Raw genomic sequence first — 56,629 nt, 5'->3', positions numbered from 1 at the left:
GCTGAAGGCGAAGATCGGCAGCTCGATCCCGAACATGTCGGTGACACGTGTCCGCATGGCTCGAATGTACGACCGGCACGACGGAAACTGCAACGCGTTCTAACAATGAGTCGTGATCACACGCGGGGCGCCCGTGCGCCACGGCGCCGGTCCGCTACGAGAACACGTTCCACTCGAATCGGGGCACCACGCCTGACATGTCGGCAGAACGATCTGGCCGGGCCGTCCGCGACCGTTGACCGGCCGGGCGCCGCAACCGGCGCCGGCATCGCCGTGCCACGACCCACCGACCCGGCGCCGGCCACCTCCAGCACATGACGGGAGGAGAGCCGCGCCCGGTGCGAGCACGCGGCCACCTCACCCGTGGAAGCCACGCCCGGTGCCAGCACGCGGCCACCTCACCCGTGGAAGCCACGCCCGGTGCCAGCACGCGGCCACCTCACCCGTGGAAGCCACGCCCGGTGCGAGCACGCGGCCACCTCACCGTGGGAGCCACGCCCGGTGCGAGCACGCGGCCACCTCACCCGTGGAAGCCACGCCCGGTGCGAGCACGCGGCCATCTCGCTGCGGGCTACGCGCCCACGGGCCGGCGGCGGGAGCGGCTCGCCACCACCAGAACGACGCCGAGGACCACGACCACCAGGCCGACGACCAGCATCACCAGGGGCACGGTGGTCTTGAGCAGGGTGATCTGGTCCTTGCCGTCGATGGCGCCCTTGACCAGCCTGTCGACGGTCTCGGGGGTCATCTTCGCCGTGGCGACCAGGGCGACCGAGCGCTCCACACCGTCCTTGGTCTTGAGGACCTCGTGACGCTGCTGCTCCTGCTTCACCGGGGACCCGCTGACCGGCTCGACCCAGTAGGTGACGACGCCGTCGTAGAAGCGGTCGACCTGCACGTCACCGGTCTGGTCCATGCCGATCGCCGAGGCGGGCGCGGTCAGCGTGGCGATCTTGGTCGGCGGGACCTTCTGCTCGAACTTGTACACCTGCAGGCCGTTGACGGTGTCCTCGCCGACGAACGCGGCGTCGAAGGACTGCTTGGCCGAGGAGTTGAAGACCTTGTAGGTCTTCTTCTCGGTGCCGAACGGGAACAGGTAGATCTGGCCGGTCATCTGGACCGGCTCCTTGTCCACGTTGGCGCCGCAGCAGTTGACGCCCTCCCCCGTGTACTTGTTGAAGGCGCTGCGCCGCTGGTCCATCTGGATGTTCGGCTGCCCGTTGGTGACGTCGTTGACGGCGGTGAATTCGTCCCACACCACCCGGTCGCCCTTGGCCTCGGCCACGTCGCCGCGCGTGGTCACCGTGATGTCGAGGCTGGCGTTGAGCACCTTCACCTTGGCGATGCTGAAGTACTGCGCGTCGTCGGCGCGCAGCTCGGAGACCCCGTAGTAGTCGGCGGGCGCCGCGACCAGCTTCCCGGCCGCGTAGAAGCGGATGAGCGGCGCCAGCGTGATGAGAAACGCCCCGATCGCGATGAGAACGACTCCAGTGATGCGTCGCATCAAAATCCTCCGGGGTTAACCGACAGCCGGATACTCGGACCGTTTGTCCAATAGCGCGTATGTTGTCCGCGATCGTAGTGGTGCGTGTGTCTTCCGTCACTCACTCGCCCGCCAAATTGATAGAAACGTGTTCTACCTGGGGTGGGGCGGAGCGGGCGACCGGCGGCCGCCGCCCCGGGTCCTCCGCGCCGCACCGGCCGCCGAGCCGCCGTTCACGCTTCTTGACAGAGCAGGGCGAGGATGACTCGCCTTTTTTCGGCGATCTCGTCCAGCATCGTCGCAGCTCAGCGGCGCGATCAGCATGATCCTACAAATTGCAGTCAGATTTGGTGACATATCGGCATTGCGGGCATAACATCCCGGCCGTACGTTCCCGGTATGGATCTGGAGCTCCGTCACCTCAAGATCGTGCGCGCGGTCGCCGAGGCAGGGAGCGTCACCAAGGCGGCCACCCAGCTAGGACTGGCTCAGCCGTCGCTCACCGCGCAGCTCAAACGGATCGAGCGCACGCTCGGAGGCGCCCTCTTCGAGCGCGACCGCAACGGCGCCCGGCCGACCCCCCTCGGCGAACTCGTCCTGACCCGGGCCCGCGTCCTGCTGCCCGCCGTGCGGGAACTTCAGGAAGAGGCGGTGCGCTTCGCCAACACCTACACCGGCATCGCGGGCTTCCGCATCGGCGCCACCCACGGGCCGATCCTCGGCGGCCTCGTCGAACGCCTCACCGGCGCCCATCCCTCCACCCCCATCAGCACCCGCACATCCTGGTCGGCGCGGGAGCTGACCACCCTGGTCGGCGCCGGACGGCTGGACTTCGCCCTCATCGGCACCTGCGGGGAGTCGGCCCCACCGGCCGCCGAGGCCATGACCTGGGCCGTCGTCGGCACCGACCCGGTGTTCGTGCTCCTGCCCGAAGACCACCCGCTGGCCGGCGACAAGGAGGTGGAGCTGTCCGGGCTCGCCGGCGAGGGCTGGGCCGTCGCGCCGGGAGACGGCTGCTTCGCCGACTGCTTCGCCGGGGCGTGCGCCCGCGCGGGGTTCGTCCCCCGGCACATGTACGAGACCGACGTCTCCACCTGCCTGCACCTGGTCAAGGCGGGCAAGGCCGTGGCCCTGTGCCAGGCGACGTTCGAGCTGAGCGCCGGGCTGGTCATGATGCCCGTCGCCGGGACCCCGCTGCGCTGGAGGCACCTGCTGGGATGGCACTCCGACTCCCTGGCCGCCCGCACGGCCCCCCTGGTCACCGACCACGCCAGGGACGCGCACGCCGAGGCCGTCCAGCGCAACGACCGCTACACCGACTGGCTGGCCGCCAACCCGAGGTTCGGCATGATCCCCTGACCCGTACCACGCCTCCCCGAGCGGCGATACGGCACCATCCGTCATCCGTGCGCGCTTCCATAACGCGGCGATAGGGACCAAACGATAGCTCCGCGCCTGGCGTGAGCGCAGTTACGGTGACGACACCCCCCAAACACCGAGGAGAGAGCCCATGCTCCGCAGACGCACGGTCACCGCCGGATGCGCTCTAGCAATCAGTGTCCTCACCCTCATGGCCGCCCCGGCCGTCGCCGAACGCGCACCGGCCGCCGCGAGCCCCAAGCCCGCTCCCGCGATGATCGACGCGATGACCCGCGACCTCGGCATCAGCAAGGAGCAGGCCGAATCCCGCCTTCTCAACGAGGCCCGTTTCATGGGCGTCGAGAAGTCGTACACCGACAAGCTCGGCGCCGGTTACGCCGGTTCCTGGCTCAGCGGGCCCACCTCCTCGACCCTGACGGTCGCCACCACCGACGCCGCCGCGCTCAACGGCATCCAGGGCACCGGCGTGCGGGGCAAGCTGGTCGCGCACAGCCTCGCGACCCTCGACGCGGCCAAGGCCGCCCTGGACAGGACCGCCGCCACGCAGGCGCACGAGTCGACCCCGGTGTGGTTCGTCGATGTGCCCACCAACAGCGTGGTCGTCCAGTCGTCTCAGCCGGCCGAGGCCCAGGCCTTCATCGCCGCCAGCGGCGTGGACGCGTCCCTGGTGCGGGTCGAGCAGTCCAGCGAGCAGCCCCAGACGTTCTACAACCTGCGGGGCGGCGAGGCCTACTACATCAACAGCTCGGCCCGCTGCTCGATCGGCTTCTCGGTGCGCAGGGGCAGCACGCCCGGCTTCGTCAGCGCCGGCCACTGCGGCCGGGCCGGCAACTCCACCGCCGGCTACAACCGGGTCGCGCAGGGCACCTTCCAGGGCTCGGTGTTCCCGGGCAGCGACTACTCCTACATCGCGGTGAACAGCAACTGGACGCCCACCTCGCAGGTGGCGTACGGCAACGTGACCGTCACCGGCTCCAGCGTCGCCGGCGTCGGCTCCTCCATCTGCCGGTCCGGCTCCACCACCGGCTGGCACTGCGGCACCGTCCTGCAGCGCAACACCAGCGTCACCTACTCTCAGGGCACGGTCGGCGAGGTCACCCGAACCAACGTCTGCGCCGAGCCCGGTGACTCCGGCGGCTCCTTCATCTCCGGCAGCCAGGCCCAGGGCATGACCTCGGGCGGGTCCGGAAACTGCAGCTCCGGCGGCACCACGTTCTTCCAGCCGGTCAACGAGGTCCTCTCCGCCTATGGCCTCACCCTGGTCACCGGGTAGCAGCCCCCCCACCCGGTAACACGGAGCGCCGCCCTCCAGGAGGGCGGCGCTCCCGCCGCGCACGGGCACGGACCGGCCGCACGGGGACCCTCCGCGCGGGACCGGCCGGCGGACCACCCGTTCAGGCTCGTCCGGCGGACCACCCGTTCAGGATCGTCCGGCGGATCAGCCGCGGGGGCCGCCCGCCACGTAGACGACCTGCCCGCTGACGAACCCGGCGTCCTCGCCCACCAGGAAGGCGACGACCGCCGCGACGTCCTCGGGCCGTCCCGCCCGGCCGACCGGGATCTGCGCCACCCGGGCCGCGCTGAACTCCTCGAACGACTGACCGACCCGCTCGGCGGTGGCCCGGGTCATGTCGGTGACGATGAAGCCGGGCGCGACCGCGTTGACCGTCACGCCGAACCGGCCGAGCTCGATGGCCAGCGTCTTGGTGAACCCCTGCAGCCCGGCCTTGGCCGCGGCGTAGTTGGCCTGCCCGCGGTTGCCCAGGGCGGAGGTCGAGGACACGTTGACGATGCGTCCCCACCCGGCCTCGACCATGTGCCGCTGCGCCGCCCGGCTCATCAGGAACGACCCGCGCAGGCTCACGTCGACGACCTGGTCCCAGTCCTCCTCGGTCATCTTGAACAGCAGATTGTCCCGGGTGACGCCCGCGTTGTTCACCAGCACCGCGGGCGGCCCGAGCTCGGCCGCCACGCGCCGCACGGCCTCGGCGGCCTGCCCGGCGTCGGCGACGTCGGCACCCACGGCGATCGCCCGGCCGCCCGCGCTCTCGATCTGCTCGACCGTCCCGCGCGCGTCCGACTCCACGAGGTCGACCACCGCCACCGGCGATCCCGCCGCCGCCAGCCGCCGCGCCACCGCCGCCCCGATGCCGCGTGCCGCTCCCGTCACGATGGCCGTACGCCCTGCCGAAGCCGTCACCTGTCCTCCTCGCGCCCGCGGCCACCGCCCGGTGACCCCTCCGGGGCCGCCAGCGTAACCGCCGCCGCACGCCGCCGCCGCACGCCGCCGGCGTCGGGCGCGGCGGTGGCCCGCTCACCTCAGGGTGGCGCCGGGCGGGGCGGCGAGCAGGTCCAGCTCTCCCCGCGCGGGGAGTCCTTCCCAGTCGCCCGGGGAGCCGACGGCGAAGGCCGCGGTGGTCGTGGCCCGGTCCAGACGGCCGGCCAGGTCCAGGCCGTCCAGCACGGCCGACAGGTAGCCGGCGACGAACGCGTCCCCGGCGCCCACGACGTCGGCGACCCGCACCGGACGGGCGGGCCGGTGCGCCGTGCCGGCCGGGGTGTAGGCGCTGGCGCCCTCGGCGCCCCGCTTGACGACGACCTCCGCCACGCCGGCATCGAGCAGCGCCGACACCCGTTCCGCCTCCGTCAGCGCCTGCGGCGGGGCGAGCAGTTCCAGCTCGTCCTCCGAGGCGACGGCGATCGACAGCCTGGGGGCCAGCGGCCGGAGCGCCCGCGCCGCCTCCTCCCGTCCCCACAGGCGGGAGCGGTGGTTGACGTCCAGGCAGACCCGCGCGCCGCACTCCACCGCCGCGCGCACGGCCGCCGCCGGGCCGGGGCCGAGGGCGGGGGTGATGCCGGTGACGTGCACGATCGTGGGGGGCGGGTCGAGCGCGGGCAGCACGTCCTCGGGCCGCAGGAAGGAGGCCGCCGAGCCGGCCCGGTGGTAGATCACCCGGGTCAGCTCGCCGACGCGCCGCTCCAGCAGCATCAGCCCGGTGGGCCCGCGAGGGTCGGAGCGCGCGTGGGACACCTCGACGCCCTCCGCCCGCAGCGTGCGCAGCACCAGTTCGCCCGTCTCGTCCTCGCCGACCAGGCCGGTCCACCGGACGCGGTGGCCGAGCCGGGCCAGGCCGATCGCGACGGTGGACTCGGCGCCGGCGACCGACAGCCGCATGGCGCCGCCCAGCCGGATCGGGTCGCGCGCCCGCAAGGAGGCCATCGTCTCGCCGAAGGTGGCCACGTCGATCACAGGGCGTCCCTGAAGGCGCGGACGCGTGCCCTGAGCTCGGTGAGGCTTCCGCCGTCGGCGGCGTCGCCCACCAGCGGCGAGCCGACGCCGACCGCGACCGCGCCGGCCCGCAGGTACCCGGCCGCGGCGGCCGCGTCCACCCCGCCCACCGGCACGAACGCGACCTCGGGAAACGGGTCGCGCAACGCGCGCAGGTAGCGCTCCCCGCCCAGCGAGGCGGGGAACAGCTTGACGGCGGCGGCTCCCGCGCCGAGCGCCGCCACGACCTCGGTGGGGGTGAACGCGCCCGCGAGGACGGGCAGGCCGAGGGACCGGCCCCGCGCGACGGACGCGGAGACGGCCGGGGTGACCAGGTAGGACGCGCCCGCCTCGGCGGCCGCGTCGGCGTCGGCGGCCGACAGGACCGTTCCCGCGCCGAGTTCCGCCGCCTCGCCGAGAGCCGCGCGCGCACGGCGGAGGACCTCCAGCGCGCCGGCGGTGACCAGCGACACCTCCACCAGCTCGACGCCCTCCTCCACCAGGGTGAGCACCGTACGCAGAGCCGCGCCGGCGTCCCGGCCACGGACGATCGCCACCAGGCGCCGTCCGGCCAGCGTCGACAGGAAACGCGCCTCGCGCGCCCCGTCCAAGGGGGATTCAGCGGGTGATTCAGGCATCGCTCATCCGTTCCGCGGCCACGACCAGCCGCCAGGTCAGTTCGCCGGACGGCGGGACCACCGCCGCGTCCCCCGGTCCGGCCTCGTCCAGGTCGAAGACCGCGCCGAGCATGGGCTCCACGCCGATGCTGCGGTACGGCGCGCGGGCGGGGAACCCGCCGAGGTTACGCCACAGCGCGGTGGACACCGGCACCCCGCCGGGCGCCTCCACCCGCAGCAGCAGCGCGTCGGCTCCGTCGGTCACCCGGACGGCGGCGCAGCGCAGCACCGCGCCCGCCGCGGTGCCGTCGCACGGGCCGAACCGGTCGAGCGGCAGGCCCAGCGGATCGGGCCAGCGGCCCTCAAGGTAGGGCACGCCGTCGGGCCAGGGACGCCCCAGCAGGCCGGCGGCCTCCGGGTACACCCTGGTCACGGTGCCCGCGGGAGCGACCAGCCGCGCGTCCTCGCCGACGTCGAGCAGCGCGTGGGCCGTCCAGACGAAGGCGTACCCAGGGTCGGCCGACAGCCGGTACTCGGCGACCACCGCCCCGGCCTCCTCGGTGACCCGGCGCAGCAGCTCGTAGCCGGCGCCGCGCACGCGGGCCCGCGCCGCCGTGCCCTCCCAGGGCCGGCTCCACGCGTCGCCGTGGTCGGGCAGGCCGCGCACCGTGGGAAGGCACTCCTCCACGCCGCCGACGTCGACGAACTCCGCGCCGGGGGCCACGTCCGCGCGGGCCGGGTCCGGGCGCGACCACAGCCACTCGCGCCCGCCGCCGGCGAGCGAGGTCCACCTGCCGCCGCGCGCCAGGTCGAAACGGGGGTGAATGGGGATCCGGAGCGTCGTCACCATTCCGCGAACGCCCCGTCCTCGTGCCGCCAGACGGGATTACGCCAGGCGTGCCCACGCTGGTCCGCGCGCCGCACGGCCGCCTCGTCGATCTCCACGCCGAGTCCCGGCCCGGTGGGACGGGCGGCGTGGCCGTCGGTGAAGCGGAACACCTCCGGGTCGAGCACGTAGCCGAGCAGGTCGTCGCCCTGGTCGTAGTGGATGCCGATCGAGTGCTCCTGGATGAGGAAGTTCGGCGTGGCGAAGGCCACCTGGAGGCTGGCGGCCAGCGCCAGCGGGCCGAGCGGGCAGTGCGGCGCGAGCTGGGCGTCCCAGACCTCGGCGAGGGCGGCGATCCTGCGGGTCTCGGAGATGCCGCCCGCGTGCGACAGGTCGGGCTGCACCACGGCGACCCCCGCCTCCAGCACCGGCCGGAAGTCCCAGCGCGAGTACAGCCGTTCCCCGGTGGCGATCGGGACGCCGCTCGCGCCCACCACCTCGCGCAGCACGTGCGGCCGGTCGGGCAGCACGGGCTCCTCGGCGAACAGCGGGTGGAACGGCGCGATGAGCGGCAGGACGCGCCGCGCGCCTGCCGCGGTGAAGCGGCCGTGGAAGTCGACGGCGACGTCGCGGTGCGGGCCGAGCAGTTCCCTGGCCAGCGCCACGCGGTCGACGATGCCGGCGACCTCGGCGGCCGTCGGGATCGGGGACGTCCGGCCGGCGGCGTTCATCTTGACCGCGGTGAACCCGGCCTCGACGCGGGCGGCGATGCCGTCGGCGAGCTCGGCCGGCTCGTCGCCGCCGACCCAGGCGTACATGCGCACCCGGGAGCGCACCGGGCCGCCGAGCAGCACGTGGACGGGAGCGTCGTGCACCTTGCCGGCGATGTCCCACAGGGCCTGGTCGAGCCCGGCGAGGGCGCTGGAGAGCACCGGGCCGCCCCGGTAGAAGCCGCCCTTGGACATGACCTGCCAGTGGTCCTCGACGCGCAGCGGGTCGCGGCCGAGGAGGTACTCGGCGAGCACGTGCACGGCCGCGCGGACCACCTCCGCGCGTCCCTCCACGACCGGCTCGCCCCAGCCGGCCACGCCTTCGTCGGTCTGCACCCGGCAGAACAGCCACCGCGGCGGCACGAGGAACGTCTCGACGCCGGTGATCCTCATCGCGCCCTCCGTCCCCGGCCGGCCGGGTCGTACCGGCCGGTCACGCGGAGTCCTTGACCGCGCTCCAGCCGCCGTCGACGACGAGGCACGCTCCTGTCACGTACGAGCTCTCCTCGCAGGCGAGGAAGGTCACCGCGGCCGCGACCTCCTCGGGCCGGCCGAAGCGGGCGGCGGCCGTGCCGGCGGCGCTGCGGCGGCGGTCCTCCTGCCCGATGCCGTCCCAGGCGGGGGTGAGGATCGGCCCGGGAAGCACGGTGTTGACCCGCACCTCGGGGCCGTACTCCACGGCGAGCTGGCGGCCCAGCGACACCAGGCCGCCCTTGGCCGCCGCGTAGGCGGGGTGGGACGGCAGGCCCGCGATGGCGTGCACGGAGGAGCTGAGCACCACCGCGCCGCGCGCGTCGCGCAGGAGGCCGACGCAGGCGCCGATCGCCAGGTAGGCCGCCTTGAGGTTGACCGCGATCTGCCGGTCCCAGTCGCTCTCGGCCAGTTCGTGGGCGGGGGCGCGCACCACCACGCTGGCGTTGCTGTGCAGCACGTCCAGCCGGCCGAACTCCTCGCGCGCCGCCTCGGCGACCCGCCGCCAGGCCGCGGAGTCCGCGACGTCGCCGGTGATCGGCAGCACCCCTGGCCGGTCCGGGCCCTGGTCGGCCACGTCGACCGCGATCACCCGCGCGTCCTCGCACAGGAAGCGGTCCACGACCGCGGCGCCGATCCCGGAGGCCGCGCCGGTCACCACGGCGACCTTCCCGGCCAGTAATCCCCGTCCCATGATCTCCATCCCCCAGGTCGTGAGGAGCCCGCCCGGCTGGACGGCCTCCGTGATCGGCCGGGCACGTGTCTCGGGTGGCCGGCGCCACCAGTCAACCGGCGGCGAGGGCCGCGGGGAATGGCGGATGTACGGCACTGCCTGGACGATCCGATGGTCCATGCCATACTGAGCCGATGCCGATCCAGGAGGGGTTCCGCAACCAGCGACTGACCGTCGTCCCGCGCCGCGTCACCGCGGAGGCGCAGGCGCGCCCGGTGACCAGACGCCTTCAGGTCACCGACTGCGGCTACTACCCCAACGCGACCGATCACCTGATGAGACGGCCGAACGGCATCGAGGAGACCATCCTCATCCTGTGCGCGGCGGGCGCGGGGTGGGCGGACGTGGGCGGCGCCCAGTACCGCGTCGGGCCGAACGCGGCCTTGATCATCCCGCGCGGCGCCCCGCACTCCTACGGCGCGTCTTCCGAGACACCCTGGACGATCTGGTGGTGTCACCTCCGGGGCGGCGATCTGGCCGAGCTGGTCGGGGAGATCGGTGTGAGCGCGTCCAGGCCGGTGATCCCCATCCGGCGGCTGGACCGGGCGATCGCCCTGCTCGACGAGATCGTCACCGTCCTCGAACGCGACCACTCGCCGGCCAGCCTGATGGGCGCCGCGGGCGCGGCGTGGAAGCTCCTCACGCAGATCGCGGCCGACCGTGTCATGCCGGCGCCCGGCGACCCTCTGCAGCGGGCCATGGCCTACCTGGCCGAACGGCTCGACGGCACCGTGCGGGTCGCCGACCTGGCGTCACTGGTCGGCGTCTCCCCCTCCCACCTGAGCGCGCTGTTCCGCCGCGCGACCGGCGGCGGCGTGCTGGCCCACCACACGGCGCTCCGCATGGCCCAGGCGCGCAACCTGCTGGACACGACCGACGCGACGGTCGCCGCGATCGCCCGCGAGGTGGGCTACCACGACCCGTTCTACTTCTCCCGCCACTTCAAGCGGCTGCACGAGGCCAGCCCGACGGAATACCGCAACCGCGCCAAGGGCTGAGGCTCCGGACGCGGGCGCGTCCCCGCCCCCTTCTGCTGTCACGGCCGGCCGGCCCGGGACGCGGGTCCGTCTCCGAGCCTGCCGGGCCCCGGTACGGGTCCATCTCCGGCTGGCCAGACCCCGGCGCGGGTCCGTCCCGAAGGCGCCGGTCACGGCCGTTCAGGCGCCGGTCACGCGCAGCAGCACCGACCGGTCGACGTCCAGCGAGGGCGCCTCGACGCCGGCCAGCCGCAGCACCCGGCCGGGCAGGGTGACCCCCTCGCGCTGCCACGGCGGAAGCACGGCGCCCGCCGCGGGCGGCTCCCCCGGGTACACCGCCCGCACGGTGTAGAGCCGGTCGTCGTCCAGCCCGGGCAGCCGGACGCGGCCCGGCGGCCAGGTCGCGGGCCGGGCGACGACGCTGAACGCGTACAGCCCCTCGCTCCGGTCGGCCGCGACGACGCCCTCCAGCCGGAGGGCCGGGTCGGGCAGGTCGGCGTGCACCACCTGGCCCGAGTGCAGCAGGCTCCGGTGCTCCTTGTGGAAGGCGACCCAGCGGGCGAGCCCCGCGCGGGTCGCGTCGTCGGCGGTGAGCAGGTTCACCTCGATGCCGAGATGTCCCCACAGCGCCTTCTCCGCCCGGTAGTCCAGCGGGTGGGCGCGGTGGGTGGTGTGCGACTCCTCGGCGCCGATGTGGGTGCCCTGCATCTCCGGCGGCACCAGCAGGCCCGTCCAGCGCTGGATCTCCAGCCGCTCGTGCGGGTCGTTGCAGTCGCTCGGCCAGACGCGGTCGGCGAACTCGAGGACGCCGAGGTCCACCCGCCCGCCGCCGCTGGCGCACGACTCGATCTCCAGACCGGGGTGGGCGGCCTTGAGCTCGGCCATCAGCCGGTAGACCTGCTCCACCTGCCGCCGCACGCCCGGCCTGCCGTCCGGACCGTGCCCGGCGTCGAGCAGGTAGCGGTTGTGGTCCCACTTGATGTAGGCGATGCCGAGGGCCGCCACCAGCGCGCTCATCCGCTCCAGCACGTGGGCGTAGGCGCCAGGGTGGCCGAGGTCCAGGACGTGCTGGTGCCGGGAGGGCAGGCCGGGGCCGTGCCCGGCGTCGAAGACCCATTCCGGGTGCTCGCGGGCCAGCTCGGAGTCCAGGTTGACCATCTCGGGCTCGAACCAGAGGCCGAAGTCCATGCCCAGTTCGCGGACCCGGGCGGCGAGCGGTTCCAGGCCGTCCGGCCACACCCGCGGGTCGACCGTCCAGTCGCCCAGCGAGCTGGTGTCGTCCCGGCGGCCGAGGAACCAGCCGTCGTCCAGCACGAACCGCTCGGCGCCGACCTCGGCCCCGCGTTCGGCGAGCGCCACCAGGGTCGGAAGGTCGTGCCGGAAGTAGACCGCCTCCCAGGTGTTGAGCACGACCGGCCGTGGTGAGCGGGGGTGCCCGGGCCGCGACCGCAGGTGCCGGTGGAACCGCGCGGCGAGCTCGTCCAGCCCCGTGCCCCACGACCCGTACTGCCACGGGGTCCGGTACCACTCGCCCTGCCCGAGCACCACCTCGCCCGCGAGCAGGATCTCCCCCGCCGCCAGGTGCCTGGTGCCCGCGGGCGTCCGCTCGGCGGCGAGCACCTGGTCGCCGCTCCAGGCGAGATGCGTCGCCCACACCTGGCCGTGCCGGAACCCGAAGCCCTCCTCGCCGGCGACCAGCAGCGTCGTGTGCTCCAGCCCGGGCTTGCCCCCTCGGGAGGCCCGGACCCACTCGCCGACGTGGAACGGGCGGCGCTGCGGCACCCGCTCCAGCGCCCACCGCCCTGTCAGGTCGAGGATCTCCGTCGCCTCGGACGGGACGGGAAGGGCCAGTTCGAGGTGTCCGACCCGGTACGGCGCCGCGGCGTCGTTCCTGAGGCGGGCCCGCTGCCGGACCAGGCCGCTCGCGGCGAGCACCTGGATCTCGATCTCGGCGGCGAGGCCGTACTCGGGGTCGTGCGCGGTGCAGCGCAGCAGCGGCCCGCCGTCCGCCTCGCCGTCCAGGTGGTAGGCCGCGTCCCGGAACTTCGGCGCCCAGCGGCGGCCGCCGTCGTCGCCGGTGAGCCCGGGACGTCCGAGCCAGCCCTCCGCGAGCTGCGGGAGCACCGGCACGGGCTGCGGATAGGTCACCGCGCTGTCGCCGATGGCGGGAAGCGCGGCCCTGCGCAGGTCGGCCAGCACGTCGCCGGTGAGCGGGCCGAGGTCCGGCCCCCAGTGCAGGATGCGCGGGAGCCGGCCCCCGTCCACGGCGACCACCAGGCCGGTGCCCCCGGCTCGCAGATGGACCGGCGTGCGGGTGTCGTCGTTCACTGGGCGTACTCCCCCGTCATCCCTTGAGTCCGCTGCTCGCGATGCCCGCGAAGAACTGCCGTTGCAGCACCAGGAAGACGATCACGAGCGGTATCGAGCACACGAACGCCCCGGCCATCAGCGTCGGGTAGTCCGTGCCGAACTGTCCCTGCAGCCCCGCCAGGCCCACCGGCAGCGGCCGGTTCTCCCCCGAGGGCGAGACGATGAGCGGCCACAGCAGGTCGTTCCACGAGTACAGGCCGGTCAGCACGGCGAGCGCGGCCAGCGTCGGCCTGGCCATCGGCAGCATGACGTGCCAGAACACCTGGAAGGTGTTGGCGCCGTCGAGCCGGGCCGCCTCCTCGTAGTCCTTGGGCATCGTGCGGAACGCCTGGCGCATCAGGAAGGTGCCGAACGCCGAGAACAGGCCGGGGATGGCGAGCGCCGGCAGGGTGTCCAGCAGGTTCAGGCCGCGGATCAGGTCGTACTGGCCGATCAGGAACAGCTGGCTCGGCACCATCAGCATGAGGATGAACAGCCCGAACAGCGGCTCGCGCCCCCGGAAGCGGATGCGGGCGAAGGCGTACCCGGCGAGCGAGGCCACCGCGAGCTGGCCCGCGACCCGCAGCACCAGCGCGCCGGCCGACACGCCGAACATCGACCAGAACGGCACGGTGGAGAAGAACGTCCCGAACGAGCGCAGCGAGAAGGCGTCCGGCAGGACGGTCGGCGGGATCCTGGTCGCCTCGGCGGTGGTCTTGAACACGGTGAGGATCTGCCAGGCGAACGGCACCACCATGACGACGGCCGCGACGATGAGCACGGCGTGGATCGTCCAGGTGGAGGCCGCTCCCCCGCGCCGGCGGCGGCCCGGCCCGGAGCGGGCGGCGGACTCAGCCATAGAACACCCACGATCTCTGGAGGCGGAACTGCAGGGCCGTGGCGATCATGATCACGATGAGCAGCACGACCGCGATGGCGGCGCCATAGCCCTGGTGGAACTGGACGAACGCCTTCTCGTAGAACAGGTACACGATCGTCTTGGAGTCGGCCAGGGCGGTGTTGTTCACCCCGCGCAGCATCACGAAGATCAGGTCGAACATCTGCAGGGCGGCGATCACGCTGAGGATCGTGACGAAGAAGATGCTCGGGGTGAGCAGCGGCACGGTGATGTGGCGGAACTGCCGGACGCGCCCGGCGCCGTCCAGGGCCGAGGCCTCGTAGAGGTCCTTCGGGATGGCCTGCAGCCCGGCGCCCAGGATGATCATGTTGATGCCGAGGCTCATCCAGATGCCGACCGCGCCGAACGCCCAGATGGTGTACCGGGGGTCGGCGACCCAGAACCGGCCCTCGACGCCGAACCACGACAGCACGGTGTTCAGCAGCCCGAAGTCGCCGTTGTAGATGAACCGCCAGACCATGCCGATGGCCACCGGGAGCGTCACCACCGGCAGGAAGAACAGCACGCGGTACACCGCCCGGCCCCGCCCTACCTGCTCGATCAGCGCGGCGAGCACGACGGCGAGCGGGATGCCGAGCAGGATGATCGCGGTGTAGAGGGCGGAGTTGCCGAACGCCTTCCAGAACTCCGGGTCGCCGAGCAGCTCGGTGTAGTTGCCGAGCCCCACGAACGTGGCCGGCCCGAACGCCGGCACGTCCTGGAAGCTCTTGATCACGGTGGACAGGAACGGCCACAGATAAAGGGCGGCCAGGCCCAGCACCGCCGGGGCGATGAAGGCGAACGCCCACCAGCCGCCGGGCTCGCCGACGCCCGCGCGGCGACCGGCCGGCCGCCGCACGGGTGTCGATGTCACAGTCTTGACGGACGTCATTGCTTCGCGAGCACCTTGTCCACGGCGTCCTGGTACTCCTTGGCCGCCTGCTCCACCGGCTTGTCGCCGTTCCACGCGGGGGTCAGGTACTGCGCGGCCAGGCCCTGCCACTCCGAGGCGTTGCCGGCGACCGGCAGCGGGACGCTGTAGTCGATGGCGTCGATGAAGACCTTCAGGTTGAACTCGGGCATCGCGTCGAGCCACGGCTGCTGGGTGCCCTTGTAGGCGGGGAGCACCGTCCCGGTGGCCGCCTGGATCTCGGCCGCCTTGGTACCTCCGAGGAAGGCCAGGAACTTCTTCAGCTCCTCGGGGTGCTTGGACCCCGCGTACCCGGCGTTGCCGATGCCGCTGGTGACGGTGGCGCGCTTGACGCCCTGCGGCAGGGGCGCGACGTCGACCTTGCCCTTGAGCTCGGGGTTGTTGTGCAGGCGGAAGGCCCAGTACGCGCCGGAGAAGTACATGGCGACCTTCTGGTTCTCGAACATCGAGACGGCCTCGGTGTCCGAGAGCTGCTGCAGCGTCGGCGACACGCCCGCCGCCTGCAGGTCGGCCCAGAACTTCAGGCCGGCGACGCCGGCCGGGCTCGCGAAGTCGGAGGCGGTGCCCTCCGGATTGACGATCTGCGCGCCTGCCTGCAGCATCGTGTTGTAGAAGCCGCCCTGCGCGTCGATCGGCGCCGCGATGCCCCACACGCCCTTGGCCTTGTCGGTGAGCTTCTTGGCGGCGTCCTGCACGTCCTGCCAGGTCCAGCTGTCGTCGGGGTGGGCGACCTTGGCCGCGTCGAACAGCGCCTTGTTGTACCAGATGCCGTTGGTGTCGAAGTCCTTGGGCAGCGCGAAGACCTTGCCGTCCAGGGTGTAGGAGTCCGAGACGGCCTTGGGGTAGACGCTCATGTCGATGCCGGCCGACTTCACCGTGCCGGACAGGTCGAGGAGCTGGCCGCCCTTGGCGTACTCGCGGAAGTGGTCGGCGAGCATCCAGAACGCGTCCGGCGCGGTGCCGCCCGCGGCGCCGACCTGGAGCGTCGACCAGTACTCCGTCCACGGCAGCGTCTGGATCTTGACGGTGATGGTGGGGTTGGCCTTCTCGAACTCGGCCGCGATCTGCTTCATCGCGGGCGACTGGTCCTCGCTCCAGTTGGCGTAGGTCAGCGTGACCTTCTCCGTCGATGACGAGGTCGACGCGCCGCCGGACCCGCCCGAACAGGCGGTCAGGACCGTCGCCGCCGCGGCCATCGCCGCGGCGGCCATCCACTTGCGTTTCATGGTGTTCCTCTGATCGTGCTGTGCCCCGGTCGTCGTGACCGGCGCGGTTTCATCGGCTGGTGGATGCGACGCGCAGGGTCGTGTCGACCCAGTCGACGTGGACACCGGTGTCGTCCGGCGTCGCCGTCTCGCTGCGCAGGCAAAGGGTCTGGACGCCCCGGACGTCCACGGTGAACGCCGTGACGGGCTTGCCCGCCTCGACGATGGCGGTGAACAGCTCGCGGCCGTCGCCGAGGACGCCGACCCGGGCGACGCCGGTCGACTCGTCGTCCACGCCGACGGCGCCGGTGAAGGCATCGGCGTGCCCGCCGAGGTGGAAGCGCGCCTCGGAGTACGGCGCGGTGCCGAGGCCGCGCGCGAAGCCCTCGCCGGCCACGCGCATGGGCCGCCCGTCTCCGGGGTTGCCCGCGCCGTTGGACCGGTCGCGTTCGACGGGGCCGTCGTCGTTGACGAAGGCGATCATCGGCAGGTCGGACAGCGCGTGGTCGCCGGGCGTCAGCGGGCGCACGACGCGCACGTGCGCGACGACCGGAACGCCGCCGTCGCCGTCCCGCTCGACCGTCACGACCCCGAGCCGTCCGGGCGCCAGCGAACGATCGGGGCGCACCACCCACCCTTCCGCGCCGTCGCGGTGGGCCGTCCAGCCGGCCGGAAGGCGCAGCCGGGCGCCCGCCTCGGTCGTGATCGTCGCGGTCCCGTCCGGGCCGACCTCGGCGACGGCCGGGTGCGCGGCGGGCGGGGACTGCACGGGCCGCGGCACGGCCCGGAACAGCGGGGTTCCGGCCGGGGCGACGATGGCGACGAAGCCGCCGTCGCGGGCGACCTCCACGTCGATGCCGTCGCCCGCGGTCATGGTGGTCTCCGCCAGCCCGGTGGCCGGCACCTCGCCGGTCGCGGGCGCGGCGTCGCCGACCACCCACACCTGGGCGTCCGCCCCCACCCCGATCAGGTCGAACGGCACGTGCAGGACGCGCGCCTCGCTGGTCGCGATCCCTCCCACGAACCAGCGGTCGCCGGACCGGCGGGCGACGACCGCGTGCTCGTCGGGGTCACCGGTCAGCAGCACCGTCTCCTCCCACCACGGCGCGAGCTCCGCCAGGAACCGGGCCGCGAGGGGCCGGGCCGTGTAGGCGTCGACATGGTCGGCGAAGTGCGTGATCCCGCACTCGAACGCCACCGAGAGCCCGAGTTCGTGGCCGTCGCTCGTCGTGCGGTTCGCCGCGCCGAAGGCGACCGGGGTGGCGTCCATGCCGCCGACGACGTTGCGGGTGAACGGCTGGATCACGTTGTGCGCGGCGGTGAGCGCCTGGTTCTCGAAGAACACGTAGTACTCGGCGCCGCGGATCGCCTCGTACCCGATCACCTGGGGGAACGCGCGCGCCCAGCCGCGCGGGATGACCGAGCCGTGGAAGTTGACCATCAGGCCCAGGCGGGCGGTCTCGGCGAGGATCGTGTCGTACCAGCGGTAGCGGTCCTTGGACTCCGACTCCATGAAGTCGACCTTGATCCCGGCGACGCCCCACGACCGCCAGAGCGCGAGCCTGCGCAGGTCCTCGGGGCTGTTGAGGTCGCGCCAGATGGTCCACAGGTGCACCTGGACGCCCCGGCGGCTCGCGTAGGCGACGATCTCGGGGACCCAGGTCTCCTCCCACCCGCAGTCGATCAGCAGGTGCTCCCAGCCGAGGCTCGCGGCCACGTCCACGAAGTGCTTCTGCTTCTCCAGCTGCGCGCCGGAGTAGAAGTCCGACCACCACGACCAGGCCGCGCGGCCCGGCCGCACCCACGTGGCCTCCTCCAGCTCGGGCGCGGCGGCCTGCGCCAGCTCGTCCACGAACAGCGAGGCCACCAGCCGGGACAGCGTCCCCACCAGGAAGACCCGCCACGGCGTCACCAGGCCTCGGGTGACCTCGACGGCCTCGTCCGCGAGCGCGAAGCGCAGCGTCCGCCCGCCGGCCGTCTCGGGCTCTCCCACCTCGGCGTGCGCGCCGGAGAACCGGCCGTCGATGCCGGACTCGGTGACCAGCAGGTGCCGGGTGGCGTCGAGCCGGGTCAGGAAGGGGAACCCGTAGGCGCCGCTCGGCAGCTCGGCGGCGTCGGCGCCGAAGCGGGGCGTCTCGTACCAGGTCTGGTAGTCCAGCACCCAGCTCCTCGACCCGGCCGGCAGCGTGACGGCGGTGCGGTCGCCGGTCAGGAGGGCGGTGCCGTCCAGGGCGGGCAGCGCGTAGCGGACGGCGACGCCGTCGGGCCCGGTCCGCAGGATCACCTGCCACTCGACGCCGGCCTCGCGGAAGGTGCGGACGGTCTCGTGGTGCTCGTAGTGGTGCTCGCCCACCGCCTTGCCCGAGCGGGCGCGGAACCGGTCGCGGACCGTGCGCTCCACGACGCCCACCGGTTCGGGGTTGAGGCCGAACTCGACGCCGTCCAGCGAGAACCCCAGCGGGATCCCGTCAAGGACCACCTCGCCGTCGCACGCGACGGTCAGCCGCACCCCCGTGTCCGTGAGACGGACCCAGGCGCTCACCGCACCCGGACCCGTCGCGGGGCCGGGACGTACTTCGTCGGTCACGAGGTTCTCCATCACGATGCCGTCCGACTCTCTGCCGTGGCGGATCACCGCCACATATCGATGACGCTGTCGATCACGTCACCGCACGTAACATGGGCTTTCACAGGTACCAGATAGACGATCCGACGGCCCCGGCGGGACGGCGTTCACCTCCGCGTCCCGCGAGCCGACGCTCGCGGGGCCACCGGCCGCTCACTGGTGCGGCCGTTGCGCCCGTTGCGCCCGCTGCGCCATCGGACCTCCGAGGGAACGATCGACATGACTTCCTGGACTTCACCGAGGTACGTCCGTTCAGGTGAGGTAACTATGAGCCCAGCTAGAAGGTCACAGGAATGGTCGAACCGGCGAAGCACCTGGACAATTCGACTATCACGCCCCCCGCACCACATGTGCCGCCATGATCGAATACAGCGGGCGGCGACGAACCGGATCCGACACCGGCCCCGCCGCATGCGCCGCCACGATCATGGGCAGTGCGGAACGACCGGTGAGAAAGGCGGGAGATGACCGAGGCTGATCGCGAGACCATCGAAGAGGTGCTCCGCCGGCTGCGCGCCCGGCAGGGGCCCTTCGTCCCGGGCAAGGCGCTGCCCGTCGTCGACCAGGTGGTGGCCACCGTGCTCTCGCAGGCCACCTCCGACCGCAACTCCGAGCGGGCGTTCGCCACGTTGAAGACCCGCTTCCCGAGCTGGGAGCAGGCCGCCGACGCCCCCGTCGACGAGGTCGCCGACGCGATCAGGTGCGGCGGCATCGCCGACCAGAAGGCCCGGCGCATCCAGCACATCCTGGCCGTCATCGAGGAACGGGAGGGCCGCATCGACCTCGGCCGCCTGGACGATCTCGACGACCAGGCCGTGGAGTCCTACCTCACCTCACTGCCCGGCGTCGGCCCGAAGACGGCCGCCTGTGTGCTGGTCTTCTCGATGGGGCGCCCCGCGTTCCCCGTCGACACCCACGTCCACCGCGTCACCGGCCGGCTCGGCTGGATCCCGCCCGGCACCACCGCCGAGAAGGCGCACCGGCTCCTGGCCCCCCGCGTCCCTCCGGAGATCCGGCACGAACTCCACATCGCCCTGATCGTCCACGGCCGCACCATCTGCCAGTCCCGCCGCCCCCGCTGCGAAACCTGCCCCCTCACCGACCTCTGCGACTACTACGCCACCACCTACACCCCCACCTACGCCCCCACCGCCGAACACTGACGGCTCCCAGGCTGGACGCGGAACCCTCTGTGAACCGGCCGGGTGGAGTTGCGGGCCCGGCAGGTCACGGGGCCCATAGGTCGCGAGCTCAGTAGGTCACCGGCCCGGTAGGCCACGCCCTCGCCGTCGGGACCGCCGCCGTCGAACCACCGCCGTCGAACCACCGCCGTGCCGCGTCCGGGAGCTGACCGCATCTGGACACCTCCTACCAGATCAGGGCAAGGCACCTCGGGTAAGGATGCACGCGTCCGTACCCCCCGGAAGGAGCGCCTGATGAATGCTCTGGTCAAGCGCATGGCCGCCGTCTGCGCCACGGCCATGCTCGCGAGTGCCCTCACCGTCGCGCCCGCCATGGCCATGGACGCCCACTACACCTGCACGAGCGGCAACCGGTTCCTCCTGTCCGACCTGCTGGGCTACTACATCACCGCCAGCGGCTGCACCGGGTCGGGCACCGGCACCTACGGAACCATCACCATCCCGTCCGGCAGCTACTTCTGCCAGAACGTGACCTACTTCCCGACCATCGACTACGCCAACGGCCAACACTGCTGAGCCCACCACGCCAGGTGAGCCGACCGGACCCGTCCGAAAATCGGATGTCGTCCGCACCACTCCGCGCGTAGGCTTCCTGTCCGGCGGGGCGCGGACCCCGCTCGTCCCGCTCCCGGACGCACCACCGTCGTACAGAAACGGCACCAGGTCTGACCGTGATCGACATAACCGCCGACCTCGTACGCGCCCTGGTCGCCGATCAGTTCCCCGAGTGGAGCGACCTGCCGGTCGAGCCGGTGGCCCGCCAGGGCTGGGACAACCGGACCTTCCGGCTCGGTGACCGGCTGGCCGTGCGCCTGCCCAGCGCCGAAGGCTACGTCGCCGCCGTCGAGAAGGAGAACCGCTGCCTGCCCGTCCTGGCCCCGCATCTCCCCCTGCCCGTGCCTGCGGTGGTCGCGGCGGGACGTCCGGCGGCCGGGTATCCGTTCCCCTGGTCGGTACGGCGCTGGCTGCCCGGAGGCACCGTCGAGGGGGCCACCGACCTCGACCGATCTGATCTGGCACGGGACCTCGGAGGCTTCCTGACCGCGCTGAGGCACGTCCCTGCGGACCACGGGCCGGCGGCCGGGCGGCACTCCTACTTCCGGGGCTGTCACCTCAGCGCCTACGGCGACCAGGTCGAGCACGCCCTGGACCGGCTCAAGGGAGTGGTCGACGTGGCCGCCTGTGAGGCCGTCTGGGCGAGCGCGCTGACCTCCGCCTGGCCGCACCCACCCGTCTGGTTCCACGGGGACGTGGCCGTCGGCAACCTGCTCACCACGGGCGGGAGGCTGTCGGCGGTCATCGACTTCGGCACCTGCGGGGTCGGCGACCCCGCGTGTGACCTCGTCATGGCCTGGACGTACTTCACCGGTGACGAGCGGAAGATCTTCCGCAAGGCGGCCGGCCTGTCCGACGATGCCTGGAGGCGCGCACGCGGATGGGCGCTGTGGAAGGCGCTGGTGACCATGGCCGGCCTGTCCAGCCCCGACCCCGACGCCTTCCAGGCCCGCGTCCTCCCCCACGTACTGGACGATCCGGTCATCGAATGACCTCCGCCGCCGCACGTCCGTGACTCTTGACGATCTACCGGCGGCGCCAGAGGCCGACCGACCACCGGACCGGGCGGTTCGGCGCCTCGGGCGACATACTGAGCTTCACGGTGAGGGTCGCCTTCCTTCCCTTCGGTACCTCCAGCTCGGCCAGCGCCATCGGGAACGGCCCGCTCGTCCACACGGCGCACGTGCCCCGCGAGGCGAGGCGGCCGTTCACCTGGATCGTGAACCACAGTCGTGGGGCCACGTCCCCGGTGCAGATCTGGTCGATGCCGAGCGGCTTTCCATCGCCGAACACGTCGAACGCCAGTGACCTGTCCCGCGGCCAGGTGCCCGTCCGGGAGTCGGCTAGCCGGTAGCCCCGCAGCGCGGGCAGGGCCCGCGGCGCCGGCGGCTCGATCGGGCGCTCGGGCGGCGCCCACTCGTACACGGCCAGCGAGAAGGCGACCTTCCCGTTCTCCGGCGGCACACAGGAGCCCTTCGCCACAACGCAGCCCCCCAGCCGGTCGACCAGCTCGAAGGAGACCCTGATCCGCTCGCCGGCGCCCCCGGGCACGGTCAGCGGCGCCAAAAGCCTGCCCTTCCCGCACGGCAGGAGGTCCCAGGGGGCCGCGGACACCGGCTTGCCGCCGATACGGATCCGCACCCCCATACTTGATCGGACGCCCCCGGAGCAGGCCGCCGCGACGTCCAGCGGCCCGCCCGTGACCGGCACCATCACGGTGGCCTTCCTGGAGCCGCCGGCCGCGACGGCCGCCACGGCCAGGCGCCGGTACTCGGCGCCGTCGGCGGCGGTGAACGCCTCAGGCAGCGGATCCGGTCGCTGCGCGGGACCAGCCCCCTGCGTAGACGTCCGGCCTGGCGACGGGGCGACCGCCACCGCGTCGGGACCCGGCTGGGCACGCCCCGGCAGGAAGACCAGGCTCAGCACCGCGACCGCGCTCAACGCCGCGCCCGCGGCAACCGCGCGTCTGCGCCGCCGTATCCTGCGGATGCGTGCCTGGACCTGCTCGTTCCGGACGGGGTTGGCGGGGGCCGGGCCTTCACCATGGGAGCGCAGGACGTCCCGCAGATCTTGTACGGTCATCGGTACAACTCCTTCACGACCGAGTCGTCCACGCGCAGCTTGGCCAGCGCCTTGGCCGTCTGGCTCTTGACGGTGCCGGTTTCGCAGTCCATCAGCCGCGCCACCTCGGCCACCGGCAGGTCCTCGTAGAAGCGCAGCACCACCACGGCACGCTGCCGGGCGGGCAGCCGTCCCACGGCCCGCCAGAGCGCCTCGCGCTCGGCGAGATCGCCGGCCCCCTCCGGGGCGGGCATGTCGGGAAAGTCGTCGCGGGGCACCTCCCGCCGCCACCGCCTGCGCCACCACGAGGTGTAGGTGGTGACCAGCACCCTGCGCACGTACGCCTCGGGCTCCTCCACGCCCGGCCAGGCGAACCACGCCTTGGCCAGGGACTCCTGCAGCAGGTCCTCCGCCACCCCCCAGTCGCGGGTCAGCAGGTAGGCCGTACGTAACAGCCGGTCGGACCTCGCCACCACGAAATCCTCATACAACGCCCGATCGGCCACCCGCATCCTCCCGCCCACCGGCACCCCGACCACGTCACCCGGAGGCCACCTCATCCACCCTGTCCTCCGTGGTGACGCATCGATCCCCGAACCGGGTTGCCCCGCCCATGACCACATCGGCTCATGGAGCGGATGTGATCGGCGGCCACCACCTGTTGCGTGACTCTGAAAGCGAGAACGTCGGCCTGTGCTCTACGGATGCCGACGTCAGACCCACAACCGAACTGCCCGCACTGAATGGAGAGCTCATAAGCACAGGTGGACCGTATGTGGACAGCGAGCCGTCACGACACATGAAACGCAAAAGCCGGGCTACCCCCTGCGGAGGTCAACCCGGCTTCACTTCATGCCCCCAAGGGGGACCTGCGCTATTTGAACGACCATCGACATCGACCGGTCCAGCCCAATATCAGCGCTGCGAGCCGTCCTGCGGCACCTGCAATCCGCCGGACCTGCAAAGTGGCAGGTTGCGGACGGCGAAGGCGATCGCGAATGCTCACTCGCTTTGTACATCTCGGGTCAAGGCACCTCGGCGCCCGGTGATGAGACCCGCCGCCATTCCGAGACCGCAGACCAGCAGGGGCCAGCCGTATGGACGACGCGGTTCCCAGTCGTCGAGAACGATCGCCATTCCGGACACCAGGACGCACGCGGTGGCGAACCACGTGAGACCACGGCCCACGGCCCGACTACGCACGCCCTTGAGCAGTATGAAGAGAATGACGGCCAACATCACGCCTGGTCCGGCAAGCTCCACGTAGTAGACGACCTGCCTGACGTCGTACGACTGCGCCTCCACGACGGGAGTCAGGGGAAGTCCGACGAGCAGGGTGGCGATCGACACGGGGAAGGCCATCAGCAACATCAGCACAAATCCGTAGGCGGAGTCCCCCAGCAGACCTTCCATGGTCACCCAGGTGAGCACCCCCACCGCTGCCAGGTAGCACAGAAGGGCCGCCATCTCGGGCAACGCGAGCCTCTCACCTGCGCTGTCAAGCATAAGCGCCTTTCGAACGGAGTAGGAGGCGCGCGCACCCATGGATGGGACAAGCGCCGAGAATCGCGAGACTACCCCGTCCGATCCGCCCAGCCATTTTTGATGCCGCCGATGAACGCCCTCCAGACAACAGGCCTGAAGGCGATCACCGGCCCCGCCGTATACTTCGAGTCGCGCACGAGGCGAAGTTCGCCCCCCTCTTCGTTCTGCAGCGCAGCCCCCTCCGGCGCCAGAGACATCAAGCCCGAACGGATGACGGAGCGGGCGTACGCCTCGGACTGCAACAGCCCATGAATCAGAGCCGGAAGCCGAGGGCGGATGAGGGCTGCAGATCATCAGCGCACTGGCCAAAGAATGGGGCACCATCCACCAAGGTCCGAACGTGACCCTCTGGTGCGACATAGCCATCGCCCGGTCCTCCTCGCCACCAGGTCATCAGACCAGAGATCCCGCAGCGCGCTGACGCATGCCCGCTGTCAGTCGGTGCGGTCGCGATCATGTGCGGGCGCCAGCCTTCTCCACTGGGCGCAAGGCGCTGACGACGGCCGCTCGCTCTTCCTCGGGCGGAGATCGAAAAAGAGCGAGTAGCCGGGCGTCAGTCCTCAGCCGGGGTGTCGGTGCGGCGGAACCGGAACGGGCAGTTCTGGCCGCCGGTGCCGATGGTGGTGGGTCGGTCGAACGCGAAGCCATGGCGCTCGGGGTCGATGACGTCGATCCAGTTGGCGTCGAAGGCGCAGAACACCGGAGTGAGATGCGCGGCGCCGTTGGCGGACAGGACGTCGTGGTAGTAACAGCGTTCCACCTGGGCGACGTAGTGACCGTCATCGTCCCGTGGATGGGTGAAGGTGAACCCGGCGCCGAAGGCGTACCGCTCCCGCAGCCTGCTGATGTCCACCATCGCGGCGAACGGGTCGGCGGCGGCGTCCAGCGCGGCGGCGGTCGCCTGCTGAACGGTGGCCCGCATGGGCTCGACGAAGGCCGTTCGCAGCAGCGCATGCAGCTCGTCGTCACGGTACTGCGGTGCGAGTTCCTGGTAGCCGGCCAGCACGGCCAGGCTGAGCGCGAGATTGAAGGCGGATGCCTCGTCGATGACACGGTGCCGCTGGTCGGCGAGCAGCCGCTCGTGCTTCGCACGCAGCCGCGCGATCAGGTCGTCTTGCCCGGTGACGGCATCGGACAACGCCGCGAAGAACGCGTCGATGAGCATCCGGGTCTCGGCGGCCGGGTCGGGCTGATAGCCGGCCGCCGACGGCCGGGTGTCGGAGACGTGGTCGGACATGGGTTCTCCTGGTCGAGTCGGGTCCGGTCATGGACCCGACGACGCAGAACCACCCGTGCTGTACGCGGGGGATGCGGCCGGGCCCATGACAAGACGGGCTCGGCCAGCGCACCCACCGACCACCACGGCGCTGACCTGTCGATCAATTGACCGCATCATGATCGCGCCCGATCCCGGCGAAGTCAACCAGAGCCCCGCTTCCGGCCCGATCGATCCAGCCGCCGCCCGGTCCACTTGATCGATGCACGCTTCGTCCGCCGGTTGGAACGCCCGGCCGATACCGAGAAGCACGGAGTACCGGCGCCAACCGCTGCACGCCCCGCGCGGCATTTATGGTATACGCACCGTTTGCACTAAATATTCCAATATGTAAATGACGTTACAGCACCGCACGTTTCGCGCATCTCAGCCCAACGCGATCCATACTGATTACATGATGGCCATCTGCGAAACGGGCAATCGCCTACTTGACGCGCCCTTCAATAGATCGCTGAATCCCACTCCCAATTTGTGGGCATTCTGGCCGGGTTCGCCTTTCTGCAACAGCACTCTCACCGATAGCTCGGATCGGGCATGGGCCCCGTTGATGTCCTGCTGCCCACGCGACAACCAAGGCCGCTGGCGGTGCCGCTTGAACGGCGTCCGGATCGTGCCGCGCGCACCTTGATAGCCCTTGTCCGCAAAGGTCTTCACGCCTGCGCTGGCCAAGGCGTGGATCAGGCCGACCGTCCGAGCGGCGGTGATGTCGTGAACGGAGCCTGGCAGCGCAGGTCAGGCCCACACCAGCCAGACCGCGGGATCGGCCAGCAGTTGCATGTTCATCCCGTCCTGCTTGTGCTTCCCGCTGTAGTGCGGCCGTTCATCGGCGAGGCGGTCGATGGGGATAAGGGTGCCGTCGAGGAGGGTGTGAGCCAGTCGGGATGCGCGCTCGACGGCGGCGTGCACGTCGTCCGCCAGCGCAACGCGGATGAGTTCGGCCAGGCGCATCAGGGTGTGGTTGGACAGTGGCATCGAGGCACGGTAAGACAGCAACGAGGCTCCCGGTTGGGCATCGGATCTTGGTCGCTGCCGTCTTATCGGGAGCCTTCTCTCATCCCGCTACGCTCTCCGTGAAGCCATGGTGACCAGAGCCACCAGGTATGGAAGCGCTCTGTAATAGATGCTGCCTGGAGACCTGTGATGATGAACGTCTCGTTGCTGACGATGCTCCGGTCGGGTCGCTTCGGTCCTGTTGAGTTGGGGGCATCGCGCAAGTTCATCAGGGACGTGTTCGGCGAGCCTGACGATTATGCGGTCATGTCGAAGAGACGGCCGCACTTCCAAGATATTTGGGTGTTCGGTGACATCGAGTTCCACTTCGACCAGTCGACTGATCAGGTCTGGCTGATCTATACGGATACTTTCGAGATTCCGGCTGGTGGCGGGGCCTTCAGTCTCGATCCGTGGGTTCTCCGCTGGAACAGACCCCTTGAAGATGTGTGCGCGGCTCTCGATGATGCGGATGTCGGCTGGGAGTTTGACCCTAATCCGCCGCCGGACGTTGTCGGGGTGCTGACGAGTGGGGGAGTGCAGTTGGGGTTCCCGCGCAACCAGGGGTTGCAAGCCATCAGCCTGTGCCAGCGGCCGTAGAGAGGCACCCGTCAGCGTGGCTCCCGGTTGAGGCATGGGATCTTGGTCGACTGCTGTCATCGGGAGCTTCCTCTCAACCGCCACCACTCTCCGTGTGAAGCCATGAGGACCAGGGCAGCCAGATTGGAATGAGCTCAATCTTCTCGATCTACCGCTCGGAGTATTGGAGAAGTCCGCCGCGTCGGCCACGACCCGGGGGTCACACAACGCTGCGAGCCGAGTCGATCGGGGTCGATCACGTCGATCGGGTTGGCGTCGAAGGCGCAGAATGCCGCGTAGGCGTTGATTCAACGTACGGGACGAACCGGAAGCCGAGGGCGGACGAAGGCTGCAGATCATCAGCGCACTGGCCAAAGAATGGGGCACGATCCACCACGGTCTGAACGCGACCCTCTGGTGCAACCTAGCCATCGTCCGGTGCTCGTCGCCACCAGGTCAGCAAGACAGAGACCCCGCAGCGTGCTGACGGCTTCGGTTGCCGGTCCCAGCGAGCAACGGCGACCAGCGCGAGCCGATGTGCCGCGCCGGCCCGGCCCGCAGTTGGCCGGAGGCCACAGGGCGAACCCCCGGAGAAGACCCGCCCTGAGCCGGAGCGCCCCATGCACGGAGGTGGGGGACGCTACTCAGAAGTGCATCCATAACGGTAGCTCGCAAAGGAAGCCGGACGCCTCCCTTATCGCCGATAGCCTGAACAGAATCACAATCAACTAGATTTTCAGGGATATATCCTCCTTTACCGCACTATCGAGGAGTCCATCTTCATCGAAGTGCAGCAAGACGCCCGACCCAATCACCTGCCACCACGTTTGATCCCACACATAGGGCTGCGTTTCCAGAATTTCCTCGCCGCGGTCATGCAACGCCGCGAGCAGGTCACTGCGGCGCGGAGTAGGAAGTCTTATCGACCCGTAGGGGCCGGGCGGAAAATCCACGAATCCCCGCTGGGCTCTATTGCCATATACCAGACAACCGCGCTGCGCGTTTTGGAAAATCTGAATGTCCGCGAAAGCGTATATCTCTTCTTCCGACGCTGAAGTCTCTGTGTCTAGGGCACCGAGAACGCGGAATGCTTTCGCCACGGGGTCCCCGACTCTGAGATCCCCGAGAGCACCCGTACTGGCGAAATCGACGATCTCTTTCATAAGCATTTGACCCACTATTTTACGATAGTTCATCGATCAAGCCCTCAAGGCCCTTTATTTCTTTACTGTCCGGATGATTATCACGGAGATATTCAAGTGCTCTCTTCGCCGTCTGCAGGGCTTTCTTCCTGAATGCGGGATCATCGAATGCCAGGCGGACGATGGCCAACTGCTGCTTCGAGGCAGGTTTGGTGCTGAAGGTCGACCTGAGAACAAGCTCACCTTCTTCGTCCACCGACACGCCGATTCTGCCTGCGGTGCCGGTGTACCGGCGCTGCACGCCGATCGTGCCGATGCCCTTGTTCACATCGCCGGTCTCCTCGACCACCAGCACCGTCCGCTCGTCTTGCAGGTGCTCCACTACCTATCCACGCACTTGGTCGCGGACGGCGTCGGCGTCCCACTTGGACCGGCTGAGCAGGTGCTGCATGGCATCCCGGGTGGAATCCCCGGCCCACTCGGCGATCGTCCAGCAGTTCTTGCGCGGCAGGTCCGACAGGAGCCCGAGCACCGATCGCCGGACCCGGCGCCGGGGCTCGACCCGCTTGAACCGGCCCGCCATCCGGCCCATCAGGCATTCGAATGCATCCTGCCATCGAGCGGGGTCTACGTTGTGACCTGCGGCCACCGCGTGATTTTCAGTCTTCGATGATCAACGATGGCCGTACTGGTGTCGTCAGCAGGCCCCTGCCCCAGGTCGAGCTTGCGGAGGAGCGCTATATACCGCGGCTGCCGTCGAGACTCTCGCGAATGATGTCCGCATGACCGGCGTGCCGGGCCGTCTCCTCGATCATGTGAAGCAGGACCCAACGCAGGTTCCGGTCCGCCAGGGCGGGCAGACTGCACGGATCCTCCAGTGACATGCCCGCGACGATCTCCCGCGAGATGGCCACCTGCTCCTCGAAGAAGGCCGTCCAGTGCTTCACCGTGTCCCGCTCGTCAACACGGAAGTCTTCGTCTCTCCAGCCCTGGACCTCTGCTTGGGTCCACTCGCCGGGAAGTGCCCGCCCCGCAACGACGATCTGAAACCACCTGCGCTCCCAAAGGGCCGAGTGTTTGAGCAGGCCCAGCAAGGACAATGCGCTCACCGTCGGAGTCATGCGGGCATCCGTGTCAGAGACACCTTCGACCTTCCGAAGCAGATCGGCGCGCTGCTTGTCGAGAAAGCCGCAAAGGGCCTCCCGCTCGGTAGAGGTCGAGAACTGGTCGATTGCCATGTCCAGACGCTAACGGTTCACACAGGGGCAGCTCCCCGACCGGTGCTGCTGCGTAGCCATCCAGCATGAAGATCACGCTCTACAGCTGGAGTTTTCGTCCACCCGCGCGGTGAGCGAGCTGGTCACCAACTCGCTCGGACACGCGCGTTCAGGAGAGGCCGGCGGTACGGTCACCGTGACCATCCGCTCGTCGGACACGGCGATTCGCATCGAGGTCCACGTGGTTCACCGGCGCTGACCGGTGCGGATGATGGTTCCTGGCAAGCGGCCACCTTAAGCTGGCCCGCGTGAGAATACGCCTCAGGACCCTGGAGGATGGGGACGCCTGTGTCGAGGCACTCGCCCAGGTCCAGGCCGCCGACCGCTATCCGGTGGAGTGGCCCGACGACCCGTGGGGCTGGCTCACGCCGGTCGATCTGACAGCGGCCTGGATGGCGATCGAGACAGGCGCCGTGCTCGGCCACGTGGGTCTCACCCACGACGCGGAGATCACCCGCCTGTTCGTGACCCCGGCGGCACGTGGACGCGGCCTGGCCGGTCGTCTCCTCGACACGGTCCGCGCCGCAGCGGGACGCCCGCTCAAGCTGGAGGTCTCCTCGGAGGGCGAGGCGGCCATCGCGTTCTACGAACGGTCCGGCTGGCGCAGAGTCGGCAGCAGCCGCGCCGACTGGACCAACGCAGCCGGCGAACCGGCTCTCCTCCACCACTACATCAGCCCATAAGACGGTCCGGCCCGTACGGCCATGGCGACGGTCGGTGGGACCGGACGGACCCGCTGGTCAGGGCGCGTAGGCCTCGATGGGGTTCGACCGGGTGAGTGACGCCGCGAACTCGGCGAGGGTTCGCGGTGCGATCACTCCGTGGGCGTGGGCGATGGCGGTCAGCGCTTTGAGCGCGGCTTCCGCGTCGTCCGCGGCCAGGAGCATCTTCCACTGGGTGGAACCGTCGTGGTAGGTCACTCCCTCGACCGAGCGGACACCGGTGATCGCGGCGATCTCGTCCCGGCGCGCGGCGTCCATGGCGATCAGGGGGACCTCGGCGACGAACTCCGGACGGCGCTGCCTCGGCCTGGTGCCGGTCGCCAGCGCCGTGTAGGTGTTCACTCCAGAGATCGCGATCGACAGGTTCGTCATGCCGGACACGCGGGGGTTCACCTCGATGACGTGGAACCGCCCGCGCCACCACATCAGCTCGAACTCGGCGCTGCCGCACAGTTCCAGGGCCGCGGCGGCGGCTTGCACGCGGCCGCGTAACAGGTCCGGCGCGTACCGCGCGTCGGTCACGGGGCCGAACCGTATGTGGTTGAACGGGACGAGGTCCTCTCCGTGCCCGATGCACTTGCGGACCAGCGGCTGGCACCAGTAGACGCCGTCGCGTCCCACGACCTCGATGCCGAACAGTTCGCCGGCGAGGTACTCCTCGACGATGGTGTCCACCTCCGGCGGATCGTCCGCGAGCCAGCGTTCGACGTCGGCAGGACGCTCGAACTTCCGGATGCCCTGGGCCATCGAGTCCCAGACCGGCTTGCACACCACGGGGTAGGACAGCGACCGGAGCTGAAGGCCCAGGTAGTCGCGGTAGGCGTCGTAGGTGACACCGCGCCGGCGCAGCAGGTCGCCGGAGATCAGGAAACCCGGCGCCACCCCGAGGCCGAGCTGCCGCACGACGCGTCGCGTCTCCCACTTGTTGCTCAGCGCGTGGGTCGCGTCGAGGGGGTGCATGACGACATCCGTCCCCTCGCCCTCGTGGAGCAAGGCCCGCACGCAACTGTCCCGCAGCGCCTTGTCGTCGGGTACGGAGATCGAGACGACCCGGTCCGGCCGCCACGCCGCGAGGGCGGCGGCGATGTCGCCCGCGGAGCTCGCGGCGGGCAGCCTGACCACCCCGCCGAGCCCGGGGTCGCAGGCCGGCTCGTCGTCGACGAGGAACACGGCGACCTCGTCTCCCGCCGCGCGCAGCCGGGCCACGGCCTCGTGGAGGCTCGGGAACGCCTGACGGACGTCCACCGAGCGCAGGAACGCCACTCGCATCTTGGGTCCTCCTTCAGGTTTCGGCGGAGACGCGTTCCGGGGCGGTCCGCGCGCCGCGTCGCGCGCCGCCGTACGCCGCCACCGCCAGAGCGCCGATCAGGGCGACGAGCAGGAATCCGTAGCGCGGGCCGGTGAGGTCCATCAGCGCTCCGGCGCTCTGCGCCAGGACGGTCTGCAGGAGCAGGCCCGCGAGGTTGCCGAGCGCTATGACGCGACCGAGGTACTCCACCGGCACCACCGCCATGACCTCGGAGTACAGCACAATGCGGGTCGCGGCGGCGCTGAAGCCGGCGAGCACGGTGAAGCCGATGGCCACCCCCACGGAGGCGTTCGCGACCATCGCCAGCCCGTACACGCCGAGCGCGACCAGCCCGGCCGACACCACGGCCGAAGACCGCACGCGCCGGGTCAGCCTGACCATGGCGACGCCGGCGGCGCACGCGCCGACGCCCCAGGCCATGTCGATGACGCCGTAGTCGACGGATGTCGCGCCGAGGTCGGTCTTGACGTAGCCGGGCAGCGCGGCCGCGAAGACGCCGGCGACGACGAACGGCGAGAACAGCACGAGGGAGAGGACCAGGACCCTCGGATTCTCCCGCAGGTAGGAGAACCCGGACCGGAAGGTCCGGGCGAACGACTCGCCCTCACCGGTGTCCGCGGCGGGCCGCTCGGGCATCCGGACCAGGCCGAGGATCCCGATGCCGATCACGAAGGCGACGACGCTCGCCACGAGGATCGGGTTGAAGCCGACGCTCCGGTACACCAGACCGGCGACGGCCCCGGAGGAGAACAGTCCGACCTGCATGGAGACCTCGGCGGCCGAGTTGACCCCCACCGTGCCGTCGCCGTCCGCCAGTTGCCGGATGATCGCCTTGGAGGCGGGGAAGTAGAGGTTCCACCCGATGCCGTTGTTCAGGGCGAGGATGAACGCGAACACCGGGTGGAACCCGAAGGCCGAGAACAGGGCCAGTGGCAGCGCGATCAGGGCGATCCGTACGACATGCGAGGCCAGCGCGACGGACTTCGGCCGGAACCGGTCCACGACCGTTCCCGCCACGATGGAGACCAGTACGCCGCTCACCGTGTTCACGGACGCGGCGCCGGCCACCAGGCTGTTGCTGTGACTCTCGCTGAACACGTACCAGGCGCTGGCCGAGAGCACCATGCCCGCGCCGAACTGGGTGATGACGTCGGAGAGGATGAACAGGCGGATGCCGGCCCTGCGGCTCTGTGCCCGCACCAGGGGAGATGGCGCCATGGCTACACCGACAACGCGGTGACCGCGTCCCGCATCGCCCAGTGGTAGTTCATGTAGTCGCGTTCCACGGGCGACAGCGGCACGGTCCGCGTGCGCAGCCTGCGGCTGAGGTACTCGATGGCCGCGAGCCGGAAGTCGGAGGAAGGGAGTTCGCCGACGATCTCGAACGCCGCTTCCGGGGCGTCGCCCTCGGCGAACGCGAGGTAGGCGCGCAGCATCGTGGCGCTCGCGTTGAAGAAGGGGTCGCGGATCAGCGCGTTCTCGGCGCGGGCCTGCCGGTGGGAGCCGGCGCGTGCCAGGCCTTCCACAGTGAACACCTGCTGTAACACGTCGTCCAGCTGGTCGAGTCCGATCTGGATGGGTATCGGGGCCATTCCGAAGTCGTAGACGCTGCGAATCCCGCTGTGGCGCATGATCCGGTTCGCGGTGTCGTAGTGGCGTTCGTAGATGTGCATCGTGCCGACGAACCAGGACATGCGCCCTACCGCCCATCCGAGCGAGCTCGCCATGATCTCGTGCAGCACGCTCCACTCGAAGGTGTTGATCCCCGAGAAGCCCCAGATGGCGTCGTTGGCCCGGACCGCGACGTTGAGGTGGAGCGTCGAGTCGCGCTGGATGAAGTGCAGCCAGTTGTTGCAGGGCACGTCCAGTGTGTCGACGTAGTCGAGGGCCGGGTCGAAGATCGTGGCGACCGCTCGCTTGGTGTGGGCGTCCTCGGCCAGGCGAGCGTGGACCTGGGCGAGCTGGTCGACCTTCTCGTCCCATGCGCGCAACCGCGGGCCGTAGGCGGCGCGCCAGGTTTTGCCGTCGTCGGAGAACTCCGCGGCCCGGGGCAGGTAACGGCTCAGGAAGTCGAGATCGTTACGCCCTGCCAGAACCCACAGGGTCTCGGCGATCTGGGCGAAGACGTTGTTGTTGCGATGCGGGATCGTCAGCACCCGCTCCCTCGGCCGGTCGATGGTGACCAGTGCCGACAGGATCTCGCGCTGCTCGCTGCCCCGGGCCGCGACCGTCCGGCCGCGGGCGTTGATGTCGTCGAGCACGCCGACCAGCGCGTCTGTGACGTTGCGGCTCATCGCGTCAGCTCCGCGAGTTCGGTGTCGAGGGCGCGCAGTGCCTGGGGAAGGTCGGTGTACGCGACCGTCGCCACCCCGGAACTGCCGGCGATCATCGCCGACAGCCTGTCGCGCTCGCCGCGGTACAGCGCGATGACGGGGGTTTCGCGGTGGACGGCGGTGGCGATCTCGTAGCCGACGCCCAGGCTGGGCGTGCTGACCTCGGCGACGACCACGTCGGCGCTGCGCAGCCAGTCGAGGTCGCGATCGTGGATGCGCGAGTCGCTGAGGTGCGACTGGCCGTGCAGGGAGAGCGAGTAGTCGCCGACGTGCTCGGTGAGTACGTCGCCGTACCGTTTGAGGTGCGTGATCAGCGCTTGGTACGTGGGGACGTCGTCACGCCCCGCCCTGATCGAGCCTGCGAAGTAGATCTTCACTGGAATCCCCTCGATTCCTCAAGGCCGGAGAGGTAACTTCCGCGATCCGCGCGTTGTGCGGACGCCGGGCAAACCCCACTTTAAAGAGCTGAAATAGAGGGAATCGTTTATAATTGTGACTTGAGATGGTCAGAAGAGGACAGCGCCCGGTACCCGAGGTCGGGTTCGCGCCGGGCATCGGCCTGCCACCCGGCGTCGAGGTCGTGTCGCTGGCCCAGTTGCACGCGCGGGTGCGTTCGGGATCCCTGGCGCAGCCCCAGCGGCCGTCGTTCCACCACCTCATCACACTCCATTCGGGCACCGTGCCGCACACGGCCGACTTCGCCGAGTACGCGCTGCGCCCGGGTGAGTGGCTGTGGACGCGTCCAGGCCAGGTCCAGCGGTGGGGGCACCCGGGCTCCGCGACGGGTACGGTGATCATGTTCGAGGCGAGCTTCGTCGACACCGAGACCCTTCGCCTGGCCCACGTCGACGACGCCCACGCGCCGGTGCTGCGCGTTCCCACCGCGGCGGAGAGCGCGTCCCTCACCACGACCCTCGAACTGCTGAGGAAGGAGTACCGGAGTCCGTCGAAGCCGTGTGCCGTCCACGCGCTGCGGCTCCGTCAGGCGCTCGGCCTGCTGCTGTTGCGCCTGGCGTACCTGGAGTCGGTGACGCGGTCGTCCCCGGAGCCGGCCGACGCGATCTTCGTGCGCTTCCGGCAGGCCGTCGAGCGGCACTTCGCCACGTCCCGCAGCGTCACCGACTACGCGCGCCGCCTGGGCTACTCCCCGCGAACGCTGAGCCGGGCCACCGAGCAGGCGGCAGGAATCGGCGCGAAACGGTTCATCGACCGTCGGGTCGTCCTGGAAGCGCAGCGGTTGCTCGCCCACACCGACCGCACGGTGACCCAGATCGCGATGGACCTCGGCTTCCCTTCGGCGGCGAACTTCACCACGTTCTTCCACCGCCACGCCGGCCGGACGGCCCTCGAGTTCCGCCAGCAGGTGCGGGACGAGGACTGAGCCGACGTCCGCCGAGGCCGGCTCCGGCCATCCATGCCCGGTCAGCGCGCGGTTAGGAGATCAGGCCCCGGCAGGTGGGCGTGTCAGCGCGAAGCGGGGGTCGGGGGGGTGACCGGTGAGGGCGAGGTCGGCGAGGATCCGTCCGACCGCCGGGACGAACTTGAAGCCGTGCCCGGAGAACCCGGCCGCCACGACGACGGGACCGACCCGGTCCAGGACGAAGTCGGCGGTCGGCGTCGAGGTGTAGGTACAACTGATCGGAGTGAAGGCGTCCGCGTCGACACCTGGCAGCCATGCGCGGGCGTACTCACGCAGGATGCGCAACTGGGCGGGCTCCGGCCGGAAGTCGCGATCGTCGGGGTCGACCACCGGGCCCGTGCCGTGAAACCCGGCCTTGACGCCCTCGCCGGGCGTTCCGAGGCCGTAGACGCCGCTCGGGAACCCGGTGGCCTCCAGCGACTCGCCGTCGAGATGGTGCACGAAGCTGGGCCATGCCATCTCGCGCAGCGGGGCGAAGTACGCGGGCTGCTCCTGCGTGACGCGCAGCGGCGGCAGTGGCACGAGGCCGCCGAGCAGCTTCTCCGCCCATGCCCCGGCCGCGACGACGACTCTTTTCGCGTGGTAGACGTCTTCCCCGGCCGTCACCTCGACGGCGTCGTCGCCGCGTACCGCGATCGAGGTGACCGGCGTCTCGTGCCGGACGACGGCGCCCAGCCGGGCCGCCTGCGACTGCAGCGCCGACAGCGCGTCGTCGGCGTGCAGTCGCCCGCTCGCCGGATGAAACAGCACCTTGCCGTCATAACGCAGGCCGGGCCAGCGCTCGGCGGCCTCCTCGGGGGCGAGCCACTCACCTGGCGCGCCCGCCGCCTCGACCGCCTCGGCCAGCAGGCCGAGGTGCGGCGTCCGCCCATGGTCGACACCACCGGTGACGGTGAGCAGAGGGACGCCTGAGGCGGCCTCGAGCTCCCGCCACAACCTCCCGGCCTCGTGGGCGAGCCTGATGTAGACGGGCTCCACGTAGGAGACGCGGAAGATCCGGGACGCGCCATGCGAGGCTCCGCGTACATGCCCCGCCTCGAACCGCTCCAGCACCACCACGTCGGCTCCATGGCCGGCCAGCCGCCATGCGGCCGCCGACCCCATGCCCCCGCCGCCCACGACGACGACGTCCACCTCGTACCTCATCATTCACGACCTTTCCGGCGCGACGCACCGCGTCATCATCCAGCGACCACACCGATCCGGTCACGCGTGTCCGCACTGGGGTTACGGACGGCGGGGCCGAGCAGCGGCGATCGAGGCGTTGCGGACCTTCCTGGCGGGTTTCGGTGGCTCGACGGGGGGATTCCTGACGGCCGATTCGCTCTCCCGGGAGGTTGACAACATACTATTCCTACATAAATAGTATGGATATGCCGAAACACTACCCGTCCGGCCTTTCCCGGCGCGACCTCCTGGCCGGTGCGGGAGTCGCGGGGCTGGCCGCGCTGGTGGCCGCCTGCTCGGGCGACACCCGTACGAGCGCCGGCGTGAACACCGGAGAGTCCGGAGCGTCTTCGGCCCCCGCGACCCCGAAGAGCGGCGGGACCTTGCGTGCGGGCTCGCCCCCGCCGCCGACCGCGGTCGACCCGGTCTCCATGTACGACGGGACCGCCATCGCGATCGTCCAGCTCGTCGCCGACTACCTGATCTGGCTGGACAAGGACTACCACCTGGTCCCGCGTTTGGCCGTCAAATGGGACACCACGGACGAGGGCCGGACCTGGGCGTTCACGCTGCGCCAGGGTGTGGTCTTCTCCGACGGCACGCCGCTGGACGCCGACACGGTCAAGGCGTCCTTCGACCGGCTGCTCGACCCCAAGAGCAAGTCCGCCGCGCTGTCGGCGTTCGACACCGTCCTGGCCGAGGGCGGGGTGAGCGTGCGGGACCCGCACACGGTGGTCTTCAAGCTGGAGCGGGCGTTCTCGGACTTCCCGTACCTGGTGTCGGCCGGCAACTACAACGCCCTGATCCTCAAGAAGGACTACTCGGGCGACTTCGCCAAGAAGCCGATCGGTACCGGCCCGTTCCTGCTCGCGTCGTACGACCCGTCCAAGGGCGCCACCTTCACCCGCAACCCCAAGTACTGGGAGCCGGGCAAGCCGTACCTGGACGGGGTGGAGATCAAGTTCTACGCCGACGACCAGGCGGACCTGCTCGCGCTGCAGGGCGGCGACGTGGACGCCCAGATCCTCAGCCGGGCCTCCCTGACCGAGCCGCTGAAGGGCACCGGGGACATCGTCGTCGACCAGGTGAAGAGCACCGGATTCACCGCGTTCACGCTCCGCGTCGACCGGGCGCCGTTCGACAAGAAGGAGGTCCGCCAGGCGATCGCGTACGCCCTCGACCGGCCGGGCGTCAACGCCGTCACCAACAGCGGCATCGGCGCGCTCGGCAACGACCACCTGTTCGCCGCGCTGTTCCCGGCCGCGCCGACCGACCTGCCGCAGCGGGCCAAGGACCCGGCGAAGGTCGCCTCGCTGCTGGCGGCGGCCGGCGTGGGCAAGCTGTCCTTCCCCCTCACCTACGACCCGCCGAGCAAGGACTACGCGCTGGCGATCCAGAGCCAGCTCAAGACCGTGGGCATCGAGGTCACCCTGGACCAGCGCACCTCGGCCGACTTCTACGGCGGCGACCAGGAGAAGGACACGCCCTGGCTGTTCACCGACGCGAACCTGGTGGGCTGGGCCGGCCGGGCGGTGCCCGGCCAGTTCATCATCCCGATGGTGAAGAGCGGCGCGGTGTGGAACGGCGCCAAGTACGCCAACCCCGCGCTGGACAAGGCGGCCGACGCCTACGACTCGGCGGCCGACGACGCCGGCCGCAAGGCCCAGGCCGAGATCATCGCCACCACGCTGAACGATGACGTGCCCGTGATCATCAGCGTCTGGTCGGGTGCGGTCCGCGCGTACAACGGCAAGAAGTTCGCCGGTATCGAGGCTCATCCGTCCAGCTACGTCGACTTCTCGTCGGTTTCCCGGCTCTAGGGCGGTGTGGCGGAGATGAGACGTTTCCTGCTGCGGCGGATCGCGGCGATCCCGCTCACGCTGCTCGCGGTGTCCGTGCTGGTCTTCACCGCCACCGAGGTGATCCCCGGCGACGTGGCCCGGACCATCCTCGGCAGGGAGGCGAGCGGCACGGCGGTCCGCGAGCTGCGCGCCCAGCTCGGGCTCGACCGGCCGCCCCTGACCCGGTACGGCGACTGGCTGCGCGGCCTGCTCACCGGGGACTGGGGCGACTCCTTGACGCTCCGGGTTCCCGTACGCGACCTGATCGCCGACCGGCTCGGCGCCTCGCTGCTGCTGGCGCTGCTCGCCTTCGTGCTGCTGGTGCCGGTCGCGGTGACGCTCGGGCTGGTCGCCGGGATCGAGCACGACCGCCCGGCGGACCGGGTCATCAGCGTCGCCGGCCTGGCGTTCGGGGCGATCCCGGAGTTCGTCACCGGGGTGATCCTGCTGGTGGTGTTCGCCGTGAAGCTGCGCTGGTTCCCCGCCTCGGCCCAGATCCCACCGGACGCCACGCCAGGGCAGGCGCTCGGCCACCTGCTGCTGCCCGCGCTCTCCCTCGTCCTGCTCTGCACCGGGTACGTCTCCCGGCACGTCCGCGCCGGCACGATCGCGGCCGTCGAGAGCCCGTACGCCCGAGCCGCGGAACTGCGCGGCCTCACCCGCGCCCAGGTGGTGCGGCGGCATGTGCTCCGCAACGCGACGGTCCCCGCGACCAGCGCCCTCGGCGTCCAGCTCCAGTTCCTGCTCGGTGGCCTGGTCGCCGTCGAACTGCTGTTCAACTACCCCGGGATCGGCGCCCTGCTGCTGCAATCGGCGGTGGACAAGGACCTGCCGACCCTGCAGACCACGGCGATGGTCCTCGGCGTCATCTACATGGTCGTCTTCCTCGCCGCCGACCTGGTCTACCGCCTGCTCGACCCACGGGTACGGCTGGGGGTGGCGGCGTCGTGACCGGTCTGGTGATCGGCCGGGCGGCGCGGCCGGTGCGGCGTGGCCGGCCGAGGAGGTCGCGGGTCGCGCTGGCCGTCGGCGGGGCGGTGATCGTCGGCTGGGCGGTGGTCGCGGCGTTCTGGCCGCATCTGGCGCCGTACGACCCAGGGCTGCAGGATCCGCTGCACCGGTTCGCGGCGCCCGGGCCCGGGCATCCGCTGGGGACCGACCAGTTCGGGCGGGACACCCTCTCGCGGATGCTCGCCGGGGCGCAGCCGGTGTTGCAGGTCGCGCCGCCGGCGACGGCGCTCGGCGTGATGGCCGGCACCGTCGTCGGACTGATCGCCGGAACGCTCGGCGGGCTCGTCGACGAGATCGTGATGCGCGTACTCGACGCGATCGCGGTCTTCCCGACGATCATCGCGGCCGTGCTCTTCGTGGCGCTCGCCGGCCGTTCGGTGACCGTCGTGGTACTGGTCATCGGGGCCTCGTTCACCACGATCGTGGCGCGCAGCGTGCGCGCGGCGACGCTGGTCGAGCGGGAGAAGGCCTACGTCGAGGCGGCGCGCCTGCGCGGCGAGCGGCCGCTGCCGCTCATGCTGCGCGAGATCTTCCCCAACGTGGCCACGACCGTGCTCGTCGAGGCGACCTCGCGGTTCGGCGATGCCATCTTCGCGGCGGCGACGCTGTCCTTCCTCGGCCTCGGCCAGCCGCCCGGCTCCCCCGAGTGGGGCGCGTCGGTGTCGGACAACCGCGCCTGGCTGCAGATCGCCCCCTGGACGGTGCTCGCCCCCGCCCTGGCCATCGCCTCGCTCGTGGTGGGCACCGCGCTCGTCGCGGACGCGCTGCGCAACCGCTGGGAGGCCCCGTGAACCGGCCGGGGCTGAGGGTCGAGGGGCTCACCGTGACGTACCAGACGGCGCGCGGGCCGGTCGAGGCGGTGTCGGAGGCGTCGTTCGAGGTCGCCGCCGGCGAGACGTACGGGCTCGTGGGAGAGTCGGGGTGCGGTAAGACGACGCTGGGCGGGGCGCTGAGCGGGCATCCGCCCCGGGGTGGCGAGATCACCGGCGGGCGCGTGCACGTGGACGGCACCGATGTGCTCGCTCTTCCGCCCGCCGAGCTGCGGCGGTGGCACGCGGCGTCGCTGGCGGTGGTGCACCAGGACGCCGGCGGCGCGCTCGATCCGACGATGCGGGTCGGAGCGCAGCTCGCCGAGGTGCTGCGGCTGCAGGGCCGGTCACGGCGCGCGGCGCGGGCCGAGGTGCCCGAGCTGCTCGACCGGGTGAGGCTGCCCGATCCGGCCGCGATCGCCCGGCGTTATCCGCACCAGCTCTCCGGCGGCCAGCAGCAGCGCGTCGTGATCGCCGCCGCGCTCGCGGCCCGGCCGCGGCTGCTCGTGCTGGACGAGCCGACCACGGGACTCGACGCCACCGTGCAGCACGAGGTGCTGACGCTGATCTGGGCGCTGCGCGCGGAGCTCGGCGCCGCCGTCGTGCTGATCAGCCACGATCTGGCGCTGGTCGGGCGGCTGTGCGATCGGGTCGGCGTGCTGTACGCCGGGCGGTTCGTCGAGCAGGGCCCGGCCGAGGAGGTGCTGGCCGCGCCCCGTCACCCGTACACGGCCGCGCTGCTCGCCAGTGCCCCGCGCCTCGGGATGACCCGCCGGACCGCACCGCTGGCCGCGATCCCGGGACGTCCTCCCGCTCCCGGCGAGGCGGGCCAGGGATGCGCGTTCGCCGCCCGCTGTGCCCACGCCGACGACCGGTGCCGGGCATTCCTGCCCGCGCTCGGTCCGGTGCCCGGCCTCGGCCCACGCGCTCACCGCACCGTCCGTTGTCATCACGCGGCCTGGCTCGCGGACCTGCCGAACCCGGCCTCGCTCCACGCGCCGGATCACCGCCACGACGGGAACACCACCGGCGGAACCGATCCCGCCGGAGTCGCCGGCGGAACCGATCCCGCCGGCGGGCGGGGTACGGCGGCGGGCACGGTCCGGCGGGCCGGCGCCGGCGCCGCGGCACCCGGCCCGCAGGGGGATCCGGCGACCTTGCTGGAGGTGCGCGGGCTGGTCCGCCGATACGGCCGGCTCACCGTCGTCGACGAGGTCGACCTGACCATCGCGCGCGGCGAGGTACTGGGGCTGGTGGGTGAGTCCGGCAGCGGCAAGACGACGCTCGCGCGGGCCGTGGCCGGGCTCGGCCCGCCGGGACCGGGCACCATCACACTCGACGGACGGCGGCTGGCCGCCGGGACCGGACGGCGCGAGCCGCAGGTACGGCGCCGGATCCAGATGGTCTTCCAGAACCCGGACGCCTCCCTCAACCCCCGCCACACCGCCCGGACCGTGCTGGCCAGGGCACTGCGCAGCCTGCGCGGCCCGCTCACCGTGAACCGGCTCGCGGAGCGCGCCGGCCTCGACCCCCGGCTGCTGGACGCGCGCACCGACCGGCTGTCGGGCGGCCAGAAACAGCGCGTCGCCATCGCGCGGGCCTTCGCCGGGGACCCCGATCTGGTGGTGTGCGACGAGCCGGTGTCCGCGCTGGACGTGAGCGTCCAGGCCGGGGTGCTGCGACTGCTCGCCGAGCAGCAGCGGCTGACGGGCACGGCGTACCTGTTCATCTCCCACGACCTGGCGGTCGTCGGCTACCTGGCCGACCGGATCGCGGTGATGTACCGGGGCCGGATCGTGGAGCGGGGCCCCGCCGAGGACGTCCTGACCGGCCCGCACCACCCGTACACGGCGTCCCTGATCGCCGCGTCCTCGGCGACGTTCGCCGAAACGCCCCGCGGGGAGACCGCGCCGGGAGGTCCGGCGCCGGACGGCGAGGGACCGCTCGTGGTCGTGAAGGGGACGGCCGGAGCGACCCCGGCCGGGTGCCGGTTCGCGCACCGGTGCCCGTCGCGCATCGACGGACTCTGCGACACCACCGACCCTCCGGTCCGCACGCTCACCTCCGGTGACGGCGGCCACTCCGTGCTCTGCCATCTGGACCTCACCGGACTGCCGCGGGCCGCCCTGCCGGTGTCCGTGGCCGGAAAGGAGGAGTCACCTGCGTGATCAGGCTCGCCTTGGAAGCGGGTCGCCTGGAAATCACCGCACGCGATTGTCGAAGGTCGAAGATCGAAGGAAGTCTCATGTCATCGAACCAAGTCGTGGCCGACAACGAGTTCGCCGATGTGGCCGGCACGCTGGAAGGTCTGGGCCTGGAGCGGGATGTCCCGCCGACGGTGCAGCGCCGCTGGGTCAGCGTCATCGCCGGTGGCCATGTCAGCGGCGTGAGCTGGGGTGCCGGGCCGGCCGAAATCGTCCTCCTGCATGACGCGCGGCGCAGTGCGCGCGCGTGGGATCGGCCGGCGCTCGCGCTGAACCTTCCCGCCCTTGCCCTTGACCTGCCAGGACACGGGCGGTCGAACTGGCGCAGGGACGGGGTCTACCAGCCGCGCAAACTCGCGCCCGCCATCGCGGAGGCCGTCCGGTCCTTCGCCCCGAAGACCAGGGTGGTGGTGGGACGGGGCCTGGGCGCGCTCACCGCGATCGCGCTCACCGTCCGCAACCCCGGGCTGGTCCGCGGCCTCGTCCTGATCGACACGCTGCCGGGCACGGCCGCCGACGTCCCGGCCGCGGGCCCCACCAGGTTCGCCTCCCGGGATGAGGCGCTGACCTGGCTGCGCCAGACCCACCCGTCCGCGCCACCGGAGCTCCTGGCCGACGACGTGCGGCACGAGGCGGCCGAGGAGGACGACGGGACCTGGGGCTGGCGCCACCACCTGGGCAACCTGCCCCCCGAGCGGAACGGCGGACTCGACGACGAGACCCTGTGGGACCAGATCGGCGCCGTCGCCGCAGGCGGCGTTCCCGTGCTGGTCGTCCGGCCCGGCTCGGGCAGCCGGCTCACCGCGCCGTCCCTGGACGAGCTGTCTCGCCGCGCGCCCGGGGCGCAGGTCGTCACGGTGACCGAATCCGCCGGGATCGTCGAACACGACCAGCCGGCCCGCCTCGCGGACCTGATCCGCGAGTTCCACTCCGACACCCCACAAGGGAGTTGACCATGACCGTCACGCGAATCCCCGTCATCGACCTCGAACTCGCGCTCAGCGACGACGCACCCGCCGAGTTGCTCACCTCCGTCCGCGACAGCGCCGAGCAGATCGGCATCCTCCAGGTCGTCAACCACGGCGTGCCCGCCGAGCTGATCGACGAGTTCCACGACCGGATCGGCCGCATCCTCGACCTGCCGCGCGAGGAGAAGAAGACGCTGGCCAGCCCGACCGGGCATCCGTACCGGGGTTGGCGGCAGTGGCCGGACGACTTCGGGCGGCTGGAGCTGGAGCGGTTCTCCATCAGCCGGTTCGGCACCCCGGAGGAGGCCGTGGCGGCGGGCCTGCCCGCCGAGCACGCCGGGCTGTACGCCCACGCCAACGTCTGGCCCCAGGACGACCCGGGACTGCAGGAGCTGGCCAAGCGGTATCACGACGCCTCGGTCGGCGTGGCCGAGAAGACCCTCGCCCTGTACGCCAAGGCCCTTGGCGTGCCCGCCTCGGTGTTCCCCACCGAGGGCCGGCCGTACTACACGAGTTTCGTCGTGAACAACTACCCGACCTGGACCTACGCCGACGACGCCGCGACCGCGGACGAGGACAAACTGCTCCTGCTGGAGCACGCCGACGGGTCCGCGCTCACCGTGCTGCACCAGCGCGGCGACTACGAAGGACTGCAGGGCCAGACGCCCGACGGGTCGTGGATCCCGGTGCCCATCGTGCCGGGCGCGCTCCAGGTGTTCTCGGGTTCGCTGCTCACCAGATGGACCAACGGGCGGCTCCGCCCGGGGCGGCACCGGGTCGTCGCCGGGGGCACCGTGACGCGGCGCTCCACCGCCGTGTTCTGGCACCCCAGCCTCGACACCGTGATCGAGCCGCTGGAGCCGTTCGTCGACCCGGCCGAGGGCAGCGACTACGAGCCCAGCCTGCTGTGGGACGAGATCAAGGACAACGTGGAGGAGTACCTGCAGGTGTTCGGGCGGCCCGAGCAGGTCGCGGCGTGGCGCGAGGGCCGGCCGTACGTCGCCGACCTCGCGGAGGCCTGACCGATGCCCGCCTCCGACACGCTCAACTGGGAGCCGAGCGAGCGCTGGGTCCGCGGGGTGAAGGGCGGCGTCACCGTCGTCGACAGCCCGCGTCCGGTGCTCGTCTGGGAGCCCGGCCACCCCGTTCCGCGCTACGCGTTCCCGGCCGAGCACGTGCGGGCCGATCTGCTGCGGCCGAGCGCCGACCCGCCGCCGACCGGTCCGCACGCGGGCGCGACCGTGTACTACGACCTGGTCATCGGCGAGGAGGTCGTGCCGAACGCCGCGTTCGCCTACCCGCACGCCGACCTCGCCGATCATGTCTCCTTCGAGTGGTTCGGCCACACCGAGCCGGTGTTCGACCACTGGTACGAGGAGGCCGAGGAGATCTTCGTGCATCCCCGTGACCCGTACAAGCGGGTCGACGCGCTCCCCAGCCGGCGGCACGTCCGGGTGGAGGTCGACGGCCAGGTGCTGGCCGAGACCGACAACCCGGTCCTGCTGTTCGAGACGGGGCTGCCGACCCGCTACTACATCCCGCCGGAGGACGTGCGCTTCGACCTGCTCACCTCGACCGATGAGCACACCCGCTGCCCCTACAAGGGGATCGCGTCGTACTGGTCGATCACCCGCGCCGGTACGGCACCGCCGAACGTCGCCTGGGCCTACCCGGACCCGATCCCGGCCGTCGCGCCGATCAAGGACCACGTCGCTTTCTACAACGAGGCCGTGGACATCGTGGTCGACGGAGTGAAGACCGACCGTCCCGTCACCCTCTTCACCAGTCACCTCACCGAAAGCTGATCGCGTGGCGTGACAGAGCCGGTTCCATCCGTGGTCGGCACCGAGTCAGCCCGGCGACGAATCGCCGCGGGTCCTGTACCAATCCGCCCGCTCCGACAGGTAGGACTCCAGTCGCCGCAGCATGGCCGGCTCGCCGAACTCCTCACCCGGAGGCGGGGGCATGTAATAGATGAACGGCTCCATCTCCTCCGGATAACCGAAATCAGACCACATCATCTCGATGACGTCCCAGAAACCGGAGATCGTGCCCTGGCGCTCGTGCAACTGCGCGAGCGCCAGGTACCTCCAGACCTTGCCGATCTCCGGATCGGCACAGTCCACGTCGTCGCGCGCGGAGACGGCCGTCCTCACCTTCTCCTCGACCTCGCTCGGCAGGAGATACAGCATCTCCTCCTCGGTCGGCAGGCCGGGCAGGTCCGCCGACAGGTGCCTGGCGAGCTCAGCGAGCGCAGCCGGTGAAAGCCGGCCCTTTCGGTATCCGCACACCAACTCCTCGGCGGTCAGGACGACTCGCGCCGATATGAAGCCGGCCGGAATCGCGAATCTCACGAGATCGTTCATTGTCTACTCGTTCTCCCGCTGATGCTGCCGTGCTTGTCGACACCGGCATTCCGGCCCCATCTCCACAGACCGAGCCCGGCTATCTCACGAGCCGGGTCAGGGCGGAGTGTGAAGGGGTGCCGGGTGGGGCGGTGTAGGCGACGAGTCGTTGGCCGGGGGGCTGGGGGGCGTTCAGGACCTCGTAGTCGAGCGACATGCGGCCGACCGCCGGATGGTTCAGCTCCTTGCGTCCGCTGACCTTCCGGCGCAACTCCCGCGCGGGCCACAGTCGGCGGAACTCCGGGCTGGCCTCATGCAGTTCGGCCACCAGTGCCGTGAGTCCGGGGTCGTCCGGACGGTGCCCGGCGGCGGCGCGCAGATGGGCCACCGAGTCCGACGCGATGTCCGCCCAGTCGACGAAGAGCTCCTTGGCCCGCGGGTCGGTGAACACGTACCGCACGTTGTTCGGCCGGCGGGGGCCGTCGACGAGGTGCCCGAACAGTGCGACGGCGCTTTCGTTCCACACCAGCACGTCGCTGCCCCGGTCGATGACGTAGGCGGCGGTCGGCGGGGCGAGCAACTCCAGCATCCGGCGGGCGCCGGAGGCGAGCACCTCCGGCCCGGACTGCGGGCGAACCTCCTCGGCCAGCGCGAAAAGGTGTTCACGTTCGGCGTCGGACAGCCGCAGCGCCCTGGCCAGTGCGCCGAGCACGCTCGGCGACGGGTGCGGCGCCCGGCCCTGCTCAAGCCGGACATAGTAGCCCTCGCTGACCCCGGCCAGCCGGGCCATCTCCTCCCGGCGTAGCCCCGACGTGCGCCGGACGCCCTCGGCCGGCAAACCCACCTCACCGGGCCCGAGTAGCGTCCGCCGCGACCGCAGGAACGCCCCCAGCTCGGCTGCCCGCCTACTCCGCCTGACCGACTCCACCCGCTCCCGCCTCTCATTCTCGCCGGTCAAGGTGGCCCTGCCAGGTGCACCCTCGTCCGTTGCCGGTGGGATCACCCCTGCCCCAGGCTGGTCCGGTGACCACAAAGATCGCCACCGAACGGTCGACCGGACCGTGGACACTGATCGCCGCCGCGACCGGGTTCCTGATGGTCAGCCTTGACGCCACCATCGTGAACGTCGCGCTGCCCACCCTAAGCCGGGAACTGGGCGCCGGGCTGACCGAACTGCAGTGGGTGGTGGACGGCTACACGCTGATGTTCGCCGCACTCCTTCTCACCGGCGGATCGCTGGGCGACCGGCTGGGCGCACGGCGGGTCTTCGCCTGCGGACTGGGCCTGTTCGCCCTCGCCTCGCTGGCCTGCGGACTGGCCGTCTCACCGGCCATGCTGATCGCCGCGCGGTTCGTCCAGGGCATCGGCGCCGCCGCGCAGCTGCCCGCCTCGCTGGCGATGATCCGGCACGGCTACCCCGGTCAGGCCGAACGGACCAGGGCGATCGCCGTCTGGGCGGCGGCCGGTGGAGCCGCGGTGGCGGCCGGACCAGTGCTGGGCGGGCTGCTCATCGCCGCGCTGGGCTGGCGGTCGCTGTTCCTGGTGAACCTGGTGATCGGCGCGATCGGGCTGCTGCTGACCACGCGGGCTGCCGCTCCCTCGCCCGGTACGGGTCGCCGGTTGGACCTGCCCGGTCAACTGGCCGCCGTACTGACGCTGTGCGCGCTCACCTTCGGGCTCATCGAAGGCGGCTCACTGGGCTGGTCCTCGCTCCCGGTACAGGCCGCGCTGGCGGCGGCGGTGGTCGGCGGAGCACTGTTCGTGTGGTGGGAGCGCCGGACGGCGGAGCCGATGCTGCCGATGCGGCTGTTCGCCCGTCCGGCGTCCTCCTCGGCCGGCGTGGTCGGGTTCGCGATGAACTTCGCCTACTACGGCATCGTGTTCCTGCTCAGCCTGTTCCTGCAGAACCAGCGGGGCTACTCGGCGCTGGTCACCGGCCTGATGTTCCTGCCGATGACCGCGACCGTGACGGCGGCGAACCTCCTCGGCGGGCGGCTCACCGGACGGCTGGGGCCGAAACCGCCGATGGTGGCAGGGCAGCTGTTGTTCGCGGTGGGCCTGCTCGGGTTGCTGTGGGCTGGCCACACCGCGCCGAACTGGGTGATCTGGCTGGCCATGCTCCCCATTGGGATCGGCGGCGGCATCACGGTGCCGCCGATGACCAGCGCGCTGCTGGAGAGCGTCGAACCGGCCCACGCCGGGGTGGCCTCCGGCGCGCTGAACGGGGTGCGGCAGGTCGGCGGCGCGGTCGGCGTGGCCCTGTTCGGCACACTGGTCTCCGGCGGCTTCCTGCCAGGGCTGCGACTGTCACTGGCGATCGCATCAAGCGTGCTGGCCCTCGGCGCCCTGACCGCCGCCCGCTGGGCGCCCGGTGGCCGATGATTCCGTCTTCGGACGCCGGGCCCCGAACAGACCGGCCGACACATGCCCTCGAGATTGTCCGAAGTGGTTCGCCGGCGCTGACCAGTGCGGCCCTATAATCCGTTAATGGCCAATCCAAAGCCACCAAAGTACGCGAACGCCACGAAAAGAACGCCAAGTAGAACGCCAATGTAGCCGTCCCTGAGCTTGGGACTGGCCCACTTCAGCATACGGACACTCGGGCGACCGTCCTTAGGTAGCAGATACCATGCTATCCCGGCCCTATAGCTGTGAGTGATAACGGGCATCAGGCTGAAGAACGCAATGTAACCCGCGATATCTCCTACGGAGTATATGAGCACCGACTTGACCGGGATCCCAATGCCTCGCATCAATATCGAAAGCAGCCCGGCGACCGCAAGGAAGAAGAACCAGACCACACCGCGCCAGGCGTTCGCCCATACAGCGGACACCCTGTCCACGATCTCGGCATTCAGCTCGTCGCGAAGCTCAGCGGCTCCGTCGGAGGCAGTGAAGACGGCCGCCAAAGGAACCGCCAGGCGATCAGCAATTGCCGCACTCACATCCATACCGGCCATCCGTCCTCCGAACTCCACCGCGCCGCCCAGCTTGACCCGCTGTACGTACAGCAGATCCTCTGCGGATCCAGGCCCTTCTGGCGCGCTGCGACCCCGCCGCTCTTGAGCACCGACGTCGGACTCAGATCGGTCCACGACCTTGTCGCAGCACGTGATCGCATCCTCTGTGCGTGCTGTACATAGCTACCGCCAATGGGCTTGCCACGCCTGCCGAGTTCGGCTGTGGCAGTGCCGGAATCGGCGCGGCATCCATGGTCACATCAACGGGGAAGGCGGCGCCAGAGGGGGCGAGGAAGGAGGCGCATGAGGGTGAAGACGGGGCGGAGTTTCGGGGGGCTCCAGACGGTTTCGGCGCCGGAGCGCAGGCCCTTGACGACGTCCTCGGCGACCTGCGCGGGAATGGTGGACATGGGGGCGGGGGGCATGCCCTTGGTCATGCGGCCGATGACGAAACCGGGGCGCACCACCATGACGCGGGCGCCGGAGACGTGCAGGGCGTCGCCGAGGCCCTGGGCGAAGCCGTCCAGGCCCGCCTTGGCCGCGCCGTAGACGAAGTTGGCCCGCCGCGCCCGCACCCCGGCCACCGACGACAGCACGACGAGTGTGCCGTGACCCTGCTCGCGCAGGCGCCGGGCCGCGAAGAGACCGGCGGACACATGTCCGCCGAAGTTGACCGCGACGGACGCCGCCGCCGACACCGGGTCGGCCTCGTAGGCGGTCTGGTCGCCCAGCACCCCGAACGCCGCGACGATCACGTCCAGGTCGCCGGCCGACTTCACGGCCGCGTCGATGACCTGGCCGTGCGTCTCCGGCCGCATCGCGTCGAAGTCGATGAGGGTCACCTCGGCGCCCAGCTCCCGCAGCCGCGCCGCCGCCTCCTGCGCCGGGTCGTGCGGGCCGACCGCGTTCTCGGTGCCGTCGTCCGCACCCGGCCCGGTCGCCGGCAGACGGGCGGCGAGGACGACGCGGCGGGCGCCGTCGCGCACGAGGCGGTCGACGATGGCCAGGCCGATCTCACTGCGGCCACCAAGCAGCAGCACCGAGTCCACCGAGCCGAGGGCGTTCTTCACAGCGAGAGTCTCCTTGCCAGGTCGGAGCGGAAGACGCCGGTGGGGTCGACGCTGTCTCGTATCTTGCGCCATTCGTCCAGACGCGGGTACATGACGGGCAGCAGGTCGGCGCGCATGCGGGAGTCCTTGGCCAGGTACAGGCGACCACCCGCCGCGGCCACCCAGGCGTCGAACTCCCGCAGCATGTCGGCGAGGCCGTCCTGACCTGCGGGGATGTCGAGCGCGAGCGTCCATCCAGGCATCGGGAAGGACAGCATCCCCGGCGTACCCGCCCCAAAGCGCTTGAGCACGGTCAGGAAGGACACCACTCCCCGGCCGGACAGGCGCGACACGATGCGGCGCAGCGTCGCCTCCTCACCGGACGGGACGACGAACTGGTACTGGAGGAACCCCCGCGAACCGTAGACGCGGTTCCAGCCGGCCACGGAGTCCAGTGGGTGGAAGAACGGGGCGAGGTGCTGGACGACGCGGCGCTCGCGGGACTTGGCGTACCAGGCCTCGTTGAAGGCCCGCACGGTCAGCCGGTTGAGCAGGCCGTTGGGCGCCCACGGCGGGGCCGCCAGCCGCGAGGCGGGGGCGAAGGCCAGCGGATCGGCCCCGGCGGGGAGCTCGTCCCTGCGGGCGTGGTCTCCTCGGGTCAGCACACTGCGGCCCATGCGGGGGCCGCGCGCCAGCAGGTCGATCCACGCGACCGTGTACCGGTACCGGTCGTCGGTGCCGGCCATGACCTCCAGCGTGTGGTCCAGGTCGCGGGTGCGTCCGACGTCGACGCGGACGCGGGAGGTCTCGATCGGCACGCAGGCGAAGCTCGCCTCGGCGACGAGGCCGGTCAGGCCCATGCCTCCGACGGTGGCCCAGAACAGGTCGTCGTCCGGGGTGAGCGTCCGGACGGTCCCGTCAGCGGTGACCAGGGTCAGCGAACGAAGGTGGGCGCCGAGCGAGGAGTCCAGGTGGTGGTTCTTGCCGTGCACATCGGCCGCGACGGCCCCGCCCACCGTGACGTACCGCGTGCCGGGGGTGACCGGGACGAACCACCCGAGGGGGACCAGCGCGCGCATCAGGGCGTCCAGACTCATCCCGGCCGAGGCGGTGACCACGCCGGTGCCGGGGTCGAGCGTCCAGCGGTCCGGCATCGCGCTGACGTCTACGACCGTGCCGCCCGCGTTCTGCGCGGCGTCGCCGTAGGCCCGGCCGAGCCCGCGCGCGATCAGCCCGCGCGGCGGCGCCTCGGCCACCAGGCGGGCCAGGTCCTCGGCCGTACGCGGCCCGACGAGCGTCGCGGGAGTGGGTGCGGTGCGTCCCCAACCGGTGAGAAAGGTCATCGGACGACCGTCTCCCTCGTGGAGGTGGAGGTGGAGGTGGAGGCGGTGCGCGCCCGGCCGGTCAGGAAGGTCATTTCACGTAGATCCCGACGACGAGCAGGATGATGAGCAGGGCGGTGTAGAGCTGGAGTGGGCGGTCGTGCAGGGCCAGTTCCTCGGGCTCCTCACCGACGCCGCGGTCCACGAGCAGGTTGTGCCGCAGGATGATCAGCACGAAGGGGACGATGCTCACCCCGTACAGGGTGTCGGCGTGGATCTGCAGCGCCCACAGGCAGTAGGTGACGATCATCGCGCCGGAGGCCATCGACCGGACGTGGGCGAGGTAGCTCGGGGTGTAGGTCACCAGGGTGGCGCGCGTGCCGGCGGTCCCCTGGTTGCGCATCTCGGCCTCGCGCTTGCCCACCACCACCTGGAGCGACCCGAGCGAGACGACGACCAGGAACCAGCTCGTCACGGGCACGTCCACGGCGAGGGCGCCGGCGAAGGCCCTGATCAGGAAGCATCCCGCGACGGCGACCAGGTCGACGACCGCCTCGTGCTTGAGCCAGTAGGTGTAGGCGAGCGTGAGCACGACGTACCCCGCCACGGCGGCGGGCAGCCGCCATCCCCCGGCCAGGGCGGCGAGGGCGGGGGCGACGGCGATGAACAGGACGCCCGCGACGCGCGCCAGACCGACCGGCACGATGCCGGCGGCGATCGGGCGCAGCCGCTTGCGCGGGTGGCGCCGGTCGGCCTCGGCGTCGGCGGCGTCGTTGAGCAGGTACGTTCCGCTCGCGGCCAGGCAGAAGGCCACGAACGCGATGAGGGTGTCGCGCAGGCCGGCCGGGGTGGTCAGCACGCCGGCGGCGGCCGGGGCGGCGAAGACCAGGACGTTCTTCAGCCACTGGCGGGGGCGGCAGGCGCGGGCGAACCCCTTGAGACGCGCGCCGGCGCCCAGGGGCCCGACGGCGGGTTCCGAGGAGCGCACCCCGGCGTGTCCGGTGGTCACGCCATGACTCCTCCTGGAAACGCCGCTGAGCGGGGGGCGATGGCCCGGCGGCTGGGTGGGTGCACGTCCGCGGCCGTCCTGAGCTGGGCGGGGATTCGCGGGCGGTATGTTCTGAAACATAGTTCTATTTCGGGATATGTTAGTTCGGCGAGTGACCCCACGTCACGAGGGATGCGGAAAAGTGACAGAAACAGGTTCTAGATCGCGCGACGGCGAAGACCCGGCCACCGCCGGACCCTCCGTAGCCGCGACCTCTGACCCGGCCCCGGTTCCTCTGCCGAAGGCGGCCCTCGCGCACGAGCCATCCGATCCCTCAACGGAGCCCGCGCACCCGTCCGAGGGTCCCTCGACGGCCGGAGCCCCACCGACCGGCGCGTCCAGCCGGCCCGCCGGTCTCTCAACGACCGCCATGGCCGTCGCCTCTCCCCCGGCCGCCGAGTCCCGGATCTCCGCCGCCGGATCCGAGAGGTCCGCCGCCGGGGGTGGGGTGCCATCTGCGGGTGGGCATCTGGACGCGTTGGACGGGATGCGGGCCGTGGCCGCGTTCGCGGTGCTGACCTTCCACGTCGCCATCGAGTCGGCCACGGCGCTGCGGAACGACTTCTTCGGCGCCCTGCTGTCCCGGGGCGACGTCGCCGTGCCGATCTTCTTCGCACTGTCCGGCCTGCTGCTGTACCGGCCGTACGCCAGGGCCGTGCTCGAAGGCACTCCGCGCCCCGCCACCGGGACGTACCTGGTCAAGCGGGCGCTGCGCATCCTGCCGGCTTACTGGCTGGTCGTGACGGCGGCCATGCTGCTGTGGTCGCGCGGCCACCTCGGCGACGCCAAGACGTGGCTGCAGATGCTGCTCCTCGCCCAGAACTACGAGCTGCACCCCTGGTGGTTCGGCCTCGGGCCGAAGGGCCTGGCGCAGATGTGGAGCCTGTCGGTGGAGGCGGCGTTCTACCTGGTGCTGCCGTTACTGGCCGCGCTGCTCGCGTGGTTCGCGCGCAGAGGCGGCAGGGACGTGGCGACCCGGGCGCGGCGGCTGCTGATCGGCCTCGCCGCGCTGTCGGCGGTCTCCTACCTGTGGACGGTGCTGAGCTACTACCCCGAGTACCGGCCCTACATGAACACCTGGCTTCCGCGCGCCTGGACGTTCTTCGCCCCCGGCATGGCCCTGGCCGTGGTGTCGGTGTGGGTGCGGCGCGAGAAGGACGGCCCGGCCGCCCGCTTCGTCCGGGCCGTCAACGCCTCGCCGGGCACCCTGTGGCTGGTCGCCGCGCTGGCCTACGCGGTCGCGGCCTCCCCGGTGACCGGTTCCCGTTTCGCGGGCGTCGACGGGGTGTGGAGCGGCATCTTCGAGCTGGCGCTGTACAGCGTGATCGCCGCCTGCCTGGTCGCGCCGTGCGCGCTGCTCACCCGAGAGGACGCCCCGGTCGGACGGCTGCTGGGCAACCCGGTCATGCGCTTTTTCGGGCGCATCTCCTACGGGGTGTTCCTGTGGCAGTTCGTCGCGCTGTACCTGTGGTACGACCTCACCGAGCAGCGGCCGTTCTCGGGGAACTTCCTGGTCAACCTGGTCGTGGTCGGCGCGCTGACGATCGGGCTGGCGACCCTGACCTACCGGTACGTCGAGGAGCCGGCGCGCGGCCTCATCCGCTTCCTGCGCCCTTCGGCGACGGCGTCGCCCATGGATTCGCGGCCTTCGTCCCCGGAGCATTCACCGGCCTCCGCGAACCCGGAGACGGCGTCCCTCACGTCTTAGAGGACCCGGACGCCTTCGGTGATGAGGTGCCGGAGGGCTTGGACGCCGGAGACGACTTGGACGGCTTGGACGTCGAGGACGGCTTGGACGACCGAGACGGGTTAGGCGTCGCGGAGGGCTTGGACGACCGAAATGGTTTGGACGTCGCGGGCGGTTTCGGTGACGGCGTCCGCGACGGCGCGGGAGCCCGCGTGGCCGCCGGGGCCGAGGGGGTGGAAGTGGGCGCGGCGGGCGAGTTTTTCGGAGCCGGGGACGCGGGCGCGGGCGCGTTCACCGGTACCGGGGTTCCGAAGGCGAACCCCTTGAGGCAGACTCCCGCCGAAGGGTCGTCCACGCGCAGCAGCAGGCCCTTGCCCGGCGTCCGGACGGGGAAGTGCAGCAATCCCGCCTGGGTGGCCCGCAGGTTGAGCTGCTCGCTACGCCCGCTGACCTCGACGGACAGCGACGTGGCCCGCTTGGCCGAGTACGCCAGCCCCGCCACCTGGTCGGGGCCGGCGAAGGCGACCGGCTCGGGCCAGTAGACCGCTCCGTCCAGGGTGGGCAGGCACTTCTTCCCGGCCGGCGGGAGCTGCGCGAACGCGGGGGCGACGCTCAACGGCACCAGCCTGCCGGCGTCGTCGAACACCATCGCCCGCTCGGTCGGTTCGGGCACGCGCATCTTCGCGCGCACCGCCGGCGAGGCGAGCGGGCCGAGCAGGTGGTGGGTGAGCCGGCGGTTGCCGTTCCAGGACAGCACGATGGACTCCGGCACCGGCCGGGAGAAGATCACCGTGTCGGCCGGGGCCTTGGCGAGCGCGGCCCGCGCGTTGCCGAGGTAGGCGCGGACGCGGTCGCCCGACAGCGTCTGCCGGTAGTTCTCGACCGACACCACGGACATGACCAGGAAGGCCCCGGCGGTCAGCCCGGCGACGACCGGGACGGCGCTGCCCGGCGGCACGGTCCGCCGGTAGGGGTCGGGCTCGCCGCGCAGCGGGAGCAGCGCCGCGCCGAGGCACACCGCGAAGACCACGACCGCGTCGGCGACGTAGCGGGTCTCCGCGCCGACCAGGCCGAGCGCGGTGCCCCGGGCGATCACCGTCGGGACCGCGTCGACGACCACCGCGTACGCCGCGACGATCACCCACGCCCGGGCCGCATGGCGCCGGTGGAACAGCGTGACGAGCACCAGGGCGGCGATCACCGTCCAGGACACCGCGACGAGGAGGGCCGAGGGGTCGGCCACGCCGCCGGTGGAGGGCACCGGCCCCCACGACAGCGGTCCGCCGATCAGCCCCGAGGGCAGCGTCCGGCCGAGCAGGGTGCCGGCCAGGTCGGTGGCCACGTCGGTCTTGGGCAGGGCGGCGCCCTCGCCGGGCGCGGTGTACTGGCGGGACAGGTACAGGGCCGTGTAGCCGCCCATCAGCAGCACGTGCGCCGTCCACACCTGCCAGTGCTCGCGCAGCTCGCGTCCCATGGAGCCGAGCCAGCCGTCCTGACCTCGCCGGACGGGCTGCTCGTGCCGGCGGGCCCCCGGCGGGCGCGGAGCGTCCGGAACGACCGGGACATCCAGAGCGCCGCCGGGGCGCGCGGCGCGCAGGAAGGCGGTGGTGAACGCGAACAGCAGCAGGGGCACGAAGACGCCCTTGGTGCTGAAGGCCATGCCGAACACGACCCACGCCAGGGCCGTCCAGCCGTGCCGGGAGCCCTCGCCGCGCGCGTGGCGGAGCTGGGCCGACAGGGCCAGCACCAGGGCGAGCTGGAGGGGCACCGCGTTGATGGCCGCCGACCACCAGCTGAAGGCGGGGATGGTCAGCGGGCTGAACAGGTAGACCGCGAGCGGCAGCAGGATGCCCGCACGGGGGCCGAACATCTTCCACAGCAGCCGGAACAGCAGCACCGCGACCAGCGCGTGCAGAGCGAACGTCACCGAGGCGACCAGCGTCCAGTCGTAGGCGGCGATCCGCGACTCCGCCCATGTGAGCGCGAGCGCGCCGGGCATCAGGTGGCCCTTGTGGATGCGGAACAGGAAGTCGAAGGTCAGCTCGTGCTCGTAGGCGTCGCCGACGAACAGCAGGTCGTCCTCGATGAAGTACGCGCTTCGCAGGACGGGCACGCGCAGGGCGAGCGAGACGGCGACGAGCAGCGAGCCGAGCACCAGCACCGGGTCGGCGAGCCGGGCCATCCAGCGCGGGTAGGCGATGCGCAGGGTCGGCTGATCCGGCTGCTCGACCGAGACGGTCCGCGGCAACGGTCCCTCCGATCACGTCCCTGTGGCTACTCCTGAGTAACGGACACCCTATGAGCCTCACAAATCAGGCGCAATGCGGTGTTATGCTCCCGGGCACTCGACCACTCCCGGTGAGGGGAAAGCAGACGTGGAGACCCCGAACGCGCCCTTCCGCGCCACACTGGGCCGGTCGGTCCGGCTGCTGTCGGCCTTCCGCAAGGAGCAGACCGACCCCGACTTCTTCTACGGGATGCTCGCCCGGGACACCGCCGCCCAGCTCGCCACCTACGCCGACCTGTCCGGCACGCTGGTGGCCGACGTGGGCGGCGGCCCGGGGTACTTCACGGAGGTCCTGCGGGCGCACGGCGCGCGGACGCTGTGCGTCGACTGCGACGCCGGGGAGATGATGGCCCGCGACGGGGCCGTCCCCGAGGGGGCGATCCTCGGCAGCGCCCTGGACATCCCGTTGCGCGACGGCTCGGTGGACGTGTGCTTCTCCTCCAACGTGCTGGAGCACGTACCCGACCCCTGGCGCATGGCGGAGGAGATGGTGCGGGTGACCCGGCCGGGCGGGGTGGTGTACCTGTCGTTCACCAACTGGCTGTCCCCGTGGGGCGGGCACGAGACCTCGCCCTGGCACTACCTCGGCGGGCATCGGGCCGCGCGCCGGTACGCCCGCCGCCAGGGCCGGCGGCCGAAGAACCTGTACGGCGAAAGCCTCTACCCGGTCTCGGTGTCCGGCGCCCTGCGCTGGGCGCGGACGCGCGCCGACGCCGAGGTCCTCGCCGCCCGGCCCCGGTACCACCCGGAGTGGGCGACGGGCGTGGTGCGCCTACCCGGCGTCCGCGAGATCGTGACCTGGAACCTGCTGCTGGTCCTGCGCCGCCGCTGACCTCCCACCGCCCGATGGCGCCGCGTCCTCCCGCCCCACTGACCTCCCACCGCCCGGCGGCGCCGCGTCCTCCCGCCCCACTGACCTCCCACCGCCCGGCGGCGCCGCGTCCTCCCGCCCCACTGACCTCCCACCGCCCGGCGGCGCCGCGTCC

At 71.2% G+C, this 56,629-nt stretch carries 52 protein-coding genes and 2 pseudogenes (1 of these 54 running past the window's edge); 20 read left to right on the top strand and 34 right to left on the bottom strand.

Going from position 1 to position 56,629, the window contains the following annotated elements:
- Positions 1-57, bottom strand: the start of a protein-coding gene (locus ACWEN6_RS05330) for an NAD(P)H-dependent flavin oxidoreductase (protein ID WP_452569071.1). Its footprint begins 1,059 nt before the window's first position; only the first 57 of its 1,116 coding nucleotides appear in the window; its start codon is at positions 55-57; its stop codon lies off the left edge, out of view.
- Positions 58-571: 514 nt separating this feature from the next.
- A complete protein-coding gene (locus tag ACWEN6_RS05325) occupies positions 572-1,504 on the bottom strand; it encodes a DUF3068 domain-containing protein (RefSeq protein ID WP_452569070.1) in 933 nt (310 codons plus the stop codon).
- Positions 1,505-1,882: 378 nt separating this feature from the next.
- Between ACWEN6_RS05325 and ACWEN6_RS05320 the strand changes: the two genes are divergently transcribed.
- Both ACWEN6_RS05320 and ACWEN6_RS05315 read left to right on the top strand, forming a co-directional pair.
- Positions 1,883-2,842, top strand: a complete 960-nt coding sequence (locus ACWEN6_RS05320; protein WP_452569069.1) for a LysR family transcriptional regulator — start codon at positions 1,883-1,885, stop codon at positions 2,840-2,842.
- Positions 2,843-2,993: 151 nt separating this feature from the next.
- Positions 2,994-4,136: a S1 family peptidase gene (locus ACWEN6_RS05315; protein WP_452569068.1), complete on the top strand. Its 1,143-nt coding sequence runs from the start codon at positions 2,994-2,996 to the stop codon at positions 4,134-4,136.
- Positions 4,137-4,301: 165 nt separating this feature from the next.
- On the opposite strand, the gene fabG is transcribed toward ACWEN6_RS05315, so the two are convergent.
- The 6 genes from fabG to ACWEN6_RS05285 form a co-directional block, all read right to left on the bottom strand.
- A complete protein-coding gene (gene fabG / locus ACWEN6_RS05310; protein WP_452569067.1) occupies positions 4,302-5,063 on the bottom strand; it encodes a 3-oxoacyl-ACP reductase FabG in 762 nt (253 codons plus the stop codon).
- A 114-nt stretch (positions 5,064-5,177) separates the two neighbouring features.
- Positions 5,178-6,113 carry a sugar kinase gene (locus ACWEN6_RS05305; RefSeq protein ID WP_452569066.1) on the bottom strand — a complete coding sequence of 312 codons (936 nt, stop codon included), beginning with the start codon at positions 6,111-6,113 and terminating at the stop codon, positions 5,178-5,180.
- A complete protein-coding gene (locus tag ACWEN6_RS05300; protein WP_452569065.1) occupies positions 6,110-6,769 on the bottom strand; it encodes a bifunctional 4-hydroxy-2-oxoglutarate aldolase/2-dehydro-3-deoxy-phosphogluconate aldolase in 660 nt (219 codons plus the stop codon). The genes ACWEN6_RS05305 and ACWEN6_RS05300 overlap by 4 nt, the downstream gene beginning before the upstream one ends.
- Positions 6,762-7,598, bottom strand: a complete 837-nt coding sequence (locus ACWEN6_RS05295) for a hypothetical protein (RefSeq protein WP_452569064.1) — start codon at positions 7,596-7,598, stop codon at positions 6,762-6,764. The genes ACWEN6_RS05300 and ACWEN6_RS05295 overlap by 8 nt, the downstream gene beginning before the upstream one ends.
- Positions 7,592-8,737 (bottom strand): galactonate dehydratase, encoded by a 1,146-nt coding sequence (dgoD, locus tag ACWEN6_RS05290; protein ID WP_354836757.1) that lies wholly within the window; start codon positions 8,735-8,737, stop codon positions 7,592-7,594. The genes ACWEN6_RS05295 and dgoD overlap by 7 nt, the downstream gene beginning before the upstream one ends.
- Positions 8,738-8,777: 40 nt before the next feature.
- Positions 8,778-9,509 (bottom strand): SDR family NAD(P)-dependent oxidoreductase, encoded by a 732-nt coding sequence (locus tag ACWEN6_RS05285; RefSeq protein ID WP_452569063.1) that lies wholly within the window; start codon positions 9,507-9,509, stop codon positions 8,778-8,780.
- Between the two features lie 173 nt (positions 9,510-9,682).
- On the opposite strand from ACWEN6_RS05285, the gene ACWEN6_RS05280 reads away from it, so the two are divergent.
- A complete protein-coding gene (locus ACWEN6_RS05280; RefSeq protein WP_452569062.1) occupies positions 9,683-10,546 on the top strand; it encodes a helix-turn-helix domain-containing protein in 864 nt (287 codons plus the stop codon).
- Between the two features lie 159 nt (positions 10,547-10,705).
- Here ACWEN6_RS05280 and ACWEN6_RS05275 read toward each other — a convergent pair whose 3' ends face one another.
- The 5 genes from ACWEN6_RS05275 to ACWEN6_RS05255 are packed head-to-tail and all read right to left on the bottom strand — an operon-like array spanning position 10,706 to position 18,495.
- Positions 10,706-12,853, bottom strand: coding sequence for an alpha-galactosidase (locus ACWEN6_RS05275; protein WP_452569061.1), 2,148 nt, complete (start codon positions 12,851-12,853; stop codon positions 10,706-10,708).
- A gap of 16 nt (positions 12,854-12,869) precedes the next feature.
- Complete coding sequence (locus tag ACWEN6_RS05270) at positions 12,870-13,733, bottom strand: carbohydrate ABC transporter permease (RefSeq protein ID WP_354836765.1); 864 nt, start codon at positions 13,731-13,733, stop codon at positions 12,870-12,872.
- On the bottom strand, positions 13,726-14,646 hold the full coding sequence (locus ACWEN6_RS05265; RefSeq protein ID WP_380830089.1) for a carbohydrate ABC transporter permease: 921 nt from the start codon (positions 14,644-14,646) through the stop codon (positions 13,726-13,728). Before ACWEN6_RS05265 ends, ACWEN6_RS05270 begins: the two co-directional genes overlap by 8 nt.
- 14 nt (positions 14,647-14,660) lie before the next feature.
- A complete protein-coding gene (locus ACWEN6_RS05260; protein WP_452569060.1) occupies positions 14,661-15,929 on the bottom strand; it encodes an ABC transporter substrate-binding protein in 1,269 nt (422 codons plus the stop codon).
- Between the two features lie 49 nt (positions 15,930-15,978).
- Positions 15,979-18,495, bottom strand: a complete 2,517-nt coding sequence (locus ACWEN6_RS05255) for a glycoside hydrolase family 97 catalytic domain-containing protein (RefSeq protein WP_452569059.1) — start codon at positions 18,493-18,495, stop codon at positions 15,979-15,981.
- 503 nt (positions 18,496-18,998) lie between these two features.
- On the opposite strand from ACWEN6_RS05255, the gene ACWEN6_RS05250 reads away from it, so the two are divergent.
- The 3 genes from ACWEN6_RS05250 (at position 18,999) to ACWEN6_RS05240 (ending at position 21,283) form a co-directional block, all read left to right on the top strand.
- Positions 18,999-19,697, top strand: coding sequence for an endonuclease III domain-containing protein (locus tag ACWEN6_RS05250; RefSeq protein WP_452569058.1), 699 nt, complete (start codon positions 18,999-19,001; stop codon positions 19,695-19,697).
- A gap of 273 nt (positions 19,698-19,970) precedes the next feature.
- Positions 19,971-20,252 (top strand): hypothetical protein, encoded by a 282-nt coding sequence (locus ACWEN6_RS05245; RefSeq protein WP_452569057.1) that lies wholly within the window; start codon positions 19,971-19,973, stop codon positions 20,250-20,252.
- A gap of 155 nt (positions 20,253-20,407) precedes the next feature.
- Positions 20,408-21,283, top strand: coding sequence for an aminoglycoside phosphotransferase family protein (locus ACWEN6_RS05240; RefSeq protein ID WP_452569056.1), 876 nt, complete (start codon positions 20,408-20,410; stop codon positions 21,281-21,283).
- A gap of 34 nt (positions 21,284-21,317) precedes the next feature.
- On the opposite strand, the gene ACWEN6_RS05235 is transcribed toward ACWEN6_RS05240, so the two are convergent.
- From ACWEN6_RS05235 to ACWEN6_RS05210, 6 genes and pseudogenes are all read right to left on the bottom strand, one after another.
- Positions 21,318-22,373, bottom strand: a complete 1,056-nt coding sequence (locus ACWEN6_RS05235) for a hypothetical protein (RefSeq protein WP_452569055.1) — start codon at positions 22,371-22,373, stop codon at positions 21,318-21,320.
- Positions 22,370-22,912 carry a SigE family RNA polymerase sigma factor gene (locus ACWEN6_RS05230; RefSeq protein WP_452569054.1) on the bottom strand — a complete coding sequence of 181 codons (543 nt, stop codon included), beginning with the start codon at positions 22,910-22,912 and terminating at the stop codon, positions 22,370-22,372. Before ACWEN6_RS05230 ends, ACWEN6_RS05235 begins: the two co-directional genes overlap by 4 nt.
- Positions 22,913-23,354: 442 nt before the next feature.
- Complete coding sequence (locus ACWEN6_RS05225; RefSeq protein ID WP_452569053.1) at positions 23,355-23,858, bottom strand: hypothetical protein; 504 nt, start codon at positions 23,856-23,858, stop codon at positions 23,355-23,357.
- 68 nt (positions 23,859-23,926) lie between these two features.
- A complete protein-coding gene (locus tag ACWEN6_RS05220) occupies positions 23,927-24,094 on the bottom strand; it encodes a DUF397 domain-containing protein (protein ID WP_452569086.1) in 168 nt (55 codons plus the stop codon).
- A gap of 356 nt (positions 24,095-24,450) precedes the next feature.
- Entirely contained in the window at positions 24,451-25,134 is a 684-nt protein-coding gene (locus ACWEN6_RS05215; RefSeq protein WP_452569052.1) for an L-2-amino-thiazoline-4-carboxylic acid hydrolase, read from the bottom strand.
- A gap of 538 nt (positions 25,135-25,672) precedes the next feature.
- Positions 25,673-26,166 (bottom strand): annotated as a pseudogene (locus tag ACWEN6_RS05210) (transposase family protein); the annotation flags it as partial.
- Between the two features lie 147 nt (positions 26,167-26,313).
- On the opposite strand from ACWEN6_RS05210, the gene ACWEN6_RS05205 reads away from it, so the two are divergent.
- Entirely contained in the window at positions 26,314-26,763 is a 450-nt protein-coding gene (locus ACWEN6_RS05205; protein ID WP_452569051.1) for a hypothetical protein, read from the top strand.
- 707 nt (positions 26,764-27,470) lie between these two features.
- On the opposite strand, the gene ACWEN6_RS05200 is transcribed toward ACWEN6_RS05205, so the two are convergent.
- The 3 genes and pseudogenes from ACWEN6_RS05200 to ACWEN6_RS05190 form a co-directional block, all read right to left on the bottom strand.
- Positions 27,471-27,938, bottom strand: a complete 468-nt coding sequence (locus ACWEN6_RS05200; RefSeq protein ID WP_452569050.1) for a hypothetical protein — start codon at positions 27,936-27,938, stop codon at positions 27,471-27,473.
- A 211-nt stretch (positions 27,939-28,149) separates the two neighbouring features.
- Positions 28,150-28,533: pseudogene (locus ACWEN6_RS05195) on the bottom strand (transposase); the annotation flags it as partial.
- 88 nt (positions 28,534-28,621) lie between these two features.
- Positions 28,622-29,122 (bottom strand): DinB family protein, encoded by a 501-nt coding sequence (locus ACWEN6_RS05190; RefSeq protein ID WP_452569049.1) that lies wholly within the window; start codon positions 29,120-29,122, stop codon positions 28,622-28,624.
- Between the two features lie 109 nt (positions 29,123-29,231).
- On the opposite strand from ACWEN6_RS05190, the gene ACWEN6_RS05185 reads away from it, so the two are divergent.
- Positions 29,232-29,360, top strand: coding sequence for a hypothetical protein (locus ACWEN6_RS05185; RefSeq protein ID WP_452569048.1), 129 nt, complete (start codon positions 29,232-29,234; stop codon positions 29,358-29,360).
- Between the two features lie 49 nt (positions 29,361-29,409).
- Complete coding sequence (locus ACWEN6_RS05180) at positions 29,410-29,844, top strand: GNAT family N-acetyltransferase (protein WP_452569047.1); 435 nt, start codon at positions 29,410-29,412, stop codon at positions 29,842-29,844.
- A 57-nt stretch (positions 29,845-29,901) separates the two neighbouring features.
- On the opposite strand, the gene ACWEN6_RS05175 is transcribed toward ACWEN6_RS05180, so the two are convergent.
- Genes ACWEN6_RS05175 through ACWEN6_RS05160 form a run of 4 tightly spaced genes read right to left on the bottom strand, consistent with a single transcriptional unit; the run spans position 29,902 to position 33,902 of the window.
- A complete protein-coding gene (locus tag ACWEN6_RS05175) occupies positions 29,902-31,152 on the bottom strand; it encodes an ATP-grasp domain-containing protein (RefSeq protein WP_452569046.1) in 1,251 nt (416 codons plus the stop codon).
- Positions 31,153-31,165: 13 nt separating this feature from the next.
- Entirely contained in the window at positions 31,166-32,410 is a 1,245-nt protein-coding gene (locus ACWEN6_RS05170) for an MFS transporter (RefSeq protein WP_452569045.1), read from the bottom strand.
- Positions 32,411-32,412: 2 nt separating this feature from the next.
- On the bottom strand, positions 32,413-33,486 hold the full coding sequence (locus ACWEN6_RS05165) for a thymidylate synthase (RefSeq protein WP_452569044.1): 1,074 nt from the start codon (positions 33,484-33,486) through the stop codon (positions 32,413-32,415).
- Positions 33,483-33,902 carry a nucleoside 2-deoxyribosyltransferase gene (locus tag ACWEN6_RS05160; RefSeq protein WP_452569043.1) on the bottom strand — a complete coding sequence of 140 codons (420 nt, stop codon included), beginning with the start codon at positions 33,900-33,902 and terminating at the stop codon, positions 33,483-33,485. The genes ACWEN6_RS05165 and ACWEN6_RS05160 overlap by 4 nt, the downstream gene beginning before the upstream one ends.
- A gap of 125 nt (positions 33,903-34,027) precedes the next feature.
- Between ACWEN6_RS05160 and ACWEN6_RS05155 the strand changes: the two genes are divergently transcribed.
- Entirely contained in the window at positions 34,028-34,906 is an 879-nt protein-coding gene (locus ACWEN6_RS05155) for a helix-turn-helix transcriptional regulator (RefSeq protein WP_452569042.1), read from the top strand.
- Positions 34,907-34,966: 60 nt separating this feature from the next.
- Here the strand turns inward: ACWEN6_RS05155 and ACWEN6_RS05150 are convergent, their stop codons facing one another.
- Positions 34,967-36,094: an FAD-dependent oxidoreductase gene (locus ACWEN6_RS05150; protein WP_452569041.1), complete on the bottom strand. Its 1,128-nt coding sequence runs from the start codon at positions 36,092-36,094 to the stop codon at positions 34,967-34,969.
- A gap of 224 nt (positions 36,095-36,318) precedes the next feature.
- Here ACWEN6_RS05150 and ACWEN6_RS05145 point away from each other — a divergent pair, with 224 nt between their 5' ends.
- From ACWEN6_RS05145 to ACWEN6_RS05115, 7 genes are all read left to right on the top strand, one after another.
- Complete coding sequence (locus ACWEN6_RS05145; RefSeq protein ID WP_452569040.1) at positions 36,319-37,932, top strand: ABC transporter substrate-binding protein; 1,614 nt, start codon at positions 36,319-36,321, stop codon at positions 37,930-37,932.
- A 15-nt stretch (positions 37,933-37,947) separates the two neighbouring features.
- Complete coding sequence (locus ACWEN6_RS05140; RefSeq protein WP_452569039.1) at positions 37,948-38,904, top strand: ABC transporter permease; 957 nt, start codon at positions 37,948-37,950, stop codon at positions 38,902-38,904.
- Positions 38,901-39,755, top strand: coding sequence for an ABC transporter permease (locus ACWEN6_RS05135; protein ID WP_452569038.1), 855 nt, complete (start codon positions 38,901-38,903; stop codon positions 39,753-39,755). The genes ACWEN6_RS05140 and ACWEN6_RS05135 overlap by 4 nt, the downstream gene beginning before the upstream one ends.
- 32 nt (positions 39,756-39,787) lie before the next feature.
- The gene (locus ACWEN6_RS05130) at positions 39,788-41,941 is read left to right on the top strand and encodes an ABC transporter ATP-binding protein (protein ID WP_452569037.1); all 2,154 of its coding nucleotides are present in this window, start codon (positions 39,788-39,790) and stop codon (positions 41,939-41,941) included.
- Positions 41,942-42,018: 77 nt separating this feature from the next.
- Complete coding sequence (locus ACWEN6_RS05125; RefSeq protein ID WP_452569036.1) at positions 42,019-42,930, top strand: alpha/beta fold hydrolase; 912 nt, start codon at positions 42,019-42,021, stop codon at positions 42,928-42,930.
- A gap of 2 nt (positions 42,931-42,932) precedes the next feature.
- Positions 42,933-43,967 carry a 2-oxoglutarate and iron-dependent oxygenase domain-containing protein gene (locus ACWEN6_RS05120; protein WP_452569035.1) on the top strand — a complete coding sequence of 345 codons (1,035 nt, stop codon included), beginning with the start codon at positions 42,933-42,935 and terminating at the stop codon, positions 43,965-43,967.
- A 3-nt stretch (positions 43,968-43,970) separates the two neighbouring features.
- On the top strand, positions 43,971-44,750 hold the full coding sequence (locus tag ACWEN6_RS05115; RefSeq protein ID WP_452569034.1) for a DUF427 domain-containing protein: 780 nt from the start codon (positions 43,971-43,973) through the stop codon (positions 44,748-44,750).
- Between the two features lie 45 nt (positions 44,751-44,795).
- On the opposite strand, the gene ACWEN6_RS05110 is transcribed toward ACWEN6_RS05115, so the two are convergent.
- Both ACWEN6_RS05110 and ACWEN6_RS05105 read right to left on the bottom strand, forming a co-directional pair.
- A complete protein-coding gene (locus ACWEN6_RS05110; protein ID WP_452569033.1) occupies positions 44,796-45,299 on the bottom strand; it encodes a DUF2247 family protein in 504 nt (167 codons plus the stop codon).
- A 91-nt stretch (positions 45,300-45,390) separates the two neighbouring features.
- A complete protein-coding gene (locus ACWEN6_RS05105) occupies positions 45,391-46,218 on the bottom strand; it encodes a helix-turn-helix transcriptional regulator (RefSeq protein WP_452569032.1) in 828 nt (275 codons plus the stop codon).
- 95 nt (positions 46,219-46,313) lie between these two features.
- Here ACWEN6_RS05105 and ACWEN6_RS05100 point away from each other — a divergent pair, with 95 nt between their 5' ends.
- Positions 46,314-47,672, top strand: coding sequence for an MFS transporter (locus tag ACWEN6_RS05100; RefSeq protein ID WP_452569031.1), 1,359 nt, complete (start codon positions 46,314-46,316; stop codon positions 47,670-47,672).
- 92 nt (positions 47,673-47,764) lie between these two features.
- Here the strand turns inward: ACWEN6_RS05100 and ACWEN6_RS05095 are convergent, their stop codons facing one another.
- From ACWEN6_RS05095 to ACWEN6_RS05080, 4 genes are all read right to left on the bottom strand, one after another.
- On the bottom strand, positions 47,765-48,250 hold the full coding sequence (locus ACWEN6_RS05095; RefSeq protein ID WP_452569030.1) for a hypothetical protein: 486 nt from the start codon (positions 48,248-48,250) through the stop codon (positions 47,765-47,767).
- A gap of 260 nt (positions 48,251-48,510) precedes the next feature.
- Positions 48,511-49,320, bottom strand: coding sequence for an SDR family NAD(P)-dependent oxidoreductase (locus ACWEN6_RS05090; protein WP_452569029.1), 810 nt, complete (start codon positions 49,318-49,320; stop codon positions 48,511-48,513).
- Positions 49,317-50,642 (bottom strand): FAD-binding protein, encoded by a 1,326-nt coding sequence (locus tag ACWEN6_RS05085; RefSeq protein ID WP_452569028.1) that lies wholly within the window; start codon positions 50,640-50,642, stop codon positions 49,317-49,319. The genes ACWEN6_RS05090 and ACWEN6_RS05085 overlap by 4 nt, the downstream gene beginning before the upstream one ends.
- A gap of 70 nt (positions 50,643-50,712) precedes the next feature.
- A complete protein-coding gene (locus tag ACWEN6_RS05080) occupies positions 50,713-51,630 on the bottom strand; it encodes a decaprenyl-phosphate phosphoribosyltransferase (RefSeq protein WP_452569027.1) in 918 nt (305 codons plus the stop codon).
- Positions 51,631-52,039: 409 nt separating this feature from the next.
- Here ACWEN6_RS05080 and ACWEN6_RS05075 point away from each other — a divergent pair, with 409 nt between their 5' ends.
- Complete coding sequence (locus ACWEN6_RS05075) at positions 52,040-53,377, top strand: acyltransferase family protein (protein WP_452569026.1); 1,338 nt, start codon at positions 52,040-52,042, stop codon at positions 53,375-53,377.
- On the opposite strand, the gene ACWEN6_RS05070 is transcribed toward ACWEN6_RS05075, so the two are convergent.
- Complete coding sequence (locus tag ACWEN6_RS05070) at positions 53,367-55,604, bottom strand: ArnT family glycosyltransferase (protein WP_452569025.1); 2,238 nt, start codon at positions 55,602-55,604, stop codon at positions 53,367-53,369. The two genes, ACWEN6_RS05075 and ACWEN6_RS05070, sit on opposite strands and share 11 nt — an antisense overlap.
- 73 nt (positions 55,605-55,677) lie before the next feature.
- Between ACWEN6_RS05070 and ACWEN6_RS05065 the strand changes: the two genes are divergently transcribed.
- Positions 55,678-56,475, top strand: a complete 798-nt coding sequence (locus tag ACWEN6_RS05065; RefSeq protein ID WP_452569024.1) for a class I SAM-dependent methyltransferase — start codon at positions 55,678-55,680, stop codon at positions 56,473-56,475.
- Positions 56,476-56,629 lie beyond the last annotated feature (154 nt).

The sequence above is a fragment of the Sphaerisporangium sp. NPDC004334 genome, from assembly GCF_053602655.1.
This window is presented reverse-complemented; position numbering and strand designations above follow the sequence as displayed.

Bases quoted from the DNA above. Each gene is read 5' to 3' on its own strand.
- ACWEN6_RS05250 (WP_452569058.1), top strand. From the start codon at position 18,999: ATGACCGAGGCTGATCGCGAGACCATCGAAGAGGTGCTCCGCCGGCTG.
- ACWEN6_RS05205 (WP_452569051.1), top strand. From the start codon at position 26,314: ATGATGAACGTCTCGTTGCTGACGATGCTCCGGTCGGGTCGCTTCGGT.
- ACWEN6_RS05190 (WP_452569049.1), bottom strand. From the start codon at position 29,122: ATGGCAATCGACCAGTTCTCGACCTCTACCGAGCGGGAGGCCCTTTGC.
- ACWEN6_RS05325 (WP_452569070.1), bottom strand. From the start codon at position 1,504: ATGCGACGCATCACTGGAGTCGTTCTCATCGCGATCGGGGCGTTTCTC.
- ACWEN6_RS05300 (WP_452569065.1), bottom strand. From the start codon at position 6,769: ATGCCTGAATCACCCGCTGAATCCCCCTTGGACGGGGCGCGCGAGGCG.
- ACWEN6_RS05155 (WP_452569042.1), top strand. From the start codon at position 34,028: ATGGTCAGAAGAGGACAGCGCCCGGTACCCGAGGTCGGGTTCGCGCCG.
- ACWEN6_RS05320 (WP_452569069.1), top strand. From the start codon at position 1,883: ATGGATCTGGAGCTCCGTCACCTCAAGATCGTGCGCGCGGTCGCCGAG.
- ACWEN6_RS05175 (WP_452569046.1), bottom strand. From the start codon at position 31,152: ATGCGAGTGGCGTTCCTGCGCTCGGTGGACGTCCGTCAGGCGTTCCCG.
- ACWEN6_RS05065 (WP_452569024.1), top strand. From the start codon at position 55,678: ATGCGGTGTTATGCTCCCGGGCACTCGACCACTCCCGGTGAGGGGAAA.
- ACWEN6_RS05230 (WP_452569054.1), bottom strand. From the start codon at position 22,912: ATGAGGTGGCCTCCGGGTGACGTGGTCGGGGTGCCGGTGGGCGGGAGG.
- ACWEN6_RS05280 (WP_452569062.1), top strand. From the start codon at position 9,683: ATGCCGATCCAGGAGGGGTTCCGCAACCAGCGACTGACCGTCGTCCCG.
- dgoD (WP_354836757.1), bottom strand. From the start codon at position 8,737: ATGAGGATCACCGGCGTCGAGACGTTCCTCGTGCCGCCGCGGTGGCTG.
- ACWEN6_RS05270 (WP_354836765.1), bottom strand. From the start codon at position 13,733: ATGGCTGAGTCCGCCGCCCGCTCCGGGCCGGGCCGCCGCCGGCGCGGG.
- ACWEN6_RS05145 (WP_452569040.1), top strand. From the start codon at position 36,319: ATGCCGAAACACTACCCGTCCGGCCTTTCCCGGCGCGACCTCCTGGCC.
- ACWEN6_RS05245 (WP_452569057.1), top strand. From the start codon at position 19,971: ATGAATGCTCTGGTCAAGCGCATGGCCGCCGTCTGCGCCACGGCCATG.
- ACWEN6_RS05170 (WP_452569045.1), bottom strand. From the start codon at position 32,410: ATGGCGCCATCTCCCCTGGTGCGGGCACAGAGCCGCAGGGCCGGCATC.
- ACWEN6_RS05115 (WP_452569034.1), top strand. From the start codon at position 43,971: ATGCCCGCCTCCGACACGCTCAACTGGGAGCCGAGCGAGCGCTGGGTC.
- ACWEN6_RS05215 (WP_452569052.1), bottom strand. From the start codon at position 25,134: ATGTCCGACCACGTCTCCGACACCCGGCCGTCGGCGGCCGGCTATCAG.
- ACWEN6_RS05150 (WP_452569041.1), bottom strand. From the start codon at position 36,094: ATGATGAGGTACGAGGTGGACGTCGTCGTCGTGGGCGGCGGGGGCATG.
- ACWEN6_RS05285 (WP_452569063.1), bottom strand. From the start codon at position 9,509: ATGGGACGGGGATTACTGGCCGGGAAGGTCGCCGTGGTGACCGGCGCG.
- ACWEN6_RS05095 (WP_452569030.1), bottom strand. From the start codon at position 48,250: ATGGCCGGTATGGATGTGAGTGCGGCAATTGCTGATCGCCTGGCGGTT.
- ACWEN6_RS05295 (WP_452569064.1), bottom strand. From the start codon at position 7,598: ATGGTGACGACGCTCCGGATCCCCATTCACCCCCGTTTCGACCTGGCG.
- ACWEN6_RS05220 (WP_452569086.1), bottom strand. From the start codon at position 24,094: ATGTCTCTGGCGCCGGAGGGGGCTGCGCTGCAGAACGAAGAGGGGGGC.
- ACWEN6_RS05165 (WP_452569044.1), bottom strand. From the start codon at position 33,486: ATGAGCCGCAACGTCACAGACGCGCTGGTCGGCGTGCTCGACGACATC.
- ACWEN6_RS05200 (WP_452569050.1), bottom strand. From the start codon at position 27,938: ATGAACTATCGTAAAATAGTGGGTCAAATGCTTATGAAAGAGATCGTC.
- ACWEN6_RS05125 (WP_452569036.1), top strand. From the start codon at position 42,019: ATGTCATCGAACCAAGTCGTGGCCGACAACGAGTTCGCCGATGTGGCC.
- ACWEN6_RS05235 (WP_452569055.1), bottom strand. From the start codon at position 22,373: ATGACCGTACAAGATCTGCGGGACGTCCTGCGCTCCCATGGTGAAGGC.
- ACWEN6_RS05315 (WP_452569068.1), top strand. From the start codon at position 2,994: ATGCTCCGCAGACGCACGGTCACCGCCGGATGCGCTCTAGCAATCAGT.
- ACWEN6_RS05260 (WP_452569060.1), bottom strand. From the start codon at position 15,929: ATGAAACGCAAGTGGATGGCCGCCGCGGCGATGGCCGCGGCGGCGACG.
- ACWEN6_RS05225 (WP_452569053.1), bottom strand. From the start codon at position 23,858: ATGCTTGACAGCGCAGGTGAGAGGCTCGCGTTGCCCGAGATGGCGGCC.
- ACWEN6_RS05140 (WP_452569039.1), top strand. From the start codon at position 37,948: ATGAGACGTTTCCTGCTGCGGCGGATCGCGGCGATCCCGCTCACGCTG.
- ACWEN6_RS05085 (WP_452569028.1), bottom strand. From the start codon at position 50,642: ATGACCTTTCTCACCGGTTGGGGACGCACCGCACCCACTCCCGCGACG.
- ACWEN6_RS05075 (WP_452569026.1), top strand. From the start codon at position 52,040: ATGGCCGTCGCCTCTCCCCCGGCCGCCGAGTCCCGGATCTCCGCCGCC.
- ACWEN6_RS05120 (WP_452569035.1), top strand. From the start codon at position 42,933: ATGACCGTCACGCGAATCCCCGTCATCGACCTCGAACTCGCGCTCAGC.